Genomic DNA, 57,671 nt, shown 5'->3' on the forward strand with positions numbered 1-57,671 from the left:
TCTCCATCTCCAGCTGTTTATTGCGGCGCCGTAACTCGGCGAGTTCCTTCTTCTCCGCGCTGGTCAACTGTTCGCCGACGCCGCCATTTTCCTCGGCCTCGGCCTGTCTGAGCCAGTTCTGCAGACACGACCGGCTGACGCCCAGATCCTTGGCGAGCTGGAGAAGCGGTTTGTCACCTTGGCGCGCAAGCTCGACCGCGCGGCGCCGGAACTCGGGAGGGTGAGGTGCGGGCATGAAGGACATCCTTCCTGATGATCAAGGGTGACCTCAGGTCAAGTGTCCGGAGAACTGGGGGAAGCTCAGTCCAAGGGCCAGTGGCGTTCCCAGATCACCGGGGCACGGCCGATCGAGGAACGGCCTGAGGCAGCCAATGCTCGAACCGAGCTCGGCCACCTCGAAGGCGATCTCATCGTCGGAGCCAAGAACAGCCAGATCGCGACGCTGGTCGACCGCAAGTCCCGCTACCTGACCATGGTCGCGCTGCCCAGCCGCCACACCACGACGGTCATTTTCCGCTCTGCAGCAGGCGTTCTCACGGATGGATGCTCGCCTGCTCAGCACTCTGATCTGGGACCGCGGTATGGAACTCGCCGGCCACCGCCTGCTGACCGAAGCGACCGGCGTCGACGTCTTCTTCGCCGCACCGCGCAGCCCATGGCAGCGGGGCACGAACGAGAACACGAACAAACTGATTCGGCAGTACTTACCGAAGGGCATCGATCTGAGCCTGTACAGCCAAGCCGACCTTGACGACCTGGCCGCCCGGCTGAACAACCGCCCTCGCAAATGCCTCGGCTACCGAACCCCGGCCCAATGTGTTGCCTTGACTCTTTGAATCTAAGTGTTACCTGCTCGCCTTCGACTGCATCGCATCGTGACGCCCGGCACGCCGCTCGCCTGGCACCGCAGGCTGGTCAAGAAGATGTCCGTGGCCATGTAAAAGTCCCCACAGGTGGCCAGTTCGTGGTCACCACTGATGGCCGGTTTAGGTCCCCACTTCTCCTTCGCGTTGGTTCGCGTGTCGTCGAGGGATGGGGGCCCTGAGCGGTGATCGTGACGGTGTCAGCCAGTCACGAGATCACCGCTCAGGGGGTCTGCCCGGCCATGAAGTCTTCGGGGGAAATCATGGACATCATCGCTGCCTATCGCGACGTAGGCACCTATCGGGGAGCCGCGCAGATGTGCGGCACCACGCACAAGACCGTCAAACGCATCATCGAGCGGGCGCTGGCCGGGGACAAGGCGCCAGGCCGTAAGCGGCGCGAGCACAACTTCGACGCGGTGGCCGAGCTGGTCGCCGAGAAGGTGAAAACCACCGCCGGGAAGATCTCGGCCAAGCGGCTGCTGCCGCTGGCTCAGACGGCCGGCTATGCCGGGTCGGCGCGGAACTTCCGGCGTCTGGTTGCCACCGCGAAGAAGAACTGGCGGCATGAACACCCGCGCGGGCGGCGTCCGGCGGTCTGGACGCCCGGTGAGATGCTGGTCATCGACTGGGGCGATGCCGGCGGTGGGCTGCACGTGTTCTGCGCGGTGCTGGCCTGGTCACGGATGCGGTTCGTGCGTTTCGCCGACAACGAGCGCGCCGAGACCACCCTGGCCTTCCTCGCCGAGTGCTTCGAAGAACTCGGTGGGGTGCCCAAGGTGGTGCTGGCCGATCGGATGGGCTGTCTGAAGGGCGGCATTGTCGCCAACAAGGTCATCCCCACCAGCGATTACGTGCGCTTCGCGACGCACTACGGCTTCCGCCCCGACTGGTGCGAGGCCGCCGATCCGGAGTCCAAAGGGATCGTGGAGCACCTGGTCGGCTATGCCAAGCGGGACCTGGTCGTGCCGCAGGCGCCCTTCGATGACCTGACCGTCGCCAACGTCGCGGCCCGCCAATGGTGCGCCGAGGTCAACACGGTCGCGCACTCGGAGATCTGTGCGGTCCCGGCCGAGCGGCTGGATGCCGAACGCGACCTGCTGAACGCGCTGCCGTCGCTGCGCCCGGCCGTCGGCCGGCCGCCGATCACGCGCAAGGTGGACAAGCTGTCGTGCGTGCGCTTCGGTTCCGCCCGCTACTCAGTGCCGACCCGCCTGGTCGGCGCTCGCGTCGCCGTGGTCGAGACCGAAGGACACCTGCTGATCACGGATCTGGCCACCGGCGAGGTCGTCGCCGACCACGCCCCCGTCCCGCCAGGCGAGGCGTCGGTGGCCGATGAGCATTACGGCGGCCCCAGACCCGCACCCCGCCGCGCTGCCCGGCCCAGAACCGAGACGGAGAAGGCGTTCTTGGCGCTCGGGCCGGTCGCCGAGACGTTCCTGACCGGCTCGGCCGGCTCGGGCAACACCCGGCTGGCCGCCGACCTGGCCGAGTTGGCCGCACTGCGCGCCGCTCATGGCGAGCAGGCGCTGCTGGCGGCGTTGGAGCGGGCGGTCGCCTTCCGCCGCTGGCGAGCCGAGGACGTCCGCTCGATCCTGGCCGCTGGAGCCGGAACGGCGCAGGTCCGGCCCGCCGGACAGGCGCTGGTGCTGGAGCTGCCGCAGGTGCCCACCCGGCCGCTGTCGGACTACACCCTCGCCAAGCTGGATGCGCTCGCCCGGATCGGAGACGCCTCATGACCGCGCCAACCGTTCCCGCCCTGCCCGCCGACCTCGACGGTGGACTACGCCGCTTGAAGCTGTCGACGATCCGCCGGCTGGCACCGGAGCTGCTGGTCAACGCCCGCACTCAACGATGGAATCCCGAGGAGTTCCTGCGGACCCTCATCGACGCCGAACTGGCCGCTCGTGATGAGTCCAATGCCCGCGCCCGGATGAAGGCCTCCGCGTTCCCGGTCATCAAGACCATCGAGGAGTTCGACGTCGCCGCGTCCTCGATCCCGCGAGCGACGTTCGACTACCTGGCCTCGCTGGAGTGGATCCGCGCGGCAGAGAACTACTGCGCTGTCGGCCCGGCCGGCACCGGCAAGAGCCACAGCCTCATCGCGCTCGGCGTCGCCGCCGTCCAGGCTGGTCATAAGGTCCGCTACTTCACCGCCGCCGAGCTGGTCGAAACCCTCTATCGAGGTCTGGCCGACAACTCCGTCGGCCGCGTGATCGAGAACCTGCTGCGCGTCGACCTGGTCATCATCGACGAGGTCGGCTTCGCCCCGCTGGACGACACCGGCGCCCAGCTGCTGTTCCGGTTCGTCGCCGCCGCCTACGAACGCCGCGCGCTCGGCATCGGCTCCCACTGGCCCTTCGACCAATGGGGACGGTTCCTGCCCGAACACACCACCGCCGTCAGCCTGCTCGACCGGCTCCTGCACCACAGCATCGTCGTGGTCACCGAAGGCGAGTCCTTCCGGATGCGACAGGCCCGCACCCGAGGCCCAGCACGCCTCACCAAGAAGTAGTCAACTACGGAGACCTGGGGACTTTTACATGGCCACCAGCGGCGACACGCACTTGGCCGTTGACAGAAGATGTGGACCTGCCCCGCCGAGCAGGGCCGGCCCCCAATTTCCGAAGAGATCCGCGATCTGATCGTCCGGTTGGCACGGGAGAATCCACGATGGAGGCATCGACGCATCCAGGCGAACTTCTCGGTCTTGGATACCGGGTGGGGGAGGGGACGGTCCGCCGGGTCCTGGCGGCGGCGCAGGTCCGGACGAAGCGCCCCGGGGCACCGCTCACCATCATTCTGGACCGGTCTTATCCGCCCGCATTGTGCCGAGTGCCGAGAGTCACCCCGCTGATGAGGGAGCTGACTTCGGCAGCTTCAGGGCTGCCGACTGCGGAGAACAACGTGAGCGCTTCCCGCCAGTATGACACCGCGGCGTCGGCTCTCCCCTCTTTGTACAGAGCGTCGCCGCGTACCCGCAATGCTCTTGCTTCCCCGAGGCGGTGGCCGGTCGCGCGGTGTCGTTCGAGAGCCTGATCGGCCTGAGTTTCGGCTTCGAACGGTGCTGCGCGGGCGGTGCTGGTCTCGGCGAGCGCGGTCAGTGCGAGCCCTTCGAGCATGCGGAATGAGCGGTTGTGGGCGATCGCGTAGGCACGTTCGGCGTATGTGGCGGCGTCGGAAAGGCGACCAAGGCTTCTAGCGGCGTTGGACAGGCCGATCAGGCTCATGACTTCAGGATGGCGGTTGCCTCCCTGTATCGCCGCGTCGAGTGCCTGCTGGTGGAGTGTCAGCGCCTCGTGGTAACGGCCGAGATCGTGATGAAGCGTGCCGACGACGTTCAGGGCACCTGCTCGCAGGAGATGGTCGCCCAAGTCGTGGCTCATCGTCAGCGCCTTGCCGCCGAGCTCGAGCGCTGCGGCGTGGTGCCCGAGGTCCCGGCGCGCGGCTGCCAGCACGACCAGGCATTCCAGCTCGACGCCGTGGTCACCGCGCCGGCGGCTGAGGGAGATACCTTCGTTGAGATACTGGACCGCCTCGTCGAGACGTCCCAGGCTGTGGCAGACCGCACCCATGTTGCAGACCAAGGAGGCGGAATGGTCCGTGGTGAGCTCTAGGGCCTGACTGAGGTGGTGGAGGGCCGGCTCCAGCCGTCCGAGCAGGTGGTGAGCGTTGGCCAGGTTATTGAGGTAGGCCTCTTGACCGCGCTTACGACCGGTCTGCCGGGACAGCTCGAGAGCCCTGTCGAGGTGTTCGACCGCCTCCAGCAGATCTCCCAGGCGCAGATAAGCGTTGGAAAGCCCGCCGTGGGCGGAAGCCTGGCAGTCCAGCCATCCGATTTCCTCGGTGAGAGACAGGGCACGGGCATACCCCTCCATCGCCTCCCCGGGCCGGTCCTGATGCGTGTAGGCGTCGGCCAGGCTCAGCCAGATTACGGCTTGGGCCATGCGGGTGCCTTCGGCCTCGGCGACGGTGAGGGCGGCTTGGGCACAGGCAAGCCAGTCGTCCAGGTGCCTGCTCACCCAGAAATGGCCGCGCAGCGCGTCCGTCAGCCGCCACACCATTTCGCCCGGATGGTGCTGATGCGCGTGGCGGATCATTGCGATGAGGTTGGCGTGTTCGGCCTCCAGCCAGGCAGCAGCGGGTTCCTGGCTGTCGAAGGCTGCGGGCCGAACGGTGCCGGTGAGTGGTGGCTGCGGCAGCCGTACCCAATGAGGGTGGAGCAGTTGGGCGGCGGCGAGCACGCTGTGCAGGTACCAGTCGTACAAACGTCGCCTGGCCTCCAGCAGCTCGCCGGGGGGTTCGTCGGAGTGGGCGTGCTCGGCGGCGTAGAGGCGGAGGAGGTCATGGAAGGTGTAGCGGGCGGGGCTGTGCGCGCGGATCAGGTGGTACGCGGCGAGCCTGTCCAGCTCTTGTCTCGCCTCGGCTGTCGAGTAGCCGGCGAGCGCGGCTGCTGCGGCCGTGGTGAAGTCCGTGCCGGGCAGCAGGCCGAGCAGGCGGAACAACTTGCGTTGTGACTCGGGCAGGGCGGTGTAGGACAGGTCGAAGGTGGCACGTACGGCGGCTGTCTGATCGCTCCCGGTTTCCAGGGCGGCCAGCCGGTTGCCTTCGCGCAGCTCGCTCACGTAGTCGGTCAGGCTCAGGTGTGGGTTGGCGTCGAGGTTGGCTGCCGCGATGCTCAGTGCCAGTGGGAGGCGGGAGCATAGTTCGCCGAGTTCCGTCGCCGCCTGCGGATCGGTACCGGGTCGGTCTTCGTTCAGGAGCGTGAGGAGGAGGGAACGGGTTTCATCTGGCGAGAAGGCATCGAGGGTGACGCGGAATGCGCCTTCTCGGGCGGCCAGCCCGCGTAGCTGGTTGCGGCTGGTGATTAGTGCCAGCGACTGTGCGCCGGGGAGGAGAGGGCGTACCTGTGCCTCGTCGCGGACGTTGTCGAGGAGTATCAGTGTGCGCCGGTCGGCCAGCAAGGTGCGCAGCAGTGCGGAGCGCGCGTCCAACTCGGTCGGGAGGCGCTCGGGCGCGACATCCAACGCACGTAGCAGCATCTCCAGAGCGGCGGCGGGCTCGACTGGCGCACCGGGCCCGAAACCGCGTAGATCGAGGTACAGCTGGCCGTCAGGGAACCGGTCCTGGACCATGTGCGCCCAATGGACTGCCAGCGCGGTCTTTCCCATCCCGCCTGTGCCGCCGATCAACACCGGCCGCGACGCGTGGCCGGCGGACGCGGCGAACAGCTCGTGCAGCTTCTTCAACTGGGCGCGGCGGCCCGTGAAGTGTGCGATGTCGGCGGGCAGTTGCCGGGGTCGGCCGGCTGATGAGGGAAACGCGAACACGGCTGCTCGTGAGGGTTGGCCGGTCACGATCTCCAGCCGTTCCGGAGTGGTGGCCCCGCTGCTTGTGGCAGGAGGAATCAGTAGCGCGGGATTGTTGGTGAGGATGTCGTGATGCAGCTTCTGCAGTTCGTCACCGGGGTCGACCCCCAGCTCCTGCCGGAGCAGGTCGTTGACGGTGTGGTAGCCCTGGAGCGCTTCGGCCTGACGACCGGAGCGATACAGCGCGATCATGAGCTGGGCCCACAAGCGCTCACGTAGCGGGTGCGCCGCCGTCGCCGCCTTGAGCTCCACGACCATCTCGTCATGACGGCCTGACCGTAGCCCAAGGTCGAACCAACGCTCCAGCACTTGCACCCGCTGCTCATTCAGCACGAGCACGTGATCGCGATACAACGACTCCGACGGCACGTCGACCAGGGCAGGACCTCGCCACAAAGCCAGTGACCGCTGGAGCAGATCGGCCTCAGCCAGCTCGTCACCGGCCCGGCCAGATCCCTTTGCACGACCGACCAGATCGAGGAAGACGGCGACGTCGAGGTCCTTCACCGCGACCTTGAGGACATATCCCTCCTCCCGAGTGTGAATCAACTGCTGGTCGTCGCTGCGGTCGAGCAAAGAGCGCCGCAATCTGCCGATATGCGTCTGAACGGCCCCGCGGGCATCGTCCGGAGCCTCCCGGCCATCCCACATCCGTTCGGCGAGCTGATCAAGCGACACATGCTGGTTCGCCTGCAGGAGCAAGGTGGCCAGCGCAATCCGCTGCTTGAGCGCCGACACGGCCACCGGGACCCCGTCGCGCACCACCTCAAGGGCGCCCAGAACACCGAACCGTATCCCCATGCCGAAACGATTTCACGCTTCCGTAAGGCGGGGATGCAGAGTTCGACGTACTTGAAAGTCTCCTGCGAAAGGGCTCGCCTTGGTCTGCGCCCTCACCGCTCGGGGCCGTCCATAGACGATTACGAGGCCATCGGCGGGAATGGCCTCGCCACCCCGTTGCGGCTCAAACGGGTCTCAGGCGAAGGCGCTCGGATACGGAGGCGACCATGGTCGGCGTGGCCGTCGCTGATCCGGCCATGGCGAGTTGAGAGGGACTCGCTAGCAAGGCGGCCTGGGGCTGTGGTCAACCAGACGACAGCGAAACGACGCCAGGATGACAACGGGTGGCAGAAATGTGAGTCGCCCAGGGGAACTTGTGGCGATCGGGCTCACCGACCCCCTTCGATGCGAATCAGTGTTCCAAGATTGAGGTGGTCATAGTGGAAGTGCGCCGGCCACATGCTCTCCCGGTGCAGCGGGCGCATTACCGCATTAGGTGCATGGGACCTCGGCATAACACCTCGCCGCGACACTTGAGCTCGCGGCGGCCTTCCCCACGCCATCGCTCGGCGCATGGTCGGCACGGCAGTTCCCGTCCAGTGGCACGATCTGAACACCTGTCTGACGCAAGCGTTGCAGGCCCTCGCGCAGGCGCCGGCCGCTTCCCGCCATCCTGCCCGGCCAGCGAACTCATGACAGAAGGACTTTCCGCGATCAGTCGCGCCGTTCTCATCCGCACGTAGGGGAAATCCCGAAATGAAGCCTTTCCGCATCGAGGTCTCGCAGTCCGAACTCGACTACCTCAACCGCCGCCTTTCCGAGGTTCGCTGGCCACACCAGGACCCCGACGCCGGCTGGAGCAGGGGCGTGCCGCTCGACCACCTGCAGGACCTGGCCGCCTACTGGGCCGACGGCTACGACTGGCGCGCCGAGGAGGCCAAGCTCAACGCCCACCCGCAGTTCATCTCCGAGACCGACGGCCAACGCATCCACTTCGTCCACGTGAAGTCGGCCGATCCCGACGCGCTGCCCCTGCTGCCCGCGCACGGCCGGCCCGGTTCGGTGGCCGAGTTCCAGCACGTCATCGAGCCGCTCTCGCGGGGCTTCCACCTCGTCATCCCCTCTCACCCCAACTTCGCCTGGTCGGGCCCGGTCTCGGCCGGCTGGGACTCCTGTCGCATCGCCACGGCCTATGCCGAGCTGATAAGCCGGCTGGGCTATGAGCGGTACGGCGCCCAGGGCGGCGACTTCGGCGCCTTCATCGCGCCCGGCCTCGGCCGGGTCGCGCCGGACAAGGTCGTCGGTGTCCACGTCAACGCGGCCACCGCCGGTTTCATCTCGTTCGGCGAGTGGACGAGAAGGAACTGTGCGAGGCCGAGCAGGTCCGCTACGCCCGGATGCAGAACTACATGAGCCAGGGCAACGGCTACTTCCAGATCCAGGCGACCAAGTCGCACACCCTCGGCTTCGCCCTCGCCGAACTCCCCCGTGGGCCAGGTGGCCTGGGTGGTCGAGAAGTTCCACGACTGGGCGCACCCGGCGGGCTCGATCGACCCCAATCACGTGCTCACCCACGCGATGATCTACTGGCTCACCAACACCGGTTCCTCTTCGGCGCAGATGTAGTACGAGAGCATGAACGGCCGCAACTGGCCGACTCCCTCGTCAGTGCCGACCGCCGTGGCCAACTTCGCCGAGGACATCGCGATCCAGCAGTTCGCCGAGCCGCTCAACAACACCGTGCGCTGGAACGAGTTCGACCGCGGCGGCCACTTCGCCGCGCTGGAGGTTCCCGAGCTGTTCGTCGACGACGTGCGCGTGTTCTTCGCGGAGTTGAAGTAGCCCGGTCTCTGGCCACCGCTGCCACCGCCCCGGTCGGGCGCTCGATCGTCGAGCAACTCGCCGAGGCGGGACCCGTATCCGCATGCGAAGTTGTGTGCCATGTCCAACCGCGCGTTCGTCCGTCGCGCGGTGCGCTACTTCGCGAAACAGGGCATCTGCCAGTCCTTGGGCGTTTGGCAGGGTGCCCGACTCAGGAAAACGCAGGTGCGGACGGTGTAGGTGGACAGCGAACGATGAGGATCCCTGGTCGTTCATGCTGCGGTTGATGGAGCGCAGTGAAGGAAGCGTGCAGCGGTTGTTCATTGCTGTGAGGGTTCGGCTGGCGGATCCGGGGTTGGTTTGGCTGCCATCGTGGGGCCAGATGTGGACCTTGGGCTTGCCGAGCAGGACGCCGAACTCGTGGATTCCCTGGGCGGGGTAGGGAGGAAAGAGTAGTGAGAATACGATGAACCGATCGCCTGACGTGTCAGGGAGAGGGCCACGGAAGTGGAGTGCGGGAGAGCCCCTCACCCCTGCGAGCCCGGCTCTGCGGCGCACGATGATTCGCAAGTCTGCACAGCGGCGATTTCCCAAGGGTACGTGACTTCGTGTCTCGCATCTCATGGCCGCACGCCGTCGAGGTCATCAAAGAACATCCGGCAGGGGGCTGCTGCAAGGAACTGTACGAGGGCAATATCGGTATGCGCATCCTGTCGTACGGAGCCGAGATCCGGGTCGCGGTCCCGAAAGTGCCGGATTTCTATAATATTTACTTTCCGCTGAGAGGCGTGGGGGAGGTGCAAGTCGAAGGCAAGTATATCGACGCGCCGTCGGTCATCGTGGGCCTCCAAGAGCGGTCCGACATGTGGTGGAGCGTCGACCACGAGCTATTGATCATCCAGGTTCCCTCGGCGCTGGTCGAGCGGACACTCGCCGGCTATCTGGGTGATCCTCCGAAGCAGGCCCCTCGTTTCCGCCCGGATATTACTTGTGACAGTGCTTTCAGCGGGGTACTCACCATGTTGTCGCTGGTGAGCGCGTACGACAGGTTACCGTTCATGGCTTCGCCCCTGGCCGGGCATCACTTCGAGCAGTTTCTGCTGCATACCCTTCTGGACTCGCAGCCGCACGACTACTCACCCATCCTTGGCAAGCCCGACGCGGCGTCCAGTCCAGCCGCATTGCGGCGAGCGAAGATCTACTGTGAGGAACACGCGGATGAACGCGTCTCCCTCCGGGACATCGCCGCAGCGGCCAGGGTCAGCGTCCGCACCCTGCAACACGACTTTCGCAATCACCTGCAAACTACGCCGCTCGCCTACCTGCGCCAGGTACGACTGGCGCGTGTCCATGCCGACCTGGTACGCATCGCCCAGACCGGCGCTCGGACCACTGTCACGGAGGTGGCCATGCGTTGGGGTTTCACGCATCTGGGCCGCTTCGCCTCCCTCTACCGGGAGACATATGGCCGATCGCCCTCCAGCACCCTGTACGGGTCACGGTGAGGTCTCACGCCTTGCCTCGCCGCGCATTCACCGACCTGCTTGATCTGCTGGTCCTGGCCGCTGCTGCGCACCGGCACCCACGATGGCCTGAAGAACGGTGCTCAGCGCTGCGGGCGTGTGGTATTCGCTCTGCATCATCATCGACCTGTCCAGCTGGTACATCGTCGGCCGGATGGTCGCTCCCGAAAGTCCCCCTGGCCAAGCACCTCATCGGCCAGACCGCGCGCAAGCACGGCATCGATGAAAGAACGCTCACGTTGTACGCCGGGCAGCTCGATGATGTCCAAGCCCGTCGCCGAACTCCTCATCGACCTGGGCGTGGGCAAGTCCCGCTCCCGACCCAAAACCTCCAACGACAACCCGCACGTCGAAGCGAGCTTCAAAGCGCTGAAGTACTGTCCCACCTTCCCCGGCCGGCTCAGCTCGATCGAGCATGCCCGCGTCTTCTGGCAGGACTCCTACACCTGGTCGCGATATGCAGGTGATCCTGTGCCGGCCTGCAGGTCAGAGATGAGTGGCCGTTGACGGCTGGCGCTGGATGACTCGCGGTAGTTCGTTGGATCAAGATGTGCGCGGATAGAGGCATTGTGCAGGCCTTCCGTACCCGGCGGCTGGAGTTGCTGCTGGCTCAGCGTGCGATCGCGCCGCACACGGGCGGGGTGCTGGTGATCGGTGACAGTGGGCGCCGCAAAGACGGCACCGCCACTGCGCACGTGGGCCGCCAACGGCTGGGCCGGTACGGCAAGACCGACAGCGGCATCGTCACGGTGACCACGCTGTGGGCCGATGAGTGAGTCCGCTGTTCGTTGCATGCCCGGCTCGATACGCCGGCCTGCTACTTCGCGCGGGGGAAGAACGATGCGGCCTTCCGCACCCAGTGGCAGATTGCCGTGGAGCCGGCAAGGCGAGCCGTCGTGGCGGGGATGGCCTTTCGCGCCGTGTTGGCCGACTGCGCCCATGGTGATCTGGACGATTTCCGTGGCGAACTGCGCACGGCGGGCTTGGAGCTGGGTGGTGGCGGTGCGCCCCAAGCACGGCACATGGGCTTATGACGCCGATGCCTACCCCCCGCGACGCCGCCGCCATGCTTGCCTGGGACGGACCGGAGGCGCCCGGCGACTGGACGGCGGCGCAGCGGCGCTTCCGCGATGGGCATGTCGAGACCTGGTGGGTGGCCGAGGCGAGTCTGGAATTTTGGGGACCGAATGGGAACCATCCGGCTGGTGATCGCCACCTTCGACCCGGCCACCCTGCCGGACGAGGCCACCTGGTACCTGGTCACCAACTTGCCCCGCCCCGGCGGCCCACGCGTGGCCGAGTCCTGCACCCGCCCGCCGACCTGGCCATCCGCTGTTACCAAACCCTGGTTCTGTGCGCGTTTACCTTCTGCTGGGCGACCTGGTTCGCCGAGGGGCCCGATCCCGCCTCCCCACCCAGCCCTGACGCGGACCACAACCTTGAGAGGGCATCTGAAGTGCGACGTCTGTGATTGATTGCCGGTTACGTGTATCACCAAGTTGGGGTGGATTAGCCCGTTACGCGACTCTCACCGCACTGCCGTCGGGAAGGTGTGTTCAGGACTATCGGCCAGGTTGACGGGATCTTGCTGCCTCGATATCGCTATCGGGTTACCGGGACCGATGCGATCTTGAACAGTTTGACCCCGTCGAAGGCGATGGGTTGCCATCCCCGTGGAGTGCGGTTGGCTCATCCCGCTGGATGTAGTTGATACGTATCAATGTTTCCCTGTAGCTCAGATGTGACAACCGGCGGGTCACCGACTTGATCTTCCGTTTTAGCTCCTGGGGATGACCTCCCCGCGGTGACCGGCGCCCAGTTGCGCGAGGTGGTCGAGCGGCTCATGGCAGCCGGGCATTGGCAGCCCGGTGACCCCGACATCTTGATCGTCGCTGATGCGGGCGCTTGGCATGGTCATTGCGTGATCTGCCCATCCAGATCCTGTCCAGGATGCGTTGGGATCGGGTGTTGCGTCGGGCAGGCTCGACTCTTTCGGGGGCGTCGCTCACCGGTTCACTCGCGTTACACCTTCCGGACTCGATTGCCGGACCCGGACGGTCTGACAGTACCGGCCCGTCCCGGCGTCTGATTCGCATGCATTTCCCGAAAGAGTCGAGGACACCTCGACCCCGCTCAACTTCGAAGAGCCGTGATGGGACGACCAGCACCTGGCCACGGTGGTCCGCGACGACGACTCGTTCACACTCGAGCGCAGCCAACCCCGCCACCGCTGAAGGTGGCGACGATCACTTCATACGCCGTCGAATGATATCCGGAAAACGAAACAGGTGTTGCGGATGTGGGATTGTTGTTTGGGGTGCCGGCAGATCAGAATCAATTTGCCTTAGAAATTGTATAAGGTGGACGGTTCTCTCAAGTTTGGCTGCGATGGACTTGCTGATTGCTGCGTGAATGCGCAGGCTCTTGTCGATGAGGTAGCCCGCTGGTTGACAGAAATCGATCAAGAGGGCAGCTGTAGATTGACGGAGCCTTGTCCTTCCGTCGCCAAGGTGCACGTGAATCGCTCCGACAGGCGAACGAAGAAGCTGGAGGAAAAGAAATGAAAGACGAGCCGAAGCTGACCGTGCCGAAGCTTCCCGAAGTCCCACTCGCCGAGCAGAGAGCCATGGGTAACGTTTTCGGCGGCTGAGGCAACCAATGGAGCTGCATTGGCAGCCCGATCCTGGGAGGGCACAGCTCGAGAGAGCTGCGCTCTCCCAGTTCCTCGGGTCAGAGCTACCGGAAATATTGAAGTGCGACGCCGTCGAGCTCGAACGGGAACTTGGCGGGGATCTCTCCCACCCCGCTGCTTTCGCTTTGGCATGGGCGAAGGCAAACGGTGCTCCCCTAACGCTTTCGAAGAGTGACTTGCTCGGGACGGTTCAAGAAAGCCGCCGACGCGCCGGCGACGTGGCAGAGAGGGTCGGATTCGCGGTTGATCTGACTCCGCTAGAAGAAACAGTGATCGCACCGACCATTGAGCGACACATAAGTATAGCCCGACAGGCGGGAGATGTGGAGACGCTGGTCTTCCATACGCCCGAGCAGCTGAGTTGTTATGGTTTCCTAAGGCAAGCTCATGGGCTTATCGTCGACCACTGGCCGGCCATGCTCGAAGAAATTCGGACGACGGTTACCTGTCTATCGTTCTTCACCGCCGGAAATGCCATCGGCTTCGCGGACATCTGCACACACGGCCTGATCTGCTTACGAGCTGACGACCTTTCGAATGTGACCGGCCTCGCCGAGGAGATCATCCATGAGTCGTCACACGTTCGGCTCAATGGAATTCTGGCGAGCACGACGTGCCTAGAGGACGACGACGGCAGGCTATATCGAACACCATTACGCGAAGACCCCCGGCCCGCTGCTGGGCTACTCCATCAGCTCTTTGTCCTGGCACGCCTGTGCGACTGGCATGCACGACTGGGTACGCGTGCGATAACCGAGAGAGCCGAGCGTGCGATGCAGGACCTGGAGGCTGCGTACACGACCGTGCAGAACGAGCTGCCTTTGACGGCTGCGGGGCGCGAACTCGTATCAACAATCAAGCCGGCTCGTCATGTCAGGTAGTTCAAATACCGAGATAAAGCCTGGGATCCCCTTCCGTGCCAAAGTATGGCTTTGTGCCGCCATGGTGTCCACGACAGGAAGTATATCTTTCACCGTGGCTCTCGCCTGGGCGGCGACTGCGCACGGTGGAGCGGCTGCCGGCATTACCCTGACTGCCGGAATCTTGCCGCAGGCAAGCCTGCTACTGGTCGGAGGCGCTCTCGCTGATCGAGCGGGTCCTCGGCGAGTCATGGGGTTCACCCTTTGCGCCATGACACTGAACTCGCTGCTTTTGGCCGCTGCTGCCACCGTTTTCGGTACGCAAGTGTGGCTGTTGGCGGCATTCAGTCTGATCACCGGGCTGATCAATGCATTTCATCTCCCTTCGGTCACATCGATAATGCGTCGTTTGGTGGCACCGGAACAACTGTCCAGAGCGCTGGCTGTTCAGCAGGCCGGTCGTCAGGTGGCAGGGTTTGTCGGTGCACCGCTGGGCGGAGTCCTCACCGTTGGGTTTGGAATTTCTGGCGCGGCGATTGTGAATGCTTCCAGCTTCGTCCTGACGCTTATCGTCCTGACGTTCGTACGTCCGCCATTCGAGCCGCCTGGAAAAGGAAAGAGTGCAGGGCTGATCCATGAGGCGAGCGACGGCTTGAAGCTTGCGGCAAAGGTTCCTCTCCTACGGATCGGATTGTCGGTGATGGCTGGCGGTGCGGCCTTTATCGCACCGATTACCATACTCTTTGTGCCACTTCTGGCTCGAATGCGCGGTTGGAGCCCTCACGAAGTCGGATGGCTGCTTGGGGCCCAGGACGTGGTTTTTTTCGTGGTGGCATTGATTACATCACGCTACGGCGCCTCTCGGAGGCCTGGTATCGCCTCGGCCGCTGGTATTACTATCACCGGGGTCGGCGCCGTGATACTTTCCATCTCGCCTGTCATGCCGCTTGCGCTTACCTCTGCGGCTTTGGTGGGATTGGGATATGGCATTGCCGCTATTCATTTGGCCCCCTTGGTCATTCAGTCGGCGCCGGAATCACATACGTCCAGGATCTCTGCGATGATAACTCTGGCGCAAAGTCTGGGCGTAATATCTTCGGTAAGTGGTTTTGGGATGCTGGGAGAGATCGCAGGTCCAGTAATTGCGGCCACCGCGAACGGGGCCCTGCTTGTGTCGGTCGGGTTGCTGGCATTCACCTCCAGACACTTTAGCGCCGCTTAGCGATCTTTGGTCTACGGTTTCTGTAGGTTGGTGTCAAGGTCCGCGACGCTCGAGGGAAGCCGAGCTTGCGAGGCGTATTGAGGATTAATTCGTGATGCCGGGCGCTCGGGTTGGTGGTGTGAAGCGTAGTTCGGTGGCGGTCAGGCAGCCGTTGAGCAGGTAGGACCGGTATTGCAGCTTTTCGGCCGCGCTTGCTGATGCGGACGAGCTGGGTCAGGTCCGCGACGACGAGGTTGGCCAGTGATCTGGTCTCGAGCACCGACCAGATGCCCCAATGAGCGGGACGCAGGTAGGCGTGTGCGGCCATTGGCAGATCGCGGTAGTCGCTTCAGGCGAAGTTCTTCGGCTCGCCCGTTCGGCCGTGGTAGACATGCAGCCGATACAACAGGGGTGCGCCTCCTGGGGCTGATCCGGGCCAGGCTGGTGGCACGTGATCGCGGCGATCTGCACCCGGCCGGTGCGGCATGGCCATGTTCGAGGAGACGGTCACCGATCCGGGATCCGGGCGCATCGCCAACGCCACCTTCGGCGACTATCTGATCCCGTCAACGCCGACATCCCCGACATGCAGGTGAGCTTCGTCGGCCGGCCCGACAGGTTCAACCCCGTCGGGGTCAAAGGCGTCGGCGAGATCGGCCTCGTCGGTATGGGTGCCGCCATCGCCAACGCGGTCCACCACGCCACCAGCAGGCGCATCCGCTCGCTGCCCATCACGATCGACAAGCTCTTCTGATAGGACGCCCTGACACCGAGCCCCTGCCGACCGGCGGCGCCCCGGCATGGTGTCCCGCTCGTAAATACGAGGCTGTGGCACGTCTGTTCAGGTCTCGTCTCGTGCGGCCGATCGGTGATCGAGGATGCCGATGACGGCCAGTACAACGACAACTGCGGCCATGTGGGGCTCAAGAACACGAATCATCGCCAGCGCTGGCCGTCGCCATGTGGGATCGGGTAGCTCCTCAGATCGGTGAGCGGCTGATCCGGGTTGCCTGAGAGCATCTTTCGTGCTCTTGTCCACGGTGTACGCCGTAACCCGACGTCTGTGATCTGGTGACGCAGGGCGAGAATCTCGGCATCGTTGTCTCGGTCTCCCATCGGCGGCAACCGTGGCGCGGCGAAGGTGTTCGTGACGGCGAGACAGGCCAGGCGAAGGATCACGACCGATCATCCTGCCGCACATGTTCCCCCTCCTGGTGACCGGAGATCGCGCACGCCCGGAGAAGTCCTGCAAGGTCCATGACCTGGGTGGATGACATTATCTCCAGGCACAACGTCGAGGCGCCCACCATTTGAGTGATCACGTCAGATTGGTCCATTGCCCGCGTTGGTGTACGGAAAGCGCATTCCCCCTTTTCTCGGCCGCCTCTTGACAAGTCAGATGGCTACGTAAACGCTCTGCGGCAAGACGCCTCAAACGTCGCGCGCTATCCGGTCGTCCCAGCTCCCACAGGGGGATCCTGTCTCAGGCTCTTCGTGGGACTCGCAGCTCTTTGTTAACGCTAACAAATGTTCCTGCCGCAGATTCCGGAGGGTGGTCCCGTGTCCCTGCGCCCAAAGCTCACCGCGCCAGTCGTGGTCCTGTTGAGCTCGGTTGCCGCCGGCACGGCCGCACCGCCGGCCTCAGCGTCCGAACCAGTCCGGCGACTCCGCCCTCCACCTGGTGGTCAGCTCCGGCGTGGCTGCCGGATGGAGCCCCGATCAAGCGAGGTACGCCACGGCCGCCGGCGTCTCCGGCCCGTGGACCGGGTGGACCAACGTAGGCGACGCGCCCGCCTACATCCAGCCGGTGCAGGGCATCTCGACGACAAGTCTCTACATGGGCGACCGGCGGGCGCGCGCGGGGCGGCCGCGTGAACGGCTCGCAGTACGTGCGGCTGCCGATCACGTTCCCGTCCGCGACGAGCATGAGCCTGAGCTGGCACTCGCAGACCACGATCGAGGTCTCCACCGGTGTGATCACGGGCTCAGGCGCCACGCCGTCGTACCGGACCACGGCCCGACACAGCGGCAAATGCCGGGACGTGTCCGGCGCCTCGACCGCCGACGGAGCCGACAGCAGTACACCTGCGGTAGCGGCACCAACCAGCAGTGGACCCGCACCTCCTCCTGACCCCACCGCACCTTCGGAGTGACCATGACACACCTCTTACGGCGAACGGCGCTGATCGGCCTGGCCGGCGCCCTGCTGCTCGCCCTCGGCCTCACCGTTCTCGAACGCCCTGCCAAGGCCGCGGCCCCCTACACCGCCTATCTGATGGCGCACTTCACCGGCGAGAGCGTCAACGGCGAGCAGATCTACTTCGCCACCAGCGCCGACGGCCTGCACTGGACCGATCTCAACAGTTCGCTGCCGGTGCTTACCTCCAGCATCGGAGAACTCGGCGTCCGCGACCCCGCCATCGTCCGTGCGCCGTCCGGCGACCGGTTCTATCTGATCGCCACCGACCTGCGTATCGCCGCCGGCAAGGGCTGGGACGTCGCCCAGCACGATGGCAGCACCTCGCTCGTCGTATGGGAGTCACCTGACCTCGTCACCTGGTCGGCGCCGCGCCTGGTGAACGTCGCCGGGACCATCCCCGACGTCGGCTGCGCGTGGGCGCCCGAGGCGATCTACGACCCGGCGAGCGGCGACTACGTCGTCTACTGGGCGACGATCTCGCCGCGGAACGGCGTCGACAAAGCCCGCATCTATTACTCCCGCACCCGCGACTTCCGCACGTTCACCGCCGCGCAACTCTACATCGACCGGCCGGGCACCCAGGGCATCATCGACACGCAGGTCCTGGAGATCCCCGGCAGCGTCGGCGGCTACCGCTACATCCGCGCGTCCGGCGACGGTCAGATCACGATCGAGGGCAGCAACCAGATCCTCACCGGCTGGACCCGGCTCGGCGACATCTCCCACCTCGGCTACACGGGCGCGCAGGTCGAGGGCCCGATCCTGCACCAGTACAACGGCCGCGACGAGTGGGGCCTGTGGGTCGACCAGTACGCCGCCGGCCGCGGCTACCTTCCGCTGACCACGACCAATCTCGCCGCTCCCAGCGGCTACCGCGTCCGCATCGCCTCGGAATACGCGCTCGGCGCCAGCCGCAAACGGCACGGTTCGATCATTGGCATCACCCAGGCGCAGCTCACCGCGCTGCAGGCCAAGTGGGGTGGCCCCGCCTCGGCCGGTACCCGGCGCCTGCAGTCGGTCAACTTCCCCGACCGCTACTTGCGGCACAGCAACTTCGATGTCCGTATCGACCCGAACGTGAGCCCGCTCGCCGACTCGCAGTGGCGTATCGTGCCGGGCCTGGCCGATCCGGCGGGCGTGTCGCTTGAGTCGTCGAACTTCCCCGGCTGGTACCTGCGGCACTACGACTACGACTTCGTTCTGGCCAAGTATGACGGCACCGCCACCTTCCGCGGGGACGCGACCTTCCGCCGGGTGGCGGGCCTGGCCGACTCCTCGGCGGCGTCGTTCCAGTCCTACAACTTCCCGGACCGGTACATCCGCCATTCCAACTACCTGCTTCGCCTGGATCCGATCAGCACGGCCACCGATCGGGCGGACGCCACTTTCCGGATCACCAGCTGATTCCTCCGGTGGCAGGGAGCGTCGCACAGCGATCGGTGCGGCCCGGGCCGGGGAGCCGCCGGCCCTGCTCCTGGAGCAGCACGATGCGGCTCGGACGTACGTCAGCAACATGATCTTCACAGGCCCAGGAACTCAGATCTAGTGATGGGAGTTTCATGACACCGACCAAGGCGTCCGACGCTTACTCCTCAGGACCGTCGCGGAGCACCCGGTCGTTGCGCTGGTCGCTGGTCGCTCTCGTGGTGACCGCGCTCGCCGCAGTGGCAAGCCTCGTCATTCCCGCGCCGCCGGCCAATGCCGCCACCAGCCAATTCCGAGGCATGAACTGGGCCGTGCTGGGTGACAACTTCAGCACCGGTACGCTCGTCGTGCAGGGCCTGAGCCAGTCCGACAGCAACGCGACAGTACGGGCCAAGGCCAACGCCCTCTACGACGACATGGCCTCCACCATGGGGGTCAACACCGTCCGGCTGCCTATCAACACTCACACTGTGGCCAACACGACCTGGTGGAACGCCTACCGCGGAGCCATTGACGCCGCCACTGCCCGTGGCTTCAAGGTCATCCTCGCCTATTGGGAGGACGGCGCCGCCTCCGGCGGCAAGATCACGAACCTCGCCGCATGGAACACGATGTGGTCCAGCGTGACCAACACCTACGGCTCGAACAGCAACGTCTACTTCGAGCCGATGAACGAGCCGCACGGCTACACCTCGGCGGACTGGCGCGACGTCGCAGCGAACTGGCTCAGCTACCACACCTCGGCAGTGCCCGGACGGGTGCTCATCGGTGGCACCGGCTACAGCCAGGACCTGCGGGACGTCTGCAACGACAGCCGCTTCAACTCGACGCTGCTGTCCTTCCACCATTACGCCTTCTTCTACAGCGCGATGACCTACGACGCCTTCCGAACCCACATTCAGACGCGGCTGGGCAACTGCGCCTCCCGCGCGGTCGCGACCGAGTTCGGCGCACCGATGTCCACCGGCCTCAACTACGGCGACCCAAACAGCACCGACAACTTCGTGCGCCATATCCGCGCCATGGCCCAAGTCATGCGCGACAACCAAATGGGCGGCACCTACTGGCCCGCTCTCGGCGGCAAGCCAACCGAAAGCCTCGGCTACGACTACTACTCGATGTTCGCCCTGAGCGGCAGCGGCACCAATCTCAACTTGACCGTCCGCAACGCCTCCGGCGCTGACCGGATCCGATATGGCTGGGGCGACACCATCGGCGACCCCACCCCTCCGCCGACGGTCTACACGATCAACGCGCGCCACAGCGGCAAGGCCATGGACGTCCAGCAACCGAACACCGACAACGGTGCGCGCGTCGGCCAATACACGTACGGCGGCAACGCATGGCAGCAGTGGCAGTTCCAGGACGCCGGCAGCGGCTACTGGCGCATCATCAGCCGTCACAGCGGAAAGTGCCTTGATGTGGTGAGCGCTTCAACCGCCGACGGGGCCGAGCTCATCCAGTACACCTGCGGCACCGGCACCAACCAGCAGTTCCAGATGGTCGCCAACGGCAGCTACTTCCAGCTCCGGGCACGACACAGCAGCAAATGCGTGGACGTACCGTCCGCATCGACTGCGGATGGCGTGATCCTCAAGCAGTATCCGTGCAACACCGGCACCAATCAGCAGTGGTCGCGCACGGCCGTCTCGACGTGACCGCGGACCCGCGGTGGCGGGTGCTGGGGCCCCCGCTGGAAGGCGAGATCACCGATCGGCTCGGCTACGACCGGCACGACTGACCGGGAAGAATAGCGGAATAGCCGCGACGGCAACCGCGCCAAGACTGTGGTGACCAACGTCGGCCCGGTGGAGGTGCGGGTGCCGCGCGACGTGGCGGGCAGCTTCGATCCCCAGCAGGTGCGCAAGCGGCAGCGCCGGCTGTCGGGAATGGATTCGAGCCGTCATGAAGCGGCCAGAATCGTCGATTTGAATGTACGCCGACGAGCGCGGCTCGGGGGAGTCCTGCACGAGTACGCACATGGCGCTTGAACTGCGCCTGCCGAAAACTGCCGCCATTTCGCTGTTCAGCCGCTATTTGGCCCCTAACCGAACAGAAGTCAGGACCGCTGGTGTGGCGGAATGCACGATTCGGCGAGGAACTTCGAGAGGGTTAGGGTCGTCATCTCTGACATGAGCAGCGAAGAACGTAACAATCGGTTCCGGCACCTGCCGGGGCGGCCGGACCCGGCGACGTGGACGTCTGGTCTGGATGAGGAGCCGTTGCCGCAGGTGATCGCCGAGCCGGCGGAAGTGAAGGACACCGGCCTGCGCTGGGTGGCGCCCGAGCTCGAAGCGGTACGGCAGATCAGCGATGCGCTCGTACGGCGCCGCAGTTCCCGTGACTGAACGGAACATTCGCACGGCTGCCGGGAATGTATCCCACGACCCGCCGGCCTGGTACTGGTCTTCTTCACATGCGTGAGAGGATCCCGACCCACCTGATCGCCGTCAGGTATGCGGAGTACTGTGGAGCCATGGCACTGATCATGACATGTCGATCGGTCTGCGGTGCCGGGGTCGTCCGGGGATTCGCGGCCGGCATGGCGGCGACCGTGTCGGTCTTGGCGGCTATCGCTTTGGCCGGCGAGATTCCCGAGCTGCTCTGGTTGACGCCCGCGCTGATGCCCCTCTACCTGCTGCTCGCGTTGCCCATTGGGGCATTGGCCAGCCGCCTGGCGAAGCTGCCTGCGCCCGGGCGCACCGCGACGTCGGGCTGGCTCATCGCCTTGGCGGCCGGGCAGGTGCTCGCCTGGGTACTGCCCTCCGGGGGACACGACGCGGCTGCGGGGATCTTTGTCCTCGGCCCTTCCCTGGCGCTGCTGGTCCTGCCGGTCGGATTCGCCCTCGTGGCCCTGCGCGGCAAGCGCTACCACATCAGATCGCGGTCGGCGCGTCAGGAGAACGTCTTCGGCTCACCGCACCGGCCGCGATAGACCGCACCTCGTCATTCCACACCGCGGGACCGGGCTTTGGCGGCCTTGGCCGCGTCCCACATCGCGTCGGCGTACACCCACAGCGCCTCCCGGGCGCGCACCTGGCGGGCCCGGCCGACCGGGTCCAGCTACAGCTCGGCCAGGTCGATCAGGTTCTGCTGGTGGCGGGTGTTCCAACATCGCGTCGCTGTCGGCCATCACGGTATGCCGCCGTCCAGGCCGTCTCCCACAGAGGACAAGGGCGCCGTAGGTCGTGGCCTTTCACGAACGTGGTCACGCTGACGCGGGCCCTTAACGGACGATCAACACAATCGACATGATCGATTCCGCATCGTCACATCCGGCCGCGAAACTCGCCTCAACCTGACCACCGCCACCGATCAGAACGCCGGCTCAGCGGCCAGGGCCGGTCGGTGGAACATCCGGAGTGTCTTGTTCGTCCTGCGAGGTGTGACCACTTCACCAGATCTTGATGAGCGGTTGCGCGACGCAGCTGCCCGCATGCACCAGGCCGACCACCTGCGGCGGCTGCGTGAGGCCACCGCAGAGCAGATCCAGCAAGCCCACCGCACTCTGGCCGACCTGGAGCTGGAGTTGTCCCTGGAGGAGGACGACGTCACCCGCTTGGAAGGCGGATTATCCGCCGTCCTGGCCCGCCTGCTGGGCAACCGCGAGGAGCGGCTGGACCGCGAGCGCGCCGAGGCGGCCGCCGCCAGGCAGCGGGTCGACGGCCACCGCGCCCGCCTGTCCCGGCTTGAGGCGGACGCGCGTGCGGCCGAGGACGAGCTGGCCGGACTCGCGACGGCCCCGAAGGAGTACGCGGAGTTGCTGGCCGAGAAGGAGCGGCAGCTCATCAGCGGCGGTGATGCCCGTGCCAGGGAGTTGGCCGACCTCGGTGCCACCCTCGACCGTGTGACGGCGGACGTGCGTGAGCACGCGGAGGCCCACCGGGCCGGGCGGGCCGCACATGACGCGCTGGGCCATGTGCTGCGTCATCTGAACTCGGCCAGGAACGCCTCCACCTGGGACATGTTCGGCGGCGGCCTGATCGCCGACTCCATTGAGCACAACCGGCTGAGCGCCGCTGACGAGGCTGCCTGGCGCGCCCAGCGGGCCCTGGACGTCTTCTCCCGCGAGCTGGCCGACGTGGGCGTTTCCGCACGTCCTCACCTGCCGCAGGTGGACACGCGGTGGTTCGTCGACACGTTCTTCGACAACATCATCACCGACGTGATCAAGCATCAGCGCATCGAGAACACCCGTGCCGAGGTTGCAAAGACCACCCAATGGGTTCGGGACGTGGGCGCTCGCCTGCAGGCCCGCCACGCCGAGCTGTCCGCCGAGCGTAAGCGGCTGCTGGCCAGACGGGAGGAACTGCTGCGCGGCTGAGGCCCGGACACAGCGGTTGAGGCCGGAACACATACGCGCAACGACAACCGGGTCGGCTCTCACGCCCACAAGATCGGCAGGCCAACCTCCTGGCCGGAGATCAGAGCACCGCAGCGAGATTCGCATCGGCGGCACACCAGGTGGTCCGACAGCGCTCGAACGCTGATGCTCTGCTTCACCCAGGACCGCAGGGGAGTGGGCTGGGCGGGCCGAGCGCACGAGTCCCATACTTTTCCACGAGGGTGCCGCCGGCGGTGTGGGGGAGCGGCCCGGCAGCTGTCATTCGGCGGCGGTCACAGTGGCGTCAGGCGGCGCACCATGACGCCGACCAACTGGTCGCCCCGGACGAAGCCGAAGGCCCGGGAGTCCCAGCCGGCGGCCGGATTGTCGCTCAGCACGACGAGAGTACGCGGGGGCACTACGGTCTCCGGGACGTCGCGCAGCGCCGGGAAGCGTTCTCTCGGCACGGGGTCGCCGGCCACCGCGACCGCCCGCTTGATGAGCAGTCGCCGGCCGGGACGATCCCGCTTCGGCGCCTCCGCCTTGGGGACCAGTTCAAGGCCCAGTTCAAGACCCGGTGGCGGCTCGTACACCACGGGAGGGTCGGGGATCCGGACGACCACGACCTGGCCGACGCGAACCCGGCTGGCCCTGCGCACGAGTAGCCTGTCGCCGGAGCGGAAGGACGGCTCCATACTCCGCCCCTCGACGGTGGCGACCAGATAGTTCCGGCGGATCCACCACAGCGAGGCTCCCAGCGCCAGCGCGCCGCACGCCGGGAGCAGCAGCGCGCCCCGCTTCACCGCGCCTCCTGGTATCCCGCGGCCTGGAGCCGGAACAGTCGGGCGTAGTGACCGTCCGCCTCCATCAGCGCCTCGTGCGGTCCCTGCTCGGCGATCCGCCCGTCGTGCAGCACAGCGATGAGATCGGCGTCCCGTACGGCACTGAGCCTGTGGGAGATGAGCAGGCTCGTACGGCGGGCGCGATGCTCCCTGATACGGGTATGAACCTCGTGCTCGGCCTCCGGGTCCAGGCCGGAGCTGGGCTCGTCGAGGATCATCAGGTCCCTGCCGTCGCGGACGAGGGCCCTGGCCAGCGCGAGACGCTGCCACTGCCCGCCGGACAGCACCACGCCCGTCTCGGCGTTGCCCTTGTCGGCCTCGGAGAAGAAGATGCGCGTGAGCAGGGTGTCGTACCCACGCGGAAGCTCGGAGAGCGTCTCGTGCACGCCGGCGCGGACGGCCGCCTCCCTGATGCGGGCCGGGTCGCCCAGAGCGGGTAGGTCCCCGAGTCCGATGTTCTCGGCGGCGGTCATGTCGTAGTTCATGTGGTCCTGGAACACGGCGCTGATCCGTTCGCGGAGCGCGGCGGGAGGGATGTCTCGCAGGTCCACGCCGTCCCACAGGATCCGGCCGCGCGTCGGGTCGTACATGCGGCACAGCAGCTTGATGAGGGTGCTCTTGCCCGCGCCGTTCAGCCCGACGAGGGCCACCGACCGGCCCTGTGGAACCGTCAGATCGATCCCGCGCAGCACCCAGGGGTGGTCATCGCTGTAGCGGAACCACACGTCCTGCAGCTGGATGCCCCGGCTCAGGGCGAGAGCCGTGCCTTCGTCGACGCTCGGCAGGTCCGGCTCGGCCCTGGTCACCGCGACGTAGTGCGAGAAGGTGAGCAGCCGCTGGTGGGCGGAGGCGACCGAGGAGATGAGCGTGTTCAGCCCGGCCTGCACGCCGCCGACGGCCGCGACGAACATGGCGACGTCGCCGACGCTCAGCGATCCGCCGCGGGCGGCCGTGATCGCCCACCACAGCCCGGTACCAGAGACCACCGCGCTCAGCACGGTAAGACCGCCTTGGGCGACCAGTTCGCGGCGGTCCATCCGGGTTTCCGCGGCGTTCGCTTCGCGCCGGTCCGCCATCATCCGGGCACGCAGGAACGCGCCGATGCCGAACAGCCGGATCTCCGTGGCGGCCTGGACGCCGGTGAGCAGACGACCGTAGAAGAACTCGCGCCGGTGGATGGGCTCGATGTCCCACTGCACGGCGGCCCGTCTCCGCGACAACAGCAGTTCGGCGACGAGCACGGGGATGGCGGCCAGCACCACGAGCGCCGTCATGGCGGGGCTGAGGATGAGCAGCGAGCCCACGAATCCGGCGAGGGACAGGATGCCGTGCAGGCTGCCGCAGATGCCGTTGACGAGGTCACCGGTGGTCCCGGCCCCCTCCTGGGCCAGGCGTAAGCGGTCGAGGAAGACCGGATCCTCGAAACGCCGCAGCCCGACCTGCCGCTCGGCCTCCGCGAACAGCCTGTCGGTCGCCTCCACCCCGGCCCGGCGGCCGGTCTGCGCGCGCAGGTAGCGGCCGATCCCCGGCAGCGCCGCGGCGGCCAGACCCGCCGCGGCCAGCCCGAGCGCGAGTCCGGCGACCGCGCCGTCCGGGGTGGCCAGCCGGTCGAGGACGGATTTGGTGAGCCACGCGGTGGCGACGGGGGCCGCGGCCTCGGCGACTGTCATGATGACCTGGCCGATGACCCCTCCAGGCGCCGACCGCCAGGTCAGTGACAGGGCTGCCGCGGCGGCCGAGGTCAGCTCACGGATCCCGCTCTGCCGGATCGCCCCGTGAGCGATCATGCCGACGACGCGATGGAGAGGTCCTCCAGACGGCCACCCGCGGCGACGACGCGGTGATCGGAACCGATCAGGTAGACCGCCGGGGTCCAGGTGTTCTGGAACGCACGGGCCACCGGGCCGTCGTAATCCTCCACGATCACGCGCGCCACCGGCTTGAGCACGGCGACCGCTTCCGGGTCGTCCCCTGCGACCACCGCCACCACGTTCTCCCGTCCCACGGCGCAGGCGTGCTCGGCGAAGCGGGGCAGGAGCCGGTGGCAGGGCACGCATCCCGCGGAGAAGAACCCGACAAGACCGGTGACCGTGTCGTGGGACACCGCCTCCCCGTCGACGGACTCGGCGGCGAACTCACCGACAGGCGAGCCTGGCCGCAACGCGATGGGGGGACCGGCCGTCGCGGCGGCACTCTCGTTCGTCTGCCTCGTCCGGCGGATGAGAGCGACGGTGAGCAGCAGGTTGAACACGGACAGCAGGCCGATGATCACGACCGCTGCGGTCAAGAAGGGCATTAGGTGTTCCTAGCGAAGAGATCGACGATGTCGTCGAAGGAGGCGATCAAGATCGTTCCGATCAAGCCTGCGCCCAGTGCCATGGCCGTCCCGGCGAGCACCGGCGAGCCATCGGGCAAGAGCGCGGCAAGCGTGGCGGCGGCGATCAGGAGGTTGTTGCGGACGAGGTGGCGGGCGCTCAGGGGTGCGAGGGACGTGCCGAAGCAGCGGCACGGGGCGCGCTGCCCTCTCCTCAACGCGGAAGCGATTGCCGCAGTGAACGTGACGAGCAGCCCGCAGGCGAGCGCGAGGCCGTACGGCCGGGCCGTCGGCGCCGCGACCAGGATCGAGACCAGCGCCTCCAGTGCCACCACCACTGCGGCCAGCGGCCTGACGGCCTTGCCGGAGACAGGGACAAGCCCGGGGAGCGACCGGGCGAACCCCTGAAAGTCTCGCAGTTTCGACACCGCCGTGACCGCGAAGACCAGGCCAACCAGGAAAACGCATCCGATCCGCACGTACTCCATCCGCCCACCCCCACCGATCGGCGGGCGGTGGGGGACCACCGCCCGCCGGACAGCAACCCGACTACCTCATATGCACTTGCCGACCTTGGTCACCTGGCACGGCTGGTCCAGGCAGCACATCTCCTGATACATGTAGTTGCCGATGCAGTAGTACCTGTAGCTGCAGCCTGCCTCCACGGTCGCCTTGTGCGCGACCCGTGCCAGCAGACGATCGACGAGACCAATCATGATGTCTCCTCTCCGGCGTTCAGCCGTGTCGTATCGAACTCCGTCGAATGGCGTCCCCAAAGATACATGATTCTAGAGCAGATGCTCCGTTATTTGCCCGATGCAAGCAATGAAGATCACGACGATGGTGGCGGGCCTGGCGGTCTCGGGTCTGCCATCCTCGGGGTCCCCGTAGCTTCCGGCCGGAAATCCAACGGATATGCCTCTGGCTGCATAAACGGGCAGGGCTCAGGTCTGGCCTGTCAGGCTGAGACCTCTGCATAAGCGGCAGGTGAGCGGCGTATCCGTTGGATCCTGCGCCACTACTACCGGGACCCCTGCATGGTCATGGTGTCGCGGCGGGAGACCTCGTCCTCGCACAAGACCTGCAGGAGCGCTGGAGAGGGACATCCGCGACTGGATGGATCAGTGGAACGACGACCCTAAGCCGTTCGTCTGGACCAAGACCGCCGAAGATATCCTCGAATCCCTCGCTAAATGTTGCCGACGAATTTCGGGCGCTAGCAGACACGCCTGTAAGGCACATCCGGTAGGTATCGTGCCCAGTCGCTCTCCGACAGGGTGGTCCCGGCGCGCCGGCACACGGCCGCCACCACCCGCTCGGGGTCCACGGGGAGCTCGTAAATCCTGCCGCCCGCCGCGGCGTACACGGTCCGACCGTCCGCGCTGAATTCCACAGAGTCGGGGCCGTCGACCGCGTTCAGGTCGAAGGCGCCGCCGATCCGCCGCCTGGCGCCGGGGTCCCACAGCTGGATCGTCCCCCCATCGCCCATGCCGGCGAGGGTGCTGCCGTCGGGAGAGAACTCCAGGATGGTAACCGCCCCGCCGGCGCGGGGTAGGACCGGCCGGATCGGCGTTGGTCCGTCGGCGTTCCACAGTGCGACCCGGCCCGTCCCGTCCAGGCTGACCGCGATGACCCCCTTGCTGCTCACAGCCAGGCCGGTGGAGGCGTCGAAGCCCTTGCCGACCGGAGCGCCCCTGGTGACGTCAAGGAATCTCCCGCTCGCGGAGACCATTGTCCTCCCGTCCTGCATCAAGGGCCCTCCGCTGTAGATGCTGTGGAAGTCGTGCAGCTTCGCTCCGGTGGCGGCGTCGTACACCACCACGCGGGGGTCGTCGCGTCCGTTCCCAGGTGCCGTCAGGGAAAGGACCACGGTTTTGCCGTCGGCGCTGAACTGCGCCTCCTGGGGTACGTTGATCGCCGGTGCCCGGACCGCCCAGACCTGTTTCCTTGTTCTCAGGTCGATGAGGCTGACCTTTCCCTCGATCTGTGCGATGACCATGCGATCACCGCTCCTGTCGAAGCCCACCGCCGACGACTGATCGGCCAGTATGGGGAACGTCGCGACGTCGCGGTGGGCGCGGAGATCCATGAGACGAAGGCGTGCCGCCTCATCTGCTGTGATCGCGGCCCAGCGGCCGTTCTGGCTGATCTTGATCTTGACGGCGTCTCCCGCGCGCGTGGACGCGACGTACGGGGCGAGGTCGACGCCCACCACGGAGTCGTCCATGAGATAGCGCAGGGTCCTGCCGTCGGGGTCGAGGCGGACGTCGGCCAGGTCTCCCTCGGCCCGGTAATCGAGGATCTCCTGGTGATCGGCAATCCGCCACACCTCCAGGTCGCGCCCGGCGAACGCCACGAGGTGACGTTCGCCGAGGCGCAGTTGGGCGTTCCACCTCGAGCAGAGGTCACAGGACCAGCTCTCGTCCTTGACCCGCACACTCCCTGTGGCAGCGTCCACCAGCGCGATGTCGTCACCCACGCAGGCGAGGACCTTGCCGTCCGGGCTGAAGGCGGCCGCATCGGTCCGGGTACGGCAGGCGGGGTAGCGCCGCTCCCGTTTCCAGCCGGGCAGCGACCGTCCCTGCAACGTCTCGGCCCTGACCAGCAGGTGCCTGCCCGTCGGATCGACGAGGAGGTTTTCCATCAGCGCGGAGCCGCCCTCGTCTACTTCGACGTCCTTGCCGAGCCTCTTGCCCGTGGAGAGGTCCAGCAGGTATTCGAGCCCTTCGAAGTAGCCCACGAGGAGGGTCGTCTCGTGCTCGCCGAACAGCGCGTACATGCCCCCACCCCCGGCGGGTTCCAGCTTCCGCGTGAGGATTCGCCTGCCCGTCGTGAGATCCCAGACGCCCAGTTCCTCAAACGTCGCCTGGGCCAGCAGGCGGCCGCTCCTGCTGAGGACCGGATCGTAGTAGATCTCCCCCTTCACCCCCAGCTTCGGCCAGCCGCCAGTCCGCTTGCCGGTGCGGACGTCGTAGACGTTCACGCCCCCCTCGCTGACGCTCACCAGCGTGCGGCCGTCGCGGCTGAGCACCCTGTGGGCGACGCCCTGGGTCGGCGGGTCGTGGAAGACCGCGGTCTCCTGCTGCTTGAGGGAGTCCATGAGGCTGGAGCGGGCCTCGATCTCTGGAGAGACGCGCCAGGCGGCGACGCTCAGCAGCATCGCCATGACCGGATCGGTCGCGCGCATGCTGTCCGCCACGGCCGCGACCTGCTTGGCGGTGGCGACGTCGCGCTGCCGGGTCACCCGCGCGCCCTGCCACATCGCCACGCCGCCCGCAGCGAACGCCGCCACCAGCAGTCCCGCCAGCGCCAGTGTGGTGAGGCGCCTGCGCCTGGCCCGTTTCCTGGCCAGCTCGCCGCCGGCTTGCAGGAAGTCGCGCTCGCAAGGGGTCAGTGTCATGCGGCGGCGGCCGGTGGCGGCCCAGCTCAACGCCTGATCCAGGCGGCTGCCCTGCAGCAGGTCGCCGTCGCGCCTACCGTTGTCGGCCCAGTGCCGCGCCGCCTTGCTGATCTGTCCGACCACGGCCAGCCCGTCGCGATCGTCGTCCAGCCACATCCGCAGCCGGGGCCAGACGCGCAGCAGTGCGGGACGAACCAGTTCCACCGTGTCGCCGTCCGAGGTCACGAGGTACGCGAAGGCGCGTAAGACGCGCCGCACCGCCTCCGCCTCGCGCTCGGGGCGGCCGTCGACCAGCTCGCTGTACGGGATCGACCGGAGGACCTCCTGGCCGTCCTCTTCGAGCTCGACGAGCCGCAGGAACACCTCGGCGGCCAGCTCGCGCTGCTCAGGCTCCAGGGCGCCGTAGGCGTCCTCGGCGATGGTGCCGAGCGCCGGATCCGCGCGATCTGGCCCGGCCACCGCCCGCGCGGTTCGGCTGCCCGCCGCCAGCAGACCTTTGACATCGCTGCCGTCGCCGCTGACCAGTGCCAGCAGCAGGTCGCGGGCCGCCGGCCGGTCGGCGGGGTCCTTGCGGAGGGCGGCGGAGACCAGCTCGGCCAGCCGCGGCGGCAGTTCGCCGAGGTCGGGGTGGTGCGACAGCACCCTGTGCATCACGCCGCCCAAGGTGCCCGCGTTGAACGGATCCGTGCCAGTGGCCGCGAACATCATGGTCGCGCCCCACGCGAACACGTCGGCGGGCGTGCCCGCCCGCTGACCCAGGAACACCTCGGGCGCCACGTAGCTGGGCGTGCCCGACACCTCGCCTGTTTTGGTCAGCGACATGTCGAGGGTCCGCGCGATCCCGAAGTCGATCACCCTGGGGCCGTCGGTGCCTAGCAGTACGTTGTCCGGCTTGAGGTCGCGGTGGATGACGCCGGCCTCGTGGATCGCGGTGATCGCGGTGGCGACCGCGGTGGCCAGCCGATGCAGGTTGTCGCCGGCGAACCGGCGCCCCGCCACCACCGCCTGCCGCAGGCTAGGGCCCGGCACGTACTCCGACACGATGAACGGCCTGCTGCCCTCCAGGTCGGCGGCGAGCACCCGGGCCGTACAGAACGACGCGACCCGGCGGGCCGCGGCCGCCTCCTTGGCGAAGCGATCGCGGCTGCCCTCGTCACCGGCCGCGTGCAGGGCCTTCAGCGCGACCCGTTGCCCGTCGGCGTCGTAGGCCTCGTAGACGACGCCCTGGCCACCGGAGCCGAGGCGTCCGGCCAGCCAGTACTCGCCGATGCGCTGAGGGTCTGCCGAATTCAGCATTTCCACGCTTGGGTTAGATGCGGAGTGGTACATCGAGGTTGCCGGATTCCGTCCACCTCTGCTTGCAGCGCGGCGGCGAGCATCTTGTGGCCGGAGACCTGCGACAGACCGAAGGCGAAGATGTGCCGGGCGTCGTGCGGGCGCAGGGTGCCGAGCTTGCGACCGGGGTCGGGTATCTGGACGTCGTGCAGGCGGCCGATCTCCCCGACGATCGTGTTGAACCGGCCCGCCCGAGCAGGTCCAGGGCCTGCCGGTGGGACTTCTCGGCCGCGGCGAGCTGCCCGAGGTCGCGCTGCACCAGGCCGAGGGTGGGCACGATGGGTCGCCTGCGTGACGTCTGCCGCGCTCGGGGCGCGGGCGGCGGTCCGCACGGGCGGGCGGTCGCGGCCTTGTAGGCGTCTACAGGGGCATGCGGGCGGCCGTCATGAGCAGGGGCGAGCCGGTTCCGTGATCGGCCGCGACCTCGGCGAGCAGGGCGGTCAGCCACCCCAGGGCGTCCAGTGACCACTCGGCCAGCGCGCCCAGGAACGTGGCCCGGTGGCGTGGCGGGCCGGTCCACAGCTCGTTGATGAAGGCCGGCGGGATGATTACGGCGTCGTCGTCATTCGGCGAGCACGACGTGAAGGAGAACACGTCCTGCTGCAGCTCCCGGAGTTGCGCGAGCATCAGCGGCGCCGCCGAACGGATCGCCGGGTCCTGCCCGCCGTCGACCGTCACGCGCACCCGCGTCCGTGCCTCCGGATCGGAGTCAGCGAACCATTCGGCGTCCTGCAGCAACGCCCCCACCCCTGCCAGGGACGGGGCGATGGTGCGGCCGGGCAAGAGGATCTGCAGCGCCTGCAGCCGCAAGGTCCCGATCCGGGCCACGACATCGCCCGCGCAGGTCAGGAACGGCTGCACCGGCAGCGGCCTGCCGGGAACCGGATCGGCCGACACCTGGAACCAGGCCACCCGGCCGAGCCCGGAGCGGCGGTCACTCGCGTCCCGCTCACCAGGGTCGGGCGTGCCGGCGTCGTTCATGCCCCACAGGCCGGCCGCGTCCTCGCCCGCCAGCCAGCCCATGGCCGATGATCTCGCCACGAACAGGCTGTAGGCGTCGGAGGAGGCGACGCGGTGGTCACGCAGGGTGTGTGGTGTGAGTTCGCCGTACAGCGCCGCATGCATGGTGTCCACGTCGCCCCCAGGTCGCCGCCTAGTGCCTACAGCTGACATCTCTTTCGGGTGTGGTGTACGTGTCCGGGGGGTCCATCATGCCGATGATGTCGACGTCGACGACACTACGCCATCTCGTAGTCGCAGCGCTCGTGCATGTCGCGCGCCCGGTAGCCCGGTTGCCGGCGCCACCACCAGAGCGGACCTTGTCCTTGCCGGGGCTGCCCGCGGGCGTCCAGGTGCCGTTGATGAACTGCTCCAACTGGACGGTGACCAAGGCCTGGGTACCGGGCGGGCACTTGGTGACCTCTACCCACCAGCCATGCCCCGACGCCTCGAAGGCCGAGCTGGAGACGTGCACGTAATCGCCCATGGTCTTGAAGAGGCACGCCTTCTGGGGGTCGACCGTGCTATTGCGGGCCGTGTCCACTTCCCCCGAGGGGAGGATGGACTCCTCGTCATTCGCCGACCACTCTGCCTCGTCGGGATCGAGAGCGGTGATCTCGTCGGCGGACGACTCCGCGAGGTCGGTGTCGGCGGTCGCCCACAGCGCGGGGGGATCCGCGCTCGCGGCCGACGGTGCCGCGGCGAACAGGGCGGCTGTGACGGCCACGGCCGCACCGGTCGTTCTCCATGCCTTTAACATGCGCTGACTCCTCTGAGAAGACGGATCGCTTCCGCCCCGTTATCTCGATCCAGTTGTTGACCAGCAAGAGCGCTGATCATTGAGACGTTCAGTCGGCGATGACCACCGGGCGCTGCACAATTCGCCCGCACAAAGGGCAGGGCACAGCACAGCGGGTGAGCGTCGCAGGACGCGCCTCGCGAAGAGGAGCCGGCGATGCGCTCTACAACAACGAGGTGATGGCCGTGCCGGGTCAGCAGCAGGCGGCTTATTTCGGGCAGCGCCCTACCCGGCCGGCGCGCAAGCTGGTCCGGGAGTCTGCGGAATCTTCGGATCCGGACGTCCCGTCCCGCTCGGACACCCGGTTTCGTGCTGTGAGCTGGGGTTTTGCTGCATGATCAGGGCAGCGGCTGCGACTATCGCGAGGTGGTGTTGTCGCTGTCTGCCGGTTTTGGACGGTCCGGGAGGTCTTCACAGCTGAAGGGCTGCGAATCATCACCACGCTGCCGCGGACACCGAGCGGGTCATCCGCACCCTGCGCCGCGAACTCCTGGACCGGATCCTGATCCTCAATGAACGCCACCTGGCCCGCGTGCTTCAGGAGTATCTGATCCACTGCAACGGGCACCGTCCGCACCAGTCCGCACGTGGCCGGCGCCGCGCAGGCCGGCACAGACCTGACCGGCCGCACGGCGACCGGCTGGGACCCGGACGCCTCCAGCCGCTCCATCCACGGCATGTGCACGCAACCCCTGACCTGTCAATAGGCGCTACCACAGGTAAGCGGGCATGCCCGGGTACCGAGCTCGGCGCCGGCGAGGGCTTCGCGGCCGCTGCGGTGGTGCCTGTCACCGCAGGCCGCCACGGTGAGGAACACGGTGAGGTACGCCGTGAGGGCCAGCACGCGCGACATGGGCGCGGGTGCACGGCTGGGTCCGGGAAAGGGCATGGGAGCCGCGGCGAGCGCGCGGCACCGGCGGCGGAGTCGTGGATGCTTCGGGCGTTCCTCCACGGCAAGGCAACCTGCCCGGTAAGACGCCGGGGCCGCGCGCGTTTCACCCCCATGGGCGTGCCGCGCGGATGGCCGTCACGCGAACGGCGTCAGGAACTCCCGTGGCTTGAGCACGCGGCCGACGATTCGCACGTCGCCGATCCACCCGTAGTAGCCCTGCCCGTACGCCAGCGCGAACTGCGTGCCGCCGATGGCGAACGGCCGGCCAAGGGTCGAGATGCCCTTCGACGGCTGGGACGGGTTGCGGGCGATCCTCGACCCGTCCACGTACACCACCGTGCGGTGAGCGTCGTTGACCACCGCCACGTGCATCCAGCGGCCCACCGGGAGGGCGTGGCTCCACGAGGTGGGGTCGGCGTCGCGGTCGGTGGGGTAGACGACGTACTGCAGGAACCGCTCGGGCGACAGGTTGAGGCTGCACGCGGGCTCGTCGGGCGACCAGCCGCTCGACTTGCCGGCGTCGCCGCTGCGGCCCTCCCAGCTCAGGATGCCCATCCAGGCGTGGTCGCCCTCGAACGGCTCAGGCAGCTTGACGAAAGCCTCGATGGTGTAGCCGGACTCGAACTTCATGGCGTTGATGGGCGCGTTCGCCGCCGACCTGAGCACCGCCCCGCGGTCCGGGCTCTTGCCGCCGTCGAAGCGGAGGCTGGCGTGGGCGGGCTGGCCCTCGTGGTGCTCGGCCGACCACCTGAGCGTCTCGGGGGCGCTGGCGTGCAGCAACTCCATGGTCAGGTCGTTGCCGCCGCCCGTCAGGTCCCGGGCGACGGTCCCGGCCGGGACGACCCCGCCGTCCGTGCCCGCCACAGCCAGGCCCTCGGCGTCGAACCTCCAGTACGCCACCGTGCCCTTGGGCATCACCGCCTTGGCGGGCCTGGATGGGGGCGTCGGGCGCGGGGCGAACCCGGCGAAGCGCTCGTCGAAGTCGATCTCGATGCTGAAGCGGTCGACGGGGCCGGTCAGCTCCAGATGCTCGGCCTCCAGCGGGGTGCGCTCGTCTGGGTCGCGGGCCAGCAGCCAGGGCGACAGCGTCTCCACGTCAACCACGTTGCGGACGAGGTCGAAGGCGTAGAGGCGGATCATGCCCGCACCGCCGTAGTAGCGGTCCTGGTAATTGGCGATGTGCACGTGGACGTCGTGGCCGGCGTCGTTCTTCAGCACCGTGCGGCCGGGCGGCCAGTAGTGGCCGTTGAGCGTCAGGAAGATCTGGTCGTTGCGCTTGATGAGGCCGTCCCACAGCCGCTGCCCGTACTGCGACAGCGCCGCCACGCCGTCGTCGCCCGCCCAGGCCAGGTCGTGCGTGGTGAGGATGGCGGGCAGAGTCCGGTTGGCGTCGATGACGCCCTGCGCCCACTGCAGGCCCATGTCGGAGATACGCCAGTCGAGGGCGAGCACCAGCCACTTCCGGCCGCCCGCGTCGAGCACATGGTAGCTGTTGTAGCCGTCGGGCGAGGCGCCCCGGAACGTCGACATCCGGGCGTACCTGGAGGGGCCGAACGCCTTGAGGTAGGCGGTGTCGCCGCGCTGGTCGTCGGTGCCCGAGTTCACGTCGTGATTGCCGGCCAGGACGCTGTAGGACAGGCGGCCGTCCAGCGACTTGAACGCGTCGGAGGCCAGGCCGAGCTCTTCCTCGGTGCCGTGTTCGGTGACGTCGCCGAGGTGCGTCATGAACGCGATGTTCCGGCTTTCGCGCTCGCCGGTGAGGAAGCGGAACGTCTGGCGTACGGGGGCGGGGTCGGAGCGGTCCTCGTCGAACAGGTACTGCGTGTCGGGGAGCACGCCGATGGTGAAACGCGGGTTCTCACGGTCGCACCGGCCACCGCCGGTGGCCGCTTGCGCGGGGGCTGCGCCGATGAGGGTCCCGGCGGCGGGGGCGGCGATGGCCGCCTGCAGCAGGGCCCGGCGGCCGAGGGAGGGGTGAGGCATGTCAGCACCTTGATCGTCGCACGTGGCGCGGTGGTGCCCCGGGCGGTAACGCTCACCTTCCTCCGGGGAAATCTTTCACCCCTGGCTCGCGCGCCCGATTCCGGCCCCGTTCCGGCCACACTCCCGACCCCAGCCGGCCGGGCCCGGCGCGCGTCCTTGAGCAGACGCTCAATCCCAACTGAGCGTGGCACCACTACGCGCCGTCCCAGATCCGGTCACCGATCCAGCCAAAATCGTCGACCTGAACGTACGCACTTATACGGACGGGTCGCGGCCTCGCCGCGACGGCTACGGCCTCGCGTCCTGACGATTACATGACCGGTTCTCTAGGGGGAGGCCGGGCCGAGGCTCCATCCGGTGACGTTGCCCTTGACGTCGCCCGCGGCCAGCCAGGACTCCCCGTCGTCCTCGGCGATCACCACCGAGTAGACGCGCCCGCCGGGAGACTTCAGCGGGTCGCCGAGTTGCTTGCCGCTGCGCAGGTCCCAGACGCGGATGGTCCCGTCGAACCCGCCGGAGGCGACGACCGCGCGGCCCTTCACCCTGCCCACCGCCAGGCAGGCGACCTCGGCGGTGTGGCCGGAGAACGAGGTCTGCTCCCGGCCGTTGCGCAGGTCCCAGACGCGGATCTTGCGGTCGGAGCCGCCGCTGATGCCCACCGGCGCGCCGTCCATCACGGCGGTCGCCACAGCGAAGACATCACCGCTGTGGCCGTGGAAGGTGGCGCCCAGAGCGCCGGTCTCCAGGTTCCACACCCGCGCGGTGTCGTCGGCCGACGCAGTCACCGCGAACGGGTGCCCGTCCATCGTGCCGGTCGCGACACCGAACACCGGGTCGCCGCCCGCCGCCTTGGGCTGGGGTCCGGAGTCCTTGCCCGTCTTCGGGTCCCACACGTGGACCTTTCCGGCCTCGTCGCCGCTGACCAGGACCGTCTTGCCCGACACCTGTGCCGGGGCGATCGCGTAGACCATTTTCTGGTGGCCTTTGTAGGTGGGGCCGAGCGGCTGGACGCTCTCCGCGCCGGAGACGATGACGGCGCCATTCCGCAGCCGCCTGAACGTGACCGCCTGCCCGTCTACTTCGCCCACGTCGATGGCGGCGTTTGTCTCCTCGCCGCTGGAGTTCTTCAGCTCGGCGAGTTCGCTGGGGCGCGTGTCGAACTTCCACACCTTGGCCACCCCCTCGGTGCTGCCGGCCAGCACCGCGCGCTGTCCGTTGTAGATGCTTACCGCCAGGGTGTTCACCTCGTCGCCGAGGGATACCTCTGCCACCCTCCTGCCGTACGGCCGGGCGGCGACGCCGGTCGTCGCCGACGGTATGCCCGTCGTCGCCAAGGGCGTGGGTGTTGATGGAGAGTCGCTCGCTCCCCACCGCAGGGCCAACACAATCACGCTCACGAGTACCGCCACGGAGGTGACCGAGCCCACCACCAGGAGCTTAGACCGCTTGCGGCGTGGGTCTGTGGTGAGGGCGGCGGGTGGCGTTCCGGGAGCGGGTGCCCCGGCGAAGGGCGGTCCTGCTGACGGCATGCCGGTAGAGGGCGTCCAGGCGGGTGCCACTCCGGCCGGAGGAGCTTCCGCTGGTGGAGTTGCGGCCGGGTCCCCACCGATGGGCTTGGTCACGATCTGGCCGTGACCGAGGAGGAGGTGCAGGACCTCGGCTGCCGTGGGACGTTCCGGCGGCGCCTTGGCCAAGCAGCGGGAGAGAACGGCGCGCAGGGGCTCGGGGACGCCGTCCAGATCCGGCTGGGCGTTGAGGATGCGGTACATTACTGCAGGCAGTGTGTCCTGGCCGAAAAACGGGCGCCCGGTTGCGGCGAAGCCCACGGTCACCGCCCAGCTGAACACGTCGGATGCGGGCTGCGCCGGCTCACCGTGGATCACCTCGGGAGCTATGTACGCCGGGGTGCCCACCGAGCCGCCGGTGGCGGTCATGTCGATCGCGCGCGCGATGCCGAAATCGATCACCCGGGGGCCGTCGGAGCCCAACAGGACGTTCGACGGCTTGAAGTCGCGGTGGACGATCCCGGCCCGGTGGATGGCCGCCAGTGCGGTGGCCGTGCTGACCGCGATGCGATCGAGCGCGCCTCCGGACCTGGGTCCGTGCTCGCGGACGGAATCCTCCAGTGACGGGCCGTCAACGAACTCCGACACGACGTAGGGTCTGTCGCCGTCGACCGCCACGTCCAGCACGCGGGCTGTGCAGAACGCCGCCACCCGCATGGCCGCGTCCACCTCGCGTAAGAAACGCCCGCGCGCCTCGCTCTTCCTCGCGAGCCTGGCATGCAGCACCTTGATCGCCACCCGCTCGCCCGAGGCACGCTCGGCCAAGTAGACCACGCCCTGCCCGCCCTCACCGAGGCCCCCAACGATGCGGTAGTCACCCAGCTGGGTCGGCTCGCCAGCTTGCAGGGGGCGGAACATAGTTCTCGACGATACACGTTCAGCAGATCAACGGCGATGCCGCACGTTCACGCACCTGGGGGTCGGGGATCGCGGGATCCGGCTTGTTCGCTCCCACGATCCTGCTGGTCAATTCGCGGAGCGTCGGGTGTGGTCCGTGATCTGGCGGTGGTTGTTGTGGATCATGAGGGGGCGGCCTGTCGCCCCTCGCCCGGGCTGCGCGGTCCGGGTACGTGATGAGTGGGGCGTGCCGCGCGCCCGCCCCACAACTCGTTCACCTGTTGAAGCTGGAGGCCGTCACGCTCCCGAGTTCGTTACTTCCGTTCTTTGCCAGGTACACGGTCATCCCCTCGTCGTGGAGGTTGATCCACCCGCCGCCCTGCCCGTAGGGGGCGTCCTTCGCGCAGATGGAGTCGGCGTACACATAGCCCTGGGTGGGGGTGTCCGTCCCGCCCCTGGAGACCTGCAGCCCACTCGTGGGAAAGCTGATCCATCCATCGGCGGCGGTTCTTCCCTGCACCCATCGGGTGTTCACGCCGTTGAGGTCGGCCTTGTCGGCGAACACGGTTCCCCAGTCTTGTCCGCTTCCCCGGCGCACGTTCAGCCCCTCCTTGGGGAAGCTGATCCAGCCGTCGTCGCTGTTTCTTCCCTGCACCCATTCGGTTCTCACACCGTTGAACTCGGCCTTGTCGGCCGTCACGCTCCCCAGCGCGCCGGAGTTGGTGGAGATCTTCGCGCCGGTGTCGGTGAAGGTGACCCGCCCTACGGTCGCGTTCGCCGTCCCCTGGACCCAAGGGGTGTTGATGCCGGTGGTGACGGTGAGGGTGTCCAGGACGGGATCACGTACCTCGACGGTCGTGGTGAGGAAGTGTTCCTGCTTGGGCGTGGTGCGGGAGGTGGCGACGAGCGTGTACGCGGTGGCCCGCTTCGGGGCGTCGGCGGCGGCCGGTGACCAGGAGCGCACGCCCTGGGGGACGGTCGCCTGCCCGCCCGGGAAGAGGATCTTGTAGTCGAAGTCGTCGGACCCTTCCCAGCGCAGCACGATGTTGGTTCCCGCGTTCACCATGGCGTCGTCCGGGCGGAAGTCGCGCGGCGCGGGAATCTCCGTGGGCGCGGTCTTCATCAGCGGCACCGCCGCGTACCGGTTGCTCAGGCGCCCGGCCTGCGTGCTGCTGCTGTTCTCGGTCACCCGCAGCACGGCCACCCCGGCGGCCGCGGCCACAGTGACGTTCTCCAGCGTCAGCACGATGTGGTCGCCTGGGTCGAGACGGGTTCTGCCGCCACCCTGGGCGGTGGCCTGGAAGGCGTCGGAGCCCTGCGGCCGGACGTTCACCGGCGACTGGGTGCCGGACCGGGAGCCGTACTCCCCGCTGGGTTTGATTTTCGTGAAGTCCGGGGTGAGGTGGCCGGCGCCGTCGCCGATGGGCACTTTTACCTGGATCGAGTGCCAGAACGCCGCCTGCTGCCCCGTATTGGTGACGACCAGGTACACCGTCCCCGTGGACGGGGACCGCCCGGCCGCTGACGCCTCCAGGGGCGTGGGGTCGGTCATGAGGGTGTAGGCCAGCAGGGTCAAGGTCACGACTCCTTCTCTTGGAGGGCGGCGCACGCCGATGACCTGTCCACGACGAAACTACCGAACAGGACAGGACAGGCGGCGACACAGGGGACGCATCCGGAACCCGCCGCCTGTGACGCACCGCGGAAGATCACCCTCTCGATCCAAACGTCGACATCGGAGCATGACAAGAACAGCCAAGGAGGCCATACCAGGGCGGTTCAGCAACAATCTCAGCGTCTTGACAAGCACACCGCCCATGCGTCACCGGCCGCTCCGTGAACCCTCCGTCCCCGAGTACGTCGACCGGGATCGCGACTGTGAACGAGCACCGCCGGCGGCAACGAAGACCTCACAGTCCTGGTGCCGCGATCGCCGCACTGATGAGGGGGTTGCGTAGCTCAATCGGCTTGCTGGTCGCGGACCGGGATCGGCTCAGCCAGCGCAGCGCGCCCGGGAGCCGCGGGGAACGGGTCGGCGAAGTACTGGGTCTCGTGCGTGACGAGACCATCGGTGATCTCCATGATGCTGAGCGAGTATGTGGGTACGCCGTCATAGGTGATCACGCACTCGCTCACCCAAAGGTCGCCGCCGCCCAGGATCCGGCGGATGGTGAAGTGGCGTTCGGCCGGGTGCCCGCCGCGTTGCGCCTGGATCCTTGACCGGCCCGTGAAGCGCTCGCCCGACTGCGGGTAGTCCAGGATCGCGTCCGCGGCGTAGATCGCATGCTCAGCGTCGACGTCCCCGCGTTCGGACGCCTCCCAGTGCTCCCGGAGCCGGCCCCGGATGCCGGCTGCCGGATCCATTGCGCTGTCCACCCGTTGGCCCCCTCACGACCAGAAGAAATGTCGCTGGCCTGATGTTATCCGAGGGTCCTCCTGCGACTCGGGACCGCAGGAGCCGGACCCCGGCCCCGGTGCACGGCGACCTGAGGAACCAGGTCCGTACCGCCCGCACGCCTCCCGGGTGCGGGCCCCAGACGGTGCCGCCGATCTCGGTGACGATCGCCGCGTAGAGGCCGCGGGCCGGCGCGGCGAGGGCACGGGCAGCAGGCGCGGGGCAGGCGCACGGCCGGCACGGACAACGCTCGCGCCCCTGCACGTCCGGCCGGCTCACGGACCGCGGCACCAATCTGGGAGGCCGGACGGGGCGTACGTCGAGCGGGACATCGGCCAGGCCGCGCTCGTGATAGCCGTGCACGCGCGCAGTTTGACCCCGCAGGCCGGACAGATGACCGCTTCGCTCGGTCTTCACAGCAGATGTCCTCCTCGGATCTCGATCGGCGAGGCACTACGCGATCTTCCACGGAGTGGCGCTCGCCACAGGGGCAAGAGGCCAGACGGCGCTGCCTTGAGGTGTCGGGTCCGGTCGCCGTCCTCTTCCAGGACATCACCGCCGTGCCCCGGGCTCGGGTCGCGATGGCGGGGGGAGAACTTCCTGGTCAGCGGCTTCCTAGGACGCAGCGACCCCCTTTGGCGGGAGCTTGGCGGCGGGCGGCGAGGGCAGCATGGGAGACATGGCCCGCAATGTCGATTTGAGTGAGTTCCTGCGCCGGTGCCGAGCCCGGATCAGCCCGGAGTCGGTGGGGCTGCCGGAACGCGGCGCCTACCGGCGGGTGCCCGGCCTGCGCCGCGAGGAGGTCGCTCAGCTGGCCGGGGTGAGCACCGACTATTACACCCGGTTGGAGCAGGGGCGCCAGATCAGCCCATCGGACAGCGTGCTGCAGGCGATCGCCGCCGCGCTGCGGCTGAACGACGCCGAGCGCGCCCACCTGTCCGACCTGATCCGGCCCCAGCCGGTGACCGCGCGCCGCAGCCCGCCGGTGGTGCAGCGGGCCCGCCCGGCACTGCGCCGGTTGCTGGACTCCTTCACCGACCACGCCGCGTTCATCCTGGGCCGACGCGGTGATGTGCTGGCCACCAACCACCTGTGCCGGGTGCTTTTGACCGACTTCGATGCCATGCCCTATCGGGAGCGCAACCTCACCCGGTGGATCATCCTTGATGAGGCCGCCCGCGAGCTGTATCCGGACTGGGAAAAGATCGCCGCGGAGATGACCGCGATCTTGCGGCTGGACGCCGGCCGTCACCCGGACGACAGCCGCACCGCCGAGCTGGTCGGTGAGTTGACGATGAAGAGCGAGCACTTCCGCCGCTGGTGGGCCGACCACAAGGTGCTGGATCGCAGCTTCGGGCACAAACGCTTCCACCACCCGCTGGTGGGGCCGCTGACCATCGACTACCAGGCCTTCAACCTGCCCGGCGAAGCCGACCAGACGCTCTTTGTGTACATGCCCGCCCAGGACCAGGCTTCGCAGGACGCCTGGCGGCTGCTGGCCAGTTGGAGCGCGGACGCGCCCGCCTCGTCCCCTCAGCCGCACGGCACCTCGCAAGCTCGAAGGAGCACCTCATGAGCAGCACCACACCCCGCGCGTCCGGCCGGCCGCTGGCACTGGTCACCGGAGCGTCGGCCGGGATCGGCTACGAGCTGGCCCGGCTGCTGGCCCGCCAAGGCTACGACCTGGTGGCCACCGGCCGCAGCGGCAACATCCACCAGGCCGCGGCCGATCTCGAGAAGGACGGCGCGCAGGTCATCCCGGTCCAGGCCGACCTCGCCGACTACGACGGCGTCGAGGCCGTCTGGCAGGCCGTGCAGGCCACCGGACGGCCGCTGGCGGCGGCCGTGCTCAACGCCGGGCGCAGCATCGGCGGCTCCTTCCTCGACACCGATCTGGACGACGAGCTGGGCCTGATCGCCCTGAACGTCACCTCGGTGGTCCACCTGGCCAAGCGCGTGGCCCGGCACATGGCCGCCAACCGCAGCGGACGGATCTTGATCACCTCCTCGCTGTCAGCCACGTTGCCGACCCCGTACGAGATCGTCTACGGCCCATCCCGGGCGTTCACCCGGATGTTCGCCCTGGCCCTGCGCGAGGAGCTCAAGAACCACGGCGTGAGCGTCACCACGCTGCTGCCCGGCGCCACCGACAGCGACTTCCACGCCCGCGCCGGGATGAACAACACCGCCTTCGGCCCCGGCATGAAGAAAAACAGCCGAGCCCAGGTCGCCCGGCAAGGCTTGGAGGCGATGCTGGCCGGCCGGGCCCAGGTCGTCGGCGGTGACCGGGCCACTAAGCTCACCTATGTCAAACACCACATCCTGCCTGAGACGCGCAAAGCCGCCCGTCACGCCCGTATGGCCAAGCCGCGCCCCTGAAAGCCCCACTCGAGTTCGCGCGACCAGCCCCAAAGTAACTACCTGTAATAGCAATAACGGATTGTGATTACCGGGGTCGCTTGGCTAGTTTCACAGGCGAGCACCCAATGCCGCGAAGTTAGCGATCATTAGATTGCGTCAAGAAGCCCGCGAAGGCGACGGTTCTGAACCCGAAAGGGGCCTCGGGTGCAACGCGGCCAGGGAGAACACTGTTGCACCATAAAAAGTTGAGCTTGTTCGCCGAGTGCGGAGCTGATCTGCTGGAGTCATGGACAAGTGCCCTCGGTGTGGCTGGCCCTCCTCGACCGTCTACCAGCTCATCTCACGCCACCTGACCTCAGAGGGCGTCGTGACCTACAGTCGCTGCCCCTGCGGCCAGGTGCACATCGGTCTCTCCCCCGTGGAGCCCGGGTGGACACGTTAGCTTCCTGAAGCGGCCGGGTGGCACGCCGTGCTTGCGCTTGAAGGCGTTGGCGAAGGCGAAGGCTGTGGCGTGCATCCGGACGAGTTCGGCTTGCTGACGGGCCGACAGACCGGCGGGTACGAGTTCGCCGATCAACCAGTGCCGGCCGATGAGCTCGACCTTCTGTGTGTCCAGGTCCGATGCCATCAGCCGATTCCCGTCGACGTGCCGGTGGCCCGCACCACGTTGAGGAAAGTGCGGTACCGCGACAACCGCTCGTGGTGGGAACCGTTGGCGGACCGCCACTGCTGACCCCGCTGATACGTCAGGAACGCTCAGCCCCCAGCGGAGTCAGCGATCTGGTCCACGCCGCGCTCGTTCTCGTTCATTTCGAACACCGGCAGATCAGCTGAAATTCAGCGAGAAAACGTCATTGGCCAAGGCGCTGGTATACCGCGCCGCACGGGTCAGAATGAATGATCGTCTGGCCGATCTCGGGACGCTGGCGCTCGATGGCCGTCTTCCATGACGAATTCTCCTCGCATATATCGGCAACGGCCACCCTACGCGTATACCTATCGTAATGGACGCGCCAGTGGGGCACCCCCTAAGGCCCCCTATGATTCCTCCAGGGGCCCCTATGCATTCCCTGGGCCATGTGCGCGGCTGACCGGCGATGGTACGAAAGCCTTCGTGACCAAGCGAAAAATATTATCCCTGACATCCAGCAGAATTCTCGGCGCGGTCGCGCTCGCCGCGGGCCTGGCGACTGCGACCCCGGCGGGCGCGGCACTTGCGCCGGTCTGGGACCACCTGTCCTTCCCCTACGGGTACACCGAATCCGAGAAGCAACTCAAGGAACTCAACGATGTCGCCGCGCTGAGCGGCACCCAAGCTTGGGCCGTGGGGCAGGTGCGGATGGAGGGCTGGCCGTACCCGCCGCCGGGTGTGGTCTGCCCCGACCTGTTCCGCTGGAACGGTCAGAAATGGGTGAACGACCGGCCGGATATCACCTGCCGGGGCGCGCTGACCTCGGTGTCGGCCGCCGCGGAGAACGACGTGTGGGCCACCGGTTCGACCATCGCCTACCACTGGGACGGTACGGCCTGGACCCTCACTCCGTACCCGACCGAACAGAACAACCCTTTCTACCTCGATGATGTCGCCGCGGTGGGCGGCACCGCCTTCGCGGTCGGCAGGTCCGACCAATCGAGCGGTGAGGTTTCCACGGCGGGCGTGATCCGCTGGGACGGCACCGCCTGGCAGAAGATGAGCCTCCCGCCGCTCGCGGGCAACACCGACCTGAGCGCGGTGCATGCTCTGGCGCCGGACGACGTCTGGGCGGTCGGCACCACCAACCGCTACGGGCCGAGCGCCGATGCGCACACCCTGGTGCTGCACTGGGACGGCCACACCTGGTCCCGGCTGCCGGATCCGCCGAAGGAAGCGCTGGTCGAGACCACCCTGGACGCGGTGGCCGCGCGACCCGGCGAGGTGTGGGCGGCCGGTCAGCGGACCACCTACGAGGCCAACGGCTTTTCGGTCAAGAAGCGCGAGGCGTTCGCCATGCGTTGGAACGGTAGCGAGTGGACGGTGACGCCGACCCCGGCGATCACCGGCTGGTACGGATCCTCAATCACCTCGCTGGCCTGGAACGGCACCGAGGTGTGGGCCGGAGGCAGCGGGCAGGACGACGCCACCGCGCGCAGCGTCGGTGTGCTGCTGCGCTGGAACGGCACTGCCTGGCAGCAGGCGCCGAAACCGCCGCTGCTCGACGACTACCGGATCAAGCAGCTCGGCGCTGTGCCGGGCGGCGGCCTGTGGGCCACCGGCTACGGCACCCGGGAGACCGACGAGCACGCCAAGGGCCAGTTCCTGGCCCGGGTCACCGGCTGAACCTTCCTCCCTGCGATGGAGTGGGCGATGTGCGCAAGCTGACCGCTGCGCCGGACGCCCCTGCCGCTACCCCGCTGTGGCGGGCTGGGGGCGATCGGCGCCGCAGGGCCTCCTTCGTCGGCCCCACGGCATCGAGCACGTGCGCGGTGCGAAAACGCCGATACTGTTGCTGAGCTGCGCGTTTGCCGGGCCATCAGGCTGCTCTGCGGTACTCGCTGATCAGTCCTTCGGCGGTGAATCCGGGAGGTCATGTCGATCACCTGGCTGGGGTCGTGCGAGGGAGGGCGGAGGGAACGGCCCTGATGCGGGCGATGATGGTTGAAATGGCGTTCGTACTCGGTCAGGACCTTACGCAGGTGCCGCTCACCATGGATAAGCAGGTGATCGCGTAGTGTTCCCACGATCCGTTCCGCGAACGCGTTTGCCCGTGGCGACCGGACGGGCGTCTTGATGACCCTCACATCAGCGGAGGTGAACACCTCATCGAACGAGCGGGAGAACCAGCCGTCACGGTCCCGGATGAGAAACCTGAACGCGCCGGCGCGTTCACCCAGGTCCATCAGCCGGTTGAGGAAGATGGTGTCGATGTGCAGGAAGTCGCACGCCAAAATGCCGGAGGCGTGCGAAGGAACTGTCGCCAGGTCGGTGAGGTGTGGCGTGGCGCTGGACCCAGGCCGTCCGTGGCCAGAATCCGGCGGGGTGCCTTCTCCGATCCGATGGCCGACCCCGAGTAGTTCACCCCGGATCCGCCGGTGCCCCCATCGTGGATTCTCTCTGGCCAACCGGATCACCAGGTTACGCAGTTGACCCCACCGCGGTCGGCCATCGAGTTGACGGCGCAGCCCCTGATTCTCGTGACAGAGCATCAGCAGCTCAAACGTCCTTCGACAGATCAGCGCGCACCAGCACCGCCAGCAAGCCGAACAAGCACCTCACCAACCGGTGGATCAGCGGCAACAACACCCCGCGATGGTTGCGGCCGCCGCCCTGATCATGCAGCAGAATCCCAGTTCAGAGTACGAAATGCGCACCTCTACCAGCTCCTGCGCGAGATGGATGACGGCTAGAGCCCGCACTCCAGTGGCTTACAGTCGGTCGGCCAGCCGCCGGGCCGCGACCTGTACGATGTCCCACGCGGTGGCGAACGGCGGCGCGTAGGACAAGTCGGACCAGGCTAAGTCGTCAACGGTCGCGCCGTGCCACAATGCGGTGGCGACGGTGTCGATACGTTTGCCCGCGCCACGCCCGCCAACGATCTGCGCGCCCATCAGCCGACGATCCGACGGCGCTGCCAGCAACTTCACCGCGATCGGGTCGGCCTCGCTCATGTAGCCGCTGGCCGTGCTGCCTTCGGTGACCAGGGACGTCACCGCGATGCCGGCGGCGGCTGCCTCACGCTCGTTCAGACCGGTGCGGGCGATCTCCAAGTAGGTCGTGCCCTCAGCGAATCGGGTGATCGCAGTGCCCAGCACGCCGCCGAACCGCAGCGCGCCTGGTGTGACGAGGTTGGTGCCGACGATCCGGCCCTGTTTGTTGGCATGGGTGCCGAGCGGCAGGTAGGTCCACGTGCCGGTGAGCCGATGCCGGGTCTCGCAGCAATCACCGGCGGCCCAGATCCCGTCGGCCAGGCTCCCGTCCGGCTCGGGTCGCAAACCGCCATTTGGGCCGCTCGGCAAGTTGTCGAGGTCAAGGTAACCGGTGTTCGGTGTGACCCCCAGCGCCAGCACGACCAGGTCCGCCGGATAGCGCTCGCCTTCTGCGGTGTACACGCCACGCACTCGTCCGTCCGCCACGTCCAGCCGCGCGACCGGTGAGCCGACCACGACCCGGACTCCCGCCTCGTGCATCCCCTTCTCGATGCGAGCGGACAGGTCCGGGTCCAAGGAACTCATCACCCGAGTCCGGGTGATCACGGTGACCTCGTAGCCACGCCTCCTGGCGGCCTCGGCCATCTCGACGCCGATGTAGCCGCCGCCGGCGACCACCACCCGGCCACTGCCCTTGGGCAGTTTCGCGAGCAGGTCCAGCCAGACAGCGCCGTCGGTGAGCGTTTTGACCGGCGCGACGCCGGCGTACCGTTGCCCTGTGCTGGGGTGGACGGCCCAGTCCGGCACCACGGCCGACGCGCCGGTCGCGATCACCAGCTCGTCGTAGCCCAGCACCTGCTCACCGTCGGCATCCTGGTAGGTGACGGTGCGGGCCTGTCGGTCGATCCCGGTCGCGGTGGCGCCGAGCCGCAGGTCGATCCCGGCTGACCGGTGCTCCTCGGCGGTGCGGGCCACCAGGAGGTTGCCACTGGACACGTCTCCGGCGACCCAGTAGGGGATGCCACAGGCGGAGTACGACGTATCGCCGGTCGCCTCCAGCGCGGTCACAGCCAGCTTGGTCCCGGCCGCCCGGATCGCCTGGTGCGCCGCACTCATCCCTGCTGCATCGGCTCCAATGACCAGCAGACGGGTGGCGCTCACCGGGTCACGTCAATCGAGGCCATGGCTTGGAGCCTATCCAGCTCCAGGAGGAGGTGGAGCCCTCGAGAGAAGCAGTGAGCTGACCTGCGGCGAGGTCTACCGGGGGGCCTGTGCCGTTGGCCGTGGCGATCGGCTTGTCGACCTGGAGATCAGCCTGGTGTGCTGTTCGCGCTCGGTGGCGAGTCGTGGAGCCCACACGGGTTCTCCGCCCGAAGCGGACGCGGGCTCCTCGCGGTAGAAGATGTCGATGTCGACCTCTTCGCCGCCCATGATCACTGTGTCCCACGCGTCGCTGATGACCAGGATGCGCAGAGTTTCAGCCGACAGCCGGCCGAGGTGGGCACGCAGGGCGGCGTCGTCGGGCAGGCCGGAGACGCGCTGTGACAGACGGCCCCGGACGATCCCGAGCCGGTTCATCAGTGTGTCGATGTCCGCCGCGACCTGCGCGTCGGAACTCGGAGCGGTTTGCGCGTCGGCGCAGCCTTTGGCGATGTTGTCCTTGATGGCACGGGTGAGGCCATCCTCGTCGGTAGTGACCATCGCCTGCCAGGCACGGCTCTTGTGCCGGTACTGGAGCATCGCCATGGCTGCCTCGTGGCGGATGAAGTCCGCGTCGCGGAAGGCCCGCCCGCGCCAGGCCTGGCTGAGCGACCGGGCCAGAGAGATGGCCGAGGCCAGCCCGCTGTTGAGCCCGCGCCCCGGCCAGAAGTGGATGGCGTTGGCGGCGTCGCCGAGCAGGAAGCCGTAGGTGCCCGGAGTGGCGGACGTAGGGGCGTGCAGGCGCGCGGTGAAGCGCGGCCGCTGCACCATGTCGAGCCGGAAGGCGGTGACGGCGCTGAGGTTGTACTCGGCCACGCCGAACATCGCCAGCCCTTCCTGCACCCGCCGCCACAGGGCGGACCCTTTGATCAGGGCGGGCAGGAACAAGGTGCCGTGAGTGGAGCAGTGGAAGTCTCCGTCGTCGGTACGGCCCATCATGCACGGGTTGGCGGCGACACACTCCTCGAACACGCGACGGACGGGATCGATGCCGATGACCTCCGCGGCCTCATCGTCGGTGAGTCGCATGTTGAGGAAACCCTCGCCGCCCAGGGCGTTGAGCAGGTAGCGGTTCTGGGCCACGGTCAGCAGGACCGACATGGCGTCAGGCAGGTCGGACTTGACGCGTAAGCCCAGCACGACATCCTGCAGGTGCTTGCCGTTCAGGGAGTAGATCGAGCTGTCGGCGGTGCCGAACTTGCCGGTGAAATGCTCCCGCGTGCGCGAACGGCCACCCTCGCAGATGGCGAGCACATGATCCTGCTTCGTGCTGTCGCCCTGCTCGTCGGGATCGAAGCGGGTGGGGACGAGCCGGATGCGGTCGGACTTCTCGCCGGCCATCTCCAGGAGCGTGTCCTCGATGTAGGCGATGCGGAGGTTACGCGGGGCTTGTCCTCGGATGGAGTCGGGGCCGGGCGGCCACATCTCGGAGTACGCCCCGGGCTTGAACAGCCGAGCCTGCACCGGGTCGGGGAGGTTCAGGTACTGGCGGCTCTGAACCGTGACGACCTGCTGGCGCCGTACATTTCCCTGATCTTGCCCCTTCCACGAGACCTGAGCACCGTCCTGGGTCCAGCGGCCGTCGTAAACAGTGACGACGACCCGTGATCCCATGAGGTGCTCCAGGAGGAGCGCGAAGCTCAGCCCGACGGGCCCACCGCCGGAGACGGTCACCCGGAGTACCGGCCCGGGATCGACCGATGGGGCGGGTCCGCTCGCCTGCGGCAGCGGGGACGCGCCGTAGATGGTCGCGACGTCGTCGGAGGGCAGGAAGCGGAACTGCTCGTCGCCGATCGTGATCACGTCGCCCGGTTGGAGCACCTGTGAGGTGACGCGCCTGCCGTTGACCAGCGTTCCGTTGCGGCTTCCCAGGTCGTGCAGGATGTAACGCCCTGCCTCGTGGCGTATCTCGGCGTGGCGGCGCGAAGCTCGTTCGCTGGAGAGCACCACGCTGCAGTCTTGCCTGCGGCCGAAGGTGGTCGGCGTGTCACCGAGCGGGAAGTGGCGGTCGGTGAGGGGGCCGTCGTGTCCGACGATGGCAGGGGGCATGATGCCTTCCTTATCGTGACAAGAGATCTAGTCATCGATGAGTCCAAGTCCATCATGTGCGACCAGAAGCAGCCGCGTAAGTGGGAAGTACGCACATCGGCAGCTTGGACTTCTCTGTTCCGCGCCACTCAACTTGAGGATGAAGCTTGGGTTGATGGTCAGCGGGCGTGAGGACAGGATCCTTGCGCGGGCATAACTGGGTGTCTGTTTTCGGATGAGCGCCTGGCTCGTGGGATTTCGATCGCCTTCTCGATGACGGTTGGAGGTCGATCGTTCCGTTGGATCGCAGGTCGTTGAGGTCGGTCACGTCGCGGGAGGGCTGCGTTGGGATGTCTGGAGGTCGTTGGTGCCGGGACTGGTGCGGCCGATGGCGGTTGTAGTGGATGGATCAGGTATTTGTGGAGCACGCAGGCCAGGTGGCGTTTGTTGAGGATCAGGATCCGGTCCAGGAGTTCGCGGCGCAGGGTGCCGATGGCCCGCTCGCAGATGGCGTTCATCCTCGGCGTCCGCGGCATGGTGGTGATGACCCGCAGCCCTTCAGCGTGGAAGACCTCCCTGAAGGCGGAGGTGAAGAGCGGATCCCGATCGTGGATCAAGAATCGCAGCCCGGCGATGCGTTCCCCCAGGTCCATCGCCAGGTTGCGGGCCTGCTGCAAGGTCCATGCTCCGGTCGGGTGGGCGGTTACTCCGGCCAGGTGCGGTCTCCGGGTGTCGTGCTCGATGAAGACCAGCACATACAGCCGTTTGAGCAGCGTGGGTTTCGACCAGCAGGAAGTCACAGGCGATGGTCGCGTGGGCTTGTGCGGTCAGGAACTGCCGCCAGGTCGGCCCGGCCCGGCGGGGCGCGGGATTGATACCGGCAGCGTGGAGGATCTCCCACACCGTGGAGGCTCCGACCCGATGGCCCAGAGCGGCAAACTCGCCGGCGATCCGCCGGTAACCCCACAGCGGATTCTCCCTGGCCAAACGAAGTGCCAAAGCCCGGATGGAGGCGCCCGGCCCTGGCTGCGGCGTTTGAAGGTCCGGCGCCGCCGCACCAGATCGGCGTGCCGGCGCAGGAGCGTGCCCGGCGTCACGAACAACCGCCGACGACCGGCTGGAGACAGCAGTCGCGCGAGCGCGCTGATCACCGCCTGATCCGCCCACGACGGCCGAGGCATTGCCACCTGCCGACGCAACACCGCGAGCTGATGATGCAAGATCGGAATCTCCGCATCCTTCGACCTCTGCGAACGACCCAGCAGCACCACCCAACCCGCGAGCCGAACGAAGATCAGATAAACCAGCCGCAGCGCCATGAACAGCGATCATGCCCGCCAGAATTGAAATCCCAAGCCCCAGGTCAGCATCAACGCCTGCGCTGCGCCCCCGCACCCGCGCCTACATGGAACGCCGCACCAAAGAGGGACTCTCCAAGAAAGAGATCATCCGCTGCCTCAAATGCTATATCGCCCGCGAGCTCTACCGGATCATCACCAAAAACGATCGTGAACTCGCCGCTTGACATCTATAGGAGCATCGGACCTGGGGTGGGTTCGGGCCAAGGCGCGGTACCGGTATTTCGATCGGCCCGTTTCCTTGACCCGCCCTCCGCCCCCGGCGTGCCCATTACTGAGCACCGGGCGCTCCACAAGCTCCAATGGATCTCCTGGCGTTCCTCATGCTGTGCCCGCCCAAGCCTTGGGTATCTGCGCTCCCCGGTATCGGGAACGCTCGGTGCGCACCGCCGCGGGGTTGAATAGCACGAGGCCGCCTCTCAGCCCGGTTTGGTGCCAGGCTACCGGCAGCGGGTGCGCGGTCGGCCCAGGACGGTGACCAGGCGGTCGAGCAGGGTGGGGTCGTTGGGCAGCGCGCCGTGCTCCACGCCGGGATTGTCCGTCAGGCTGAAGTGATGGCAGTGCATGGCCCGCCAGGCCAGGATGGCGTTGTTGGTGATGTCCTCCTGGTTACCGTCGCCGTCGCGCCGCAGGAAGCCACCGGGGTCGGCGATCTGGCCGGTGGACAGGTTCGCCAGCCGGGCCCCGACGACCGTGGGCAAACCGGAACCCTTCTCTCCGTAGACGTCCACGTCGGGGAACGACCTCGGATCGGCGAACCGGACGAAGCCGATGTAGTACGCGGCGATCTTCCCGGCCGTCGGCAGCCCCGCGTCGGCGAACAGGCGCCGATAGTCGCGAGGCGTGTAGGAGCGGCCCGTCGAGGACTCGCGGATGACGACCTCACGGTCGCCGAAGACCGCCGGGTCGGCAGCGCTCATGTAGGTCGAGGGGGCGCTCTGGTACATCCGCGCGCTGCTCCGCGCGTTCTGCCTGGTCGTGGGGTAGCCGAAGTCCTGGATGTTCTGCCCGGTGAACATCAGGGAGTACATCAGGCCCTGCCCCGGCATGTTGCCCGCGATCGGGGTGAAGCCGTGGATGTAGCGGTCTCGCCACGCCTGGCTGGTGTGGGTGAGCAGGTATTGGGCATACAGCGGCCCGTTGGAGTGGCCGACCAGGTGCACCGGCCGCTCGCCGTTGTCACGGTAGGTGTCCTCGATGAGCCGGCGGGTGCGCTCGAAGAAGCCGCCCATGTCGGGGGTGAGCCGGGCGTCGTATCCGGCGACCCGGATGTCCTGGTCGCGGACATACCCGTTGGTCTCCAGCCTGCGGTAGAGAGCCTCGTAGTACGGTGCGCTGTCCGTGCGGCCGTATTCCATGATCTCGACGGTGACGCCCGGTTGCTCGGCGAAGCGCCCCGGCATCGGCAGCGACGGATCGTCGCGGTAGCGCAGGGTGAGCAGCCGGTCTCGGCAGACCTGGCTGAACCTGCTCGGCTGGTCGTTGCGGAACCAGTCCTGGAAGGTGCCAGAGCGCGGGCAGCCCGGCGCCGTGGTCTGGTCGCGTACGGTCGCCTGGAGCTTGGTGAAATGGAACGCGGGGAACAGCACGACCGGGGGTTTCTCCCGCGCCGGAGACCCGGACGGGCCGGGCTGGCCCGCGGTCAGCCCCAGCGGGACCAGCGCGGCCAGCACACCGCGCATCCAGCGGCTATCCAACATCGCCATCCCTCTCAGTCACTCATTGTTCCAAGCGGTCGCTACCCGCGATCACATTCTGTGATACCTGCGGGCCAGAAGGGTGGCCGGGGCAGCCGCCATCGAGGCTGCCGACCGGCGCACGCCAGCACCAAACGGCCTCTCGTCCTCTTCAGCCGACCAAGCAACCCTTGGCCGTTGTGAAGATCTTGCCTGCCACACCGATAGGACCGGATCCTTAAGTCCACGGCATTGGCGTTGTGGGTCCAAGCCCAGGCCAAACGGGGTAGAGCAGCATGGAGCGCGGAACGTGACGGGACCGTTTCGAACGGCCGCGTTACGTTCCGCGCTGACTCGACGAGCTTGATCTTCACGAGCTGCCCGGGGAATGCCGGCCTGGTTGCGCCGACCTGCCGCCTGACGATCGCGTCCTCGAGTCCTCACGGACGAACGCGGATGACCGTCTTCCCCTTGCGTCGCTCGGTCGGGTTGAGGGCGGCGACGGCATCGTCGAGGGTCGCGACGTTGCCGATGTTCGTCCGCAGTCGCCCGTCCCGCACCCGCTGGACGATCTCACCCAGTTGGGCGCGATCGGACTCGACAACGAAGTCGATCGCCAGGCCGTCGTCGGGCCGCGCCTCGGGCGGCCCGACGACGGACACCAGTGTTCCTCCGGCTCGAATCAGGCCTGCGGACCGTCTCCCGATGTCGCCGCCGATGACATCGAAAACCAGATCGACTTCGCCGACGTCTTCCAGCGCGTCGTTCTCAAGGTCGACGAACTCCTGCCCGCCGAAGTCGAGCGCTTTGTGACGGTCGGCGGCGCGTCCGGTGCCGATGACGTAGGCGCCGGCCTCTCGTGCGAGTTGCGTCACCATCGACCCGACTGCGCCGGCCGCGCCGTGCACGAGGACGCTCTGCCCTGCCTGAAGGCGGCCGTGCTCGAACAGCCCCTGCCACGCGGTCAGTCCCGAGATCGGCAGGCTCGCGCCCACCGTGAAGTCGACGTCGCCGGGCAGCGGTGCGAGGTTGCGTGCCTCGACGGCCACATACTCCGCCAGGGTGCCGTCGCGAGTCCAGTCCGTGAGGCCGAACACCCGCTGTCCCACCGACAGCCCCGTCGTGCCATAGCCGAGGGCGGTGACCACTCCGGCCAGCTCGTGCCCAGGGATCGACGGTGTTCGGTCACGGCCGAGGCGATCGGTCCAGGTCGAGGGCCACGCCATCTCAGTCGGGACGAATCCCGACGCATGAACCTGAACGACGACGTCGTTCAGCGCTGCCCGCGGCTCGGGCCGTTCCACCAGTGTCATCCCGGCCGTTCCCGCGGCCTGGTCCGTCACCACAATCGCCTTCATCCGGAATCTTCCTATGTCCAGTCCTCGCCTACACGTGTCCGCGTACGACGTCATCTCCCGAGCGAGGTCGTACCCGGACACCAGTGGACCGTCACGGACAGACGGCGTCCGAGACGGCCCGGCGCCCGCCGGCCGGTCAAGGCATTCATTGTGCGGATGGCTCGGGAGAACCCGACCTGGGGGGCATAGGCGGATTCAGGGCGAGTTGGACCGGCTGGGGTATCAGATCGCGGCCTCCACGGTGTGGGAGATCCTGCAAGCCGCCGGTGTCGATCCGGCGCCTCGCCGGGCTGGGCCGACTTGGCGGCAGTTCCTGGCCGCTCAGGCCCACGCGATCATCGCGTGCGACTTCCTGGTGGTCGAGACGGTACCGCTCAGATGTTCGCGGCCGAAGGGTTTCGGATCATCGCCGCCATGCCGCAGACGCCGAGGATGAACGCCATCCGCGAGCGGGTCATCGGCACCCTGCGCCGCGAACTGTTGGACCGGATCCTGACTCTCCACAAACGCCATCTGGCCCAGGTGCTTCGCGAGTACCTGATTCACTACAACGGGTACCGGCTGCAACGTCCCCAGACACCGCAACGCGGCCTGCCCGCGACGTGACCGACCTCAACGACCTGCGATCCATCCACCGAAAACCCGTCGTCGCGAGCATGATCAGCGAATACCGCCACGCCGCTTAACTGCAGCTCAGCCTACGTAACACAATATTCGAGCGGCACAGGATGAGTCTGGCCTCCTCGATCAGAGAGCCGGGGACGTGAAAATCGGCCTGGTCACGAGTGCGGCCGATGTTCGTGCTCACGTCGTCCGCGGTAGCGACGGGCTCCTCGGCGGTGACGTGCCATCCCTCGGTGACCGCGATGAAAGCACGGGCGTAGCGTCCGCGGGCTATGAAGAAGACCTCCTGGGTGTAGAGGCTCTACAGCCCTGCCGGACATGGGGCGGTTTCACCGGGATGGCCGAGTCCGAGCGCGCGTACATCCGCGAGAAGTCGCTGGAAGGCCAGGCGCGGCGCAGGCGGTCACGGTGTGCGGAACCCCCGGAAGGTCACGTGCTTGCGGGTTTCGAAGCCGAGCCGCTCGTAGAGGGCGATCGCGTCGGTGTTGGCCTCGGCCACGTGCAGGAAGGGACGTTCGTTGCGAGCGGCGATACGCGCGACGAGCGCAGTGATCAGGCGGGCGGCATGGCCTCGCCCGCGTGCCTCGGGGGCGGTGCAGACGGCGCTGATCTCGGTCCATCCCGGTGGTCGGAGTCGTTCGCCGGCCATCGCCACCAGCTTGCCGTTGTCGTGGATGCCGAGATAGGCGCCGAGCTCGTGGGTGCGCGGCCAGAACGGTCCCGGCTGCGCCCGCGCGACGAGGTCGAGCATCTCGGGCACGCTGTCCGCGCCCAGTTCGACCACACCGGTGACGGTCTCGCCATGTGGATGATCGGACCGGCTGCCGCCGGGCCAGATCATCTGACGGCCTTCGAGGACGAAGACCGGTTGCCAGTCCGACGGTGGTGTGGCCGCGCAGCTGAACATGTCGGCGAACTCGCCTCGCCCCAGCAGCTGGGCGAGGTCGGCCCACTCCTGCGGGCCCGGGTCGGCGGTTACCGCGGAGAAGGTCGCCACTTCCGGCAGGTAGGTGGTAGCCCGTCCAAGCCGGCGGGCGAGGTGCGCGTGGTGACCGCGCAGTGATTCACCCACCGGGTCGTCGAGTGCAGCGGCCTGGCCGTCGCGGTTCACCATCGTGCTGTGCCTCTCGTGTCGTGCGGATGGACGGTGGCCATTGTCATGCATGAGGAGTCGTGCGAGGCCGGCATGCCGCATGGTCATCGCCGCATTCGCCTGGGTCGCTGTCTCACCACCTCTCTCACAACTCGCCAGTTCTGCGAGATGGCTCGGCAACCGCGTGCTGGCAGCGCCCGTCCCGCCCACCTGCGGACGGCGCTCAGCTTCGACAGGCATGTCTCGCTCGCTTGCGCCTGATCCGGCGTCGATACGCTCTGGTTCGATCAAGTGGAGGAAGGGCGGCCATGACCGAAACCTGTACATTCTGCGGCATCGTTGCTGGGGAGATCCCCGCGGAGATCGTCTACTCTGACGAGCACGTGGTCGCCTTCCTGGACATCTCGCAGGCGACTCGCGGTCACACCCTGGTCGTCCCCCGCGAGCACTGTCGCGACCTGACCGACATCGACCCGGAACGCGCGGGCCTGCTGATGCGGGGTGCTGTGCACACCGCCGCCCTGCTGCGGCGCGCGCTGGAACCGGGCGGAATGAACATCTGGCACGCCACCGGCCCTATGGCCTGGCAGACCGTGTTCCACTTCCACCTTCACCTGCTTCCCCGCTACACCCCCGAGGATCTCAGGCAGGCGTGGACGCACCGGGAACTGCCGCTGTCGTCGCTGTCGCCACTGGCCGATCACATCAGAACCGCCGCGCTCTGACTCCGGTCGAGCGCCTGGTCGACGCCGGCTATGTCACTCCAGACATCATCCACCACACCGCCCAGCGCTGGAGCATCGCCTTGATCGGGCCGGTCCGCGCCGATCCACGCGGACGACCGGGATTTACCAAGGAAGACTTCCGCACAAACTGGGATGATCACACGGTTACCTTGCCCCAACGACGTGACCAGCCCACCCTGGACGCTCGCCCTCGACGACGGCCGCCCCCGCCCATCCGTCCTCTTTCCCCGGGCAGCGTGCCGAGCCTGCCCCGACCGCCAGTCCTGCACCAGCGACGCCAGCGGCAAAGGCCGGCACCTCAACCTGCTGCCTCAGCCCTTGCCGGAAATCCAGACCCAGAATCGAGCCGACCAGCACACCGATGCATGGAAGGCCCGCTACGCCCTCCGCGCCGGTTGCGAAGCCACCATCTCCGAAACCACCCGCGCCTACGGACTACGCGAATGCCGCTACAAAGGCCTCGCCAAAACCCACGTCCAGCACGGCCTCACCGCAGCGGGTACCAACGTCCTCCGCTTGGCCGACCACGACACTCCGGGCGTCTACCCCACCCGGCCAACCCGTTCCCACAGCCCCTTCCAGCAACTCTGCCGGACACTACTGTCATCCACCGAATGAAGATCACCAACAGTATCCCAAAAGTGTGCCGGAGCCGTTGTTGTTTTACCCTCCCGCGTCAATTCGTGGTGGGCGCTCCGGCGACTCCGGGCATGGGGTGCGGGACCGACGTCTCGTCGACCTCCTCCATGTAGAACCGCGACTGGACGATCTGATCCGTGCGTACGTTGACGATGGTTACGCCGCGCATGTCGGACGCACCCGGGCGAAGGTAGTGGAACTCGCCCCAGAACTCATCCGCGGACTCGACATACCCGGTCACCGAGACCTGGATATCCGGGAACTGGGCGAGAATGGACTCCCAATTCTTGCGCACCTCTTCGGAACCGGCGAAGGACCGGGCAGTGTGGGCAGGCCATGTGCTGCTGAAATCGCGGGCAAAGGTGGCAGTGAGCGACTCGAGGTCATGCGCGTTGATGGCTTCGATCAGCCTTTTGACGACCGGAAACTTCATGCCGTCAGAACGTTCTGTGCGGAGGTCATACCTGGTTCCCTCCGGTACGGGTGGGCCGGGCCGTTGCTCGCGCCGCACCGGCCGCATCAGTCCCGGAACCCCCGGACATCGA

General features: G+C 67.3%; 46 protein-coding genes and 3 pseudogenes. 26 read left to right on the plus strand and 23 right to left on the minus strand.

Annotation, left to right across the window (positions count from 1 at the left end):
* Positions 1 to 244, minus strand: a 244-nt coding sequence (locus tag ABZS69_RS59650) for a transposase (protein WP_355391516.1), incomplete at its 3' end; no start/stop codon positions are given.
* A 268-nt stretch (positions 245 to 512) separates the two neighbouring features.
* On the opposite strand from ABZS69_RS59650, the pseudogene ABZS69_RS59655 reads away from it, so the two are divergent.
* From ABZS69_RS59655 to istB, 3 genes and pseudogenes are all read left to right on the plus strand, one after another.
* Positions 513 to 836 (plus strand): annotated as a pseudogene (locus ABZS69_RS59655) (IS30 family transposase); the annotation flags it as partial.
* 269 nt (positions 837 to 1,105) lie between these two features.
* Complete coding sequence (gene istA, locus ABZS69_RS59660; protein ID WP_355391519.1) at positions 1,106 to 2,602, plus strand: IS21 family transposase; 1,497 nt, start codon at positions 1,106 to 1,108, stop codon at positions 2,600 to 2,602.
* Positions 2,599 to 3,378 carry an IS21-like element helper ATPase IstB gene (gene istB / locus ABZS69_RS59665; RefSeq protein ID WP_355391521.1) on the plus strand — a complete coding sequence of 260 codons (780 nt, stop codon included), beginning with the start codon at positions 2,599 to 2,601 and terminating at the stop codon, positions 3,376 to 3,378. Before istA ends, istB begins: the two co-directional genes overlap by 4 nt.
* Positions 3,379 to 3,676: 298 nt before the next feature.
* Here istB and ABZS69_RS59670 read toward each other — a convergent pair whose 3' ends face one another.
* A complete protein-coding gene (locus ABZS69_RS59670; RefSeq protein ID WP_355391524.1) occupies positions 3,677 to 7,033 on the minus strand; it encodes a BTAD domain-containing putative transcriptional regulator in 3,357 nt (1,118 codons plus the stop codon).
* 735 nt (positions 7,034 to 7,768) lie between these two features.
* On the opposite strand from ABZS69_RS59670, the gene ABZS69_RS59675 reads away from it, so the two are divergent.
* From ABZS69_RS59675 to ABZS69_RS59745, 15 genes and pseudogenes are all read left to right on the plus strand, one after another.
* Positions 7,769 to 8,425 carry an epoxide hydrolase gene (locus ABZS69_RS59675; RefSeq protein WP_355391526.1) on the plus strand — a complete coding sequence of 219 codons (657 nt, stop codon included), beginning with the start codon at positions 7,769 to 7,771 and terminating at the stop codon, positions 8,423 to 8,425.
* A 222-nt stretch (positions 8,426 to 8,647) separates the two neighbouring features.
* Positions 8,648 to 8,854, plus strand: coding sequence for a hypothetical protein (locus ABZS69_RS59680; protein WP_355391529.1), 207 nt, complete (start codon positions 8,648 to 8,650; stop codon positions 8,852 to 8,854).
* Between the two features lie 587 nt (positions 8,855 to 9,441).
* Positions 9,442 to 10,338 carry an AraC family transcriptional regulator gene (locus ABZS69_RS59685; protein WP_355391532.1) on the plus strand — a complete coding sequence of 299 codons (897 nt, stop codon included), beginning with the start codon at positions 9,442 to 9,444 and terminating at the stop codon, positions 10,336 to 10,338.
* 251 nt (positions 10,339 to 10,589) lie between these two features.
* Positions 10,590 to 10,791, plus strand: a pseudogene (locus ABZS69_RS59690) (IS3 family transposase); the annotation flags it as partial.
* 134 nt (positions 10,792 to 10,925) lie between these two features.
* Positions 10,926 to 11,132, plus strand: a complete 207-nt coding sequence (locus ABZS69_RS59695; protein WP_355391535.1) for a transposase — start codon at positions 10,926 to 10,928, stop codon at positions 11,130 to 11,132.
* A 12-nt stretch (positions 11,133 to 11,144) separates the two neighbouring features.
* Positions 11,145 to 11,390, plus strand: coding sequence for a hypothetical protein (locus ABZS69_RS59700; RefSeq protein ID WP_355391538.1), 246 nt, complete (start codon positions 11,145 to 11,147; stop codon positions 11,388 to 11,390).
* Between the two features lie 1,624 nt (positions 11,391 to 13,014).
* A complete protein-coding gene (locus tag ABZS69_RS59705; RefSeq protein WP_355391541.1) occupies positions 13,015 to 13,929 on the plus strand; it encodes an HEXXH motif-containing putative peptide modification protein in 915 nt (304 codons plus the stop codon).
* A complete protein-coding gene (locus ABZS69_RS59710; protein WP_355391544.1) occupies positions 13,919 to 15,130 on the plus strand; it encodes an MFS transporter in 1,212 nt (403 codons plus the stop codon). Before ABZS69_RS59705 ends, ABZS69_RS59710 begins: the two co-directional genes overlap by 11 nt.
* Positions 15,131 to 15,560: 430 nt before the next feature.
* Complete coding sequence (locus ABZS69_RS59715; RefSeq protein WP_355391547.1) at positions 15,561 to 15,863, plus strand: hypothetical protein; 303 nt, start codon at positions 15,561 to 15,563, stop codon at positions 15,861 to 15,863.
* A 1,401-nt stretch (positions 15,864 to 17,264) separates the two neighbouring features.
* Positions 17,265 to 18,713 (plus strand): glycoside hydrolase family 43 protein, encoded by a 1,449-nt coding sequence (locus ABZS69_RS59720; RefSeq protein WP_355391549.1) that lies wholly within the window; start codon positions 17,265 to 17,267, stop codon positions 18,711 to 18,713.
* A 155-nt stretch (positions 18,714 to 18,868) separates the two neighbouring features.
* Positions 18,869 to 20,392, plus strand: coding sequence for an RICIN domain-containing protein (locus ABZS69_RS59725; RefSeq protein WP_355391552.1), 1,524 nt, complete (start codon positions 18,869 to 18,871; stop codon positions 20,390 to 20,392).
* A gap of 132 nt (positions 20,393 to 20,524) precedes the next feature.
* Entirely contained in the window at positions 20,525 to 20,725 is a 201-nt protein-coding gene (locus ABZS69_RS59730) for a transposase (protein ID WP_355391555.1), read from the plus strand.
* A 141-nt stretch (positions 20,726 to 20,866) separates the two neighbouring features.
* Entirely contained in the window at positions 20,867 to 21,082 is a 216-nt protein-coding gene (locus ABZS69_RS59735; RefSeq protein WP_355391558.1) for a hypothetical protein, read from the plus strand.
* Positions 21,083 to 21,210: 128 nt separating this feature from the next.
* The gene (locus tag ABZS69_RS59740) at positions 21,211 to 21,669 is read left to right on the plus strand and encodes a hypothetical protein (RefSeq protein ID WP_355391560.1); all 459 of its coding nucleotides are present in this window, start codon (positions 21,211 to 21,213) and stop codon (positions 21,667 to 21,669) included.
* A 480-nt stretch (positions 21,670 to 22,149) separates the two neighbouring features.
* Positions 22,150 to 23,058 (plus strand): hypothetical protein, encoded by a 909-nt coding sequence (locus tag ABZS69_RS59745; RefSeq protein ID WP_355391563.1) that lies wholly within the window; start codon positions 22,150 to 22,152, stop codon positions 23,056 to 23,058.
* A 293-nt stretch (positions 23,059 to 23,351) separates the two neighbouring features.
* Here the strand turns inward: ABZS69_RS59745 and ABZS69_RS59750 are convergent, their stop codons facing one another.
* From ABZS69_RS59750 to ABZS69_RS59805, 12 genes are all read right to left on the minus strand, one after another.
* Positions 23,352 to 23,861 carry a S26 family signal peptidase gene (locus ABZS69_RS59750; RefSeq protein ID WP_355391566.1) on the minus strand — a complete coding sequence of 170 codons (510 nt, stop codon included), beginning with the start codon at positions 23,859 to 23,861 and terminating at the stop codon, positions 23,352 to 23,354.
* The gene (locus ABZS69_RS59755; RefSeq protein WP_355391568.1) at positions 23,858 to 25,687 is read right to left on the minus strand and encodes an ABC transporter ATP-binding protein; all 1,830 of its coding nucleotides are present in this window, start codon (positions 25,685 to 25,687) and stop codon (positions 23,858 to 23,860) included. The genes ABZS69_RS59750 and ABZS69_RS59755 overlap by 4 nt, the downstream gene beginning before the upstream one ends.
* Positions 25,684 to 26,187 (minus strand): hypothetical protein, encoded by a 504-nt coding sequence (locus ABZS69_RS59760; protein ID WP_355391570.1) that lies wholly within the window; start codon positions 26,185 to 26,187, stop codon positions 25,684 to 25,686. Before ABZS69_RS59760 ends, ABZS69_RS59755 begins: the two co-directional genes overlap by 4 nt.
* An 8-nt stretch (positions 26,188 to 26,195) precedes the next feature.
* Entirely contained in the window at positions 26,196 to 26,702 is a 507-nt protein-coding gene (locus ABZS69_RS59765; protein ID WP_355391573.1) for a MauE/DoxX family redox-associated membrane protein, read from the minus strand.
* A gap of 66 nt (positions 26,703 to 26,768) precedes the next feature.
* Complete coding sequence (locus tag ABZS69_RS59770; RefSeq protein ID WP_355391576.1) at positions 26,769 to 26,930, minus strand: hypothetical protein; 162 nt, start codon at positions 26,928 to 26,930, stop codon at positions 26,769 to 26,771.
* 500 nt (positions 26,931 to 27,430) lie between these two features.
* Positions 27,431 to 30,910, minus strand: a complete 3,480-nt coding sequence (locus ABZS69_RS59775) for a WD40 repeat domain-containing serine/threonine protein kinase (protein ID WP_355391579.1) — start codon at positions 30,908 to 30,910, stop codon at positions 27,431 to 27,433.
* Positions 30,911 to 31,309: 399 nt separating this feature from the next.
* Positions 31,310 to 32,083, minus strand: coding sequence for a hypothetical protein (locus ABZS69_RS59780; protein ID WP_355391581.1), 774 nt, complete (start codon positions 32,081 to 32,083; stop codon positions 31,310 to 31,312).
* 19 nt (positions 32,084 to 32,102) lie between these two features.
* Positions 32,103 to 32,708: a hypothetical protein gene (locus ABZS69_RS59785; RefSeq protein WP_355391583.1), complete on the minus strand. Its 606-nt coding sequence runs from the start codon at positions 32,706 to 32,708 to the stop codon at positions 32,103 to 32,105.
* Positions 32,709 to 33,774: 1,066 nt separating this feature from the next.
* Positions 33,775 to 35,622: a LamG-like jellyroll fold domain-containing protein gene (locus ABZS69_RS59790; protein ID WP_355391585.1), complete on the minus strand. Its 1,848-nt coding sequence runs from the start codon at positions 35,620 to 35,622 to the stop codon at positions 33,775 to 33,777.
* 326 nt (positions 35,623 to 35,948) lie between these two features.
* Positions 35,949 to 38,045, minus strand: a complete 2,097-nt coding sequence (locus tag ABZS69_RS59795) for a serine/threonine-protein kinase (RefSeq protein WP_355391587.1) — start codon at positions 38,043 to 38,045, stop codon at positions 35,949 to 35,951.
* Positions 38,046 to 38,298: 253 nt separating this feature from the next.
* Positions 38,299 to 39,606, minus strand: coding sequence for a hypothetical protein (locus ABZS69_RS59800; protein WP_355391590.1), 1,308 nt, complete (start codon positions 39,604 to 39,606; stop codon positions 38,299 to 38,301).
* A gap of 377 nt (positions 39,607 to 39,983) precedes the next feature.
* Positions 39,984 to 40,388, minus strand: a complete 405-nt coding sequence (locus ABZS69_RS59805; RefSeq protein WP_355391592.1) for a nuclear transport factor 2 family protein — start codon at positions 40,386 to 40,388, stop codon at positions 39,984 to 39,986.
* A 710-nt stretch (positions 40,389 to 41,098) separates the two neighbouring features.
* Here ABZS69_RS59805 and ABZS69_RS59810 point away from each other — a divergent pair.
* The 4 genes from ABZS69_RS59810 to ABZS69_RS59825 all read left to right on the plus strand — a co-directional run bounded on the left by ABZS69_RS59810 (position 41,099) and on the right by ABZS69_RS59825 (position 45,097).
* The gene (locus ABZS69_RS59810; RefSeq protein WP_355391595.1) at positions 41,099 to 41,995 is read left to right on the plus strand and encodes a helix-turn-helix transcriptional regulator; all 897 of its coding nucleotides are present in this window, start codon (positions 41,099 to 41,101) and stop codon (positions 41,993 to 41,995) included.
* On the plus strand, positions 41,992 to 42,798 hold the full coding sequence (locus tag ABZS69_RS59815) for an SDR family NAD(P)-dependent oxidoreductase (protein WP_355391598.1): 807 nt from the start codon (positions 41,992 to 41,994) through the stop codon (positions 42,796 to 42,798). Before ABZS69_RS59810 ends, ABZS69_RS59815 begins: the two co-directional genes overlap by 4 nt.
* A 451-nt stretch (positions 42,799 to 43,249) precedes the next feature.
* Positions 43,250 to 43,513: a hypothetical protein gene (locus ABZS69_RS59820; RefSeq protein ID WP_355391601.1), complete on the plus strand. Its 264-nt coding sequence runs from the start codon at positions 43,250 to 43,252 to the stop codon at positions 43,511 to 43,513.
* 381 nt (positions 43,514 to 43,894) lie between these two features.
* On the plus strand, positions 43,895 to 45,097 hold the full coding sequence (locus ABZS69_RS59825) for a hypothetical protein (protein ID WP_355391603.1): 1,203 nt from the start codon (positions 43,895 to 43,897) through the stop codon (positions 45,095 to 45,097).
* On the opposite strand, the gene ABZS69_RS59830 is transcribed toward ABZS69_RS59825, so the two are convergent.
* The 4 genes from ABZS69_RS59830 to ABZS69_RS59845 form a co-directional block, all read right to left on the minus strand.
* The gene (locus tag ABZS69_RS59830; RefSeq protein ID WP_355391606.1) at positions 45,034 to 45,963 is read right to left on the minus strand and encodes an integrase core domain-containing protein; all 930 of its coding nucleotides are present in this window, start codon (positions 45,961 to 45,963) and stop codon (positions 45,034 to 45,036) included. The genes ABZS69_RS59825 and ABZS69_RS59830 overlap by 64 nt on opposite strands.
* Before the next feature lie 219 nt (positions 45,964 to 46,182).
* On the minus strand, positions 46,183 to 47,565 hold the full coding sequence (locus ABZS69_RS59835) for an FAD-dependent oxidoreductase (RefSeq protein ID WP_355391609.1): 1,383 nt from the start codon (positions 47,563 to 47,565) through the stop codon (positions 46,183 to 46,185).
* Positions 47,566 to 47,661: 96 nt separating this feature from the next.
* Positions 47,662 to 49,653, minus strand: a complete 1,992-nt coding sequence (locus tag ABZS69_RS59840) for an FHA domain-containing protein (protein ID WP_355391612.1) — start codon at positions 49,651 to 49,653, stop codon at positions 47,662 to 47,664.
* Positions 49,654 to 49,811: 158 nt separating this feature from the next.
* Positions 49,812 to 50,387: a hypothetical protein gene (locus tag ABZS69_RS59845; RefSeq protein ID WP_355391615.1), complete on the minus strand. Its 576-nt coding sequence runs from the start codon at positions 50,385 to 50,387 to the stop codon at positions 49,812 to 49,814.
* 635 nt (positions 50,388 to 51,022) lie between these two features.
* On the opposite strand from ABZS69_RS59845, the pseudogene ABZS69_RS59850 reads away from it, so the two are divergent.
* A pseudogene (locus ABZS69_RS59850) lies at positions 51,023 to 51,157 on the plus strand (IS110 family transposase); the annotation flags it as partial.
* Positions 51,158 to 51,430: 273 nt separating this feature from the next.
* Here ABZS69_RS59850 and ABZS69_RS59855 read toward each other — a convergent pair.
* Complete coding sequence (locus ABZS69_RS59855; protein ID WP_355391617.1) at positions 51,431 to 52,696, minus strand: hypothetical protein; 1,266 nt, start codon at positions 52,694 to 52,696, stop codon at positions 51,431 to 51,433.
* A gap of 410 nt (positions 52,697 to 53,106) precedes the next feature.
* Positions 53,107 to 54,024: an NADP-dependent oxidoreductase gene (locus tag ABZS69_RS59860; RefSeq protein ID WP_355391620.1), complete on the minus strand. Its 918-nt coding sequence runs from the start codon at positions 54,022 to 54,024 to the stop codon at positions 53,107 to 53,109.
* Positions 54,025 to 54,402: 378 nt separating this feature from the next.
* Here ABZS69_RS59860 and ABZS69_RS59865 point away from each other — a divergent pair, with 378 nt between their 5' ends.
* Positions 54,403 to 54,630 carry an integrase core domain-containing protein gene (locus ABZS69_RS59865; RefSeq protein WP_355391623.1) on the plus strand — a complete coding sequence of 76 codons (228 nt, stop codon included), beginning with the start codon at positions 54,403 to 54,405 and terminating at the stop codon, positions 54,628 to 54,630.
* A gap of 421 nt (positions 54,631 to 55,051) precedes the next feature.
* Here ABZS69_RS59865 and ABZS69_RS59870 read toward each other — a convergent pair whose 3' ends face one another.
* Complete coding sequence (locus ABZS69_RS59870) at positions 55,052 to 55,762, minus strand: GNAT family N-acetyltransferase (RefSeq protein ID WP_355391626.1); 711 nt, start codon at positions 55,760 to 55,762, stop codon at positions 55,052 to 55,054.
* A gap of 287 nt (positions 55,763 to 56,049) precedes the next feature.
* Between ABZS69_RS59870 and ABZS69_RS59875 the strand changes: the two genes are divergently transcribed.
* Positions 56,050 to 56,466 (plus strand): HIT family protein, encoded by a 417-nt coding sequence (locus ABZS69_RS59875; protein ID WP_355391629.1) that lies wholly within the window; start codon positions 56,050 to 56,052, stop codon positions 56,464 to 56,466.
* On the opposite strand, the gene ABZS69_RS59880 is transcribed toward ABZS69_RS59875, so the two are convergent.
* Positions 56,442 to 56,627, minus strand: a complete 186-nt coding sequence (locus ABZS69_RS59880) for a hypothetical protein (RefSeq protein ID WP_355391631.1) — start codon at positions 56,625 to 56,627, stop codon at positions 56,442 to 56,444. The genes ABZS69_RS59875 and ABZS69_RS59880 overlap by 25 nt on opposite strands.
* 22 nt (positions 56,628 to 56,649) lie before the next feature.
* On the opposite strand from ABZS69_RS59880, the gene ABZS69_RS59885 reads away from it, so the two are divergent.
* Positions 56,650 to 57,105 (plus strand): transposase, encoded by a 456-nt coding sequence (locus tag ABZS69_RS59885; RefSeq protein WP_355391634.1) that lies wholly within the window; start codon positions 56,650 to 56,652, stop codon positions 57,103 to 57,105.
* Between the two features lie 58 nt (positions 57,106 to 57,163).
* On the opposite strand, the gene ABZS69_RS59890 is transcribed toward ABZS69_RS59885, so the two are convergent.
* Positions 57,164 to 57,559 carry a nuclear transport factor 2 family protein gene (locus ABZS69_RS59890; RefSeq protein ID WP_355391637.1) on the minus strand — a complete coding sequence of 132 codons (396 nt, stop codon included), beginning with the start codon at positions 57,557 to 57,559 and terminating at the stop codon, positions 57,164 to 57,166.
* Between the last annotated feature and the right edge of the window lie 112 nt (positions 57,560 to 57,671).

The organism is Nonomuraea sp. NPDC005650 (assembly GCF_040605375.1).
In the GTDB taxonomy this organism is placed as follows: Bacteria; Actinomycetota; Actinomycetes; order Streptosporangiales; family Streptosporangiaceae; genus Nonomuraea.

Coding starts and splice junctions, on each gene's coding strand:
- istA (WP_355391519.1), top strand. CDS start 1,106: ATGAAGTCTTCGGGGGAAATCATGGACATCATCGCTGCCTATCGCGAC.
- istB (WP_355391521.1), top strand. CDS start 2,599: ATGACCGCGCCAACCGTTCCCGCCCTGCCCGCCGACCTCGACGGTGGA.
- ABZS69_RS59670 (WP_355391524.1), bottom strand. CDS start 7,033: ATGGGGATACGGTTCGGTGTTCTGGGCGCCCTTGAGGTGGTGCGCGAC.
- ABZS69_RS59675 (WP_355391526.1), top strand. CDS start 7,769: ATGAAGCCTTTCCGCATCGAGGTCTCGCAGTCCGAACTCGACTACCTC.
- ABZS69_RS59680 (WP_355391529.1), top strand. CDS start 8,648: ATGAACGGCCGCAACTGGCCGACTCCCTCGTCAGTGCCGACCGCCGTG.
- ABZS69_RS59705 (WP_355391541.1), top strand. CDS start 13,015: ATGGAGCTGCATTGGCAGCCCGATCCTGGGAGGGCACAGCTCGAGAGA.
- ABZS69_RS59710 (WP_355391544.1), top strand. CDS start 13,919: ATGTCAGGTAGTTCAAATACCGAGATAAAGCCTGGGATCCCCTTCCGT.
- ABZS69_RS59720 (WP_355391549.1), top strand. CDS start 17,265: ATGACACACCTCTTACGGCGAACGGCGCTGATCGGCCTGGCCGGCGCC.
- ABZS69_RS59725 (WP_355391552.1), top strand. CDS start 18,869: ATGACACCGACCAAGGCGTCCGACGCTTACTCCTCAGGACCGTCGCGG.
- ABZS69_RS59735 (WP_355391558.1), top strand. CDS start 20,867: ATGAGCAGCGAAGAACGTAACAATCGGTTCCGGCACCTGCCGGGGCGG.
- ABZS69_RS59740 (WP_355391560.1), top strand. CDS start 21,211: ATGGCACTGATCATGACATGTCGATCGGTCTGCGGTGCCGGGGTCGTC.
- ABZS69_RS59755 (WP_355391568.1), bottom strand. CDS start 25,687: ATGATCGCTCACGGGGCGATCCGGCAGAGCGGGATCCGTGAGCTGACC.
- ABZS69_RS59765 (WP_355391573.1), bottom strand. CDS start 26,702: ATGGAGTACGTGCGGATCGGATGCGTTTTCCTGGTTGGCCTGGTCTTC.
- ABZS69_RS59770 (WP_355391576.1), bottom strand. CDS start 26,930: ATGATTGGTCTCGTCGATCGTCTGCTGGCACGGGTCGCGCACAAGGCG.
- ABZS69_RS59775 (WP_355391579.1), bottom strand. CDS start 30,910: ATGCTGAATTCGGCAGACCCTCAGCGCATCGGCGAGTACTGGCTGGCC.
- ABZS69_RS59785 (WP_355391583.1), bottom strand. CDS start 32,708: ATGTTAAAGGCATGGAGAACGACCGGTGCGGCCGTGGCCGTCACAGCC.
- ABZS69_RS59790 (WP_355391585.1), bottom strand. CDS start 35,622: ATGCCTCACCCCTCCCTCGGCCGCCGGGCCCTGCTGCAGGCGGCCATC.
- ABZS69_RS59795 (WP_355391587.1), bottom strand. CDS start 38,045: ATGTTCCGCCCCCTGCAAGCTGGCGAGCCGACCCAGCTGGGTGACTAC.
- ABZS69_RS59805 (WP_355391592.1), bottom strand. CDS start 40,388: ATGGATCCGGCAGCCGGCATCCGGGGCCGGCTCCGGGAGCACTGGGAG.
- ABZS69_RS59810 (WP_355391595.1), top strand. CDS start 41,099: ATGGCCCGCAATGTCGATTTGAGTGAGTTCCTGCGCCGGTGCCGAGCC.
- ABZS69_RS59815 (WP_355391598.1), top strand. CDS start 41,992: ATGAGCAGCACCACACCCCGCGCGTCCGGCCGGCCGCTGGCACTGGTC.
- ABZS69_RS59830 (WP_355391606.1), bottom strand. CDS start 45,963: ATGCTCTGTCACGAGAATCAGGGGCTGCGCCGTCAACTCGATGGCCGA.
- ABZS69_RS59840 (WP_355391612.1), bottom strand. CDS start 49,653: ATGCCCCCTGCCATCGTCGGACACGACGGCCCCCTCACCGACCGCCAC.
- ABZS69_RS59855 (WP_355391617.1), bottom strand. CDS start 52,696: ATGGCGATGTTGGATAGCCGCTGGATGCGCGGTGTGCTGGCCGCGCTG.
- ABZS69_RS59860 (WP_355391620.1), bottom strand. CDS start 54,024: ATGAAGGCGATTGTGGTGACGGACCAGGCCGCGGGAACGGCCGGGATG.
- ABZS69_RS59865 (WP_355391623.1), top strand. CDS start 54,403: ATGTTCGCGGCCGAAGGGTTTCGGATCATCGCCGCCATGCCGCAGACG.
- ABZS69_RS59870 (WP_355391626.1), bottom strand. CDS start 55,762: ATGGTGAACCGCGACGGCCAGGCCGCTGCACTCGACGACCCGGTGGGT.
- ABZS69_RS59875 (WP_355391629.1), top strand. CDS start 56,050: ATGACCGAAACCTGTACATTCTGCGGCATCGTTGCTGGGGAGATCCCC.
- ABZS69_RS59890 (WP_355391637.1), bottom strand. CDS start 57,559: ATGAAGTTTCCGGTCGTCAAAAGGCTGATCGAAGCCATCAACGCGCAT.